This is a genomic window from Pseudomonas sp. zbq_18, assembly GCF_043102245.1.
In the GTDB taxonomy this organism is placed as follows: domain Bacteria; phylum Pseudomonadota; class Gammaproteobacteria; order Pseudomonadales; family Pseudomonadaceae; genus Aquipseudomonas.
In genome coordinates this window covers 111,193-166,428 of record NZ_JBICIT010000013.1, presented here as the reverse complement: position 1 = coordinate 166,428, position 55,236 = coordinate 111,193, and the positions used below count along the sequence as shown (strand labels likewise).

General features: G+C 62.6%; 55 protein-coding genes and 1 pseudogene (2 of these 56 cut by a window edge). 28 read left to right on the top strand and 28 right to left on the bottom strand.

Annotation, left to right across the window (positions count from 1 at the left end):
* Positions 1-56: the 3' portion of a sigma-54-dependent transcriptional regulator gene (locus tag ACF8C6_RS10355; RefSeq protein WP_392499193.1), read on the top strand. It extends 1,285 nt beyond the left edge of the window; the window shows 56 of its 1,341 coding nt (coding positions 1,286-1,341); the start codon falls outside the window, past its left edge; it ends in the stop codon at positions 54-56.
* A 116-nt stretch (positions 57-172) separates the two neighbouring features.
* On the opposite strand, the gene ACF8C6_RS10350 is transcribed toward ACF8C6_RS10355, so the two are convergent.
* Positions 173-1,234, bottom strand: a complete 1,062-nt coding sequence (locus ACF8C6_RS10350) for an NAD(P)/FAD-dependent oxidoreductase (RefSeq protein ID WP_392499414.1) — start codon at positions 1,232-1,234, stop codon at positions 173-175.
* Positions 1,235-1,333: 99 nt separating this feature from the next.
* Here ACF8C6_RS10350 and ACF8C6_RS10345 point away from each other — a divergent pair, with 99 nt between their 5' ends.
* The 7 genes from ACF8C6_RS10345 to ACF8C6_RS10315 all read left to right on the top strand — a co-directional run bounded on the left by ACF8C6_RS10345 (position 1,334) and on the right by ACF8C6_RS10315 (position 8,962).
* Positions 1,334-1,840, top strand: coding sequence for a GspH/FimT family pseudopilin (locus tag ACF8C6_RS10345; RefSeq protein ID WP_392499192.1), 507 nt, complete (start codon positions 1,334-1,336; stop codon positions 1,838-1,840).
* Positions 1,841-1,939: 99 nt separating this feature from the next.
* Positions 1,940-2,395 carry a GspH/FimT family pseudopilin gene (locus ACF8C6_RS10340; protein WP_392499191.1) on the top strand — a complete coding sequence of 152 codons (456 nt, stop codon included), beginning with the start codon at positions 1,940-1,942 and terminating at the stop codon, positions 2,393-2,395.
* A 2-nt stretch (positions 2,396-2,397) separates the two neighbouring features.
* On the top strand, positions 2,398-2,907 hold the full coding sequence (gene pilV / locus ACF8C6_RS10335; RefSeq protein ID WP_392499190.1) for a type IV pilus modification protein PilV: 510 nt from the start codon (positions 2,398-2,400) through the stop codon (positions 2,905-2,907).
* Entirely contained in the window at positions 2,904-3,497 is a 594-nt protein-coding gene (locus ACF8C6_RS10330) for a PilW family protein (RefSeq protein ID WP_392499189.1), read from the top strand. The genes pilV and ACF8C6_RS10330 overlap by 4 nt, the downstream gene beginning before the upstream one ends.
* Entirely contained in the window at positions 3,494-3,934 is a 441-nt protein-coding gene (locus ACF8C6_RS10325; protein WP_392499188.1) for a PilX N-terminal domain-containing pilus assembly protein, read from the top strand. Before ACF8C6_RS10330 ends, ACF8C6_RS10325 begins: the two co-directional genes overlap by 4 nt.
* A 49-nt stretch (positions 3,935-3,983) precedes the next feature.
* Positions 3,984-8,573, top strand: a complete 4,590-nt coding sequence (locus ACF8C6_RS10320; RefSeq protein ID WP_392499187.1) for a pilus assembly protein PilY — start codon at positions 3,984-3,986, stop codon at positions 8,571-8,573.
* Entirely contained in the window at positions 8,573-8,962 is a 390-nt protein-coding gene (locus ACF8C6_RS10315) for a type IV pilin protein (RefSeq protein WP_392499186.1), read from the top strand. The genes ACF8C6_RS10320 and ACF8C6_RS10315 overlap by 1 nt, the downstream gene beginning before the upstream one ends.
* 71 nt (positions 8,963-9,033) lie before the next feature.
* Here ACF8C6_RS10315 and ispH read toward each other — a convergent pair whose 3' ends face one another.
* The 6 genes from ispH to murJ form a co-directional block, all read right to left on the bottom strand.
* Complete coding sequence (gene ispH / locus ACF8C6_RS10310; RefSeq protein WP_392499185.1) at positions 9,034-9,978, bottom strand: 4-hydroxy-3-methylbut-2-enyl diphosphate reductase; 945 nt, start codon at positions 9,976-9,978, stop codon at positions 9,034-9,036.
* A gap of 66 nt (positions 9,979-10,044) precedes the next feature.
* Positions 10,045-10,482 (bottom strand): FKBP-type peptidyl-prolyl cis-trans isomerase, encoded by a 438-nt coding sequence (fkpB, locus tag ACF8C6_RS10305; protein WP_392499184.1) that lies wholly within the window; start codon positions 10,480-10,482, stop codon positions 10,045-10,047.
* The gene (gene lspA, locus ACF8C6_RS10300) at positions 10,475-10,984 is read right to left on the bottom strand and encodes a signal peptidase II (protein WP_392499183.1); all 510 of its coding nucleotides are present in this window, start codon (positions 10,982-10,984) and stop codon (positions 10,475-10,477) included. The genes fkpB and lspA overlap by 8 nt, the downstream gene beginning before the upstream one ends.
* The gene (gene ileS / locus ACF8C6_RS10295; RefSeq protein ID WP_392499182.1) at positions 10,977-13,808 is read right to left on the bottom strand and encodes an isoleucine--tRNA ligase; all 2,832 of its coding nucleotides are present in this window, start codon (positions 13,806-13,808) and stop codon (positions 10,977-10,979) included. Before ileS ends, lspA begins: the two co-directional genes overlap by 8 nt.
* Before the next feature lie 14 nt (positions 13,809-13,822).
* On the bottom strand, positions 13,823-14,761 hold the full coding sequence (gene ribF / locus ACF8C6_RS10290) for a bifunctional riboflavin kinase/FAD synthetase (RefSeq protein ID WP_392499181.1): 939 nt from the start codon (positions 14,759-14,761) through the stop codon (positions 13,823-13,825).
* A 76-nt stretch (positions 14,762-14,837) separates the two neighbouring features.
* The gene (gene murJ, locus ACF8C6_RS10285) at positions 14,838-16,382 is read right to left on the bottom strand and encodes a murein biosynthesis integral membrane protein MurJ (RefSeq protein ID WP_392499180.1); all 1,545 of its coding nucleotides are present in this window, start codon (positions 16,380-16,382) and stop codon (positions 14,838-14,840) included.
* A 182-nt stretch (positions 16,383-16,564) separates the two neighbouring features.
* Here murJ and rpsT point away from each other — a divergent pair, with 182 nt between their 5' ends.
* Positions 16,565-16,837 carry a 30S ribosomal protein S20 gene (rpsT, locus tag ACF8C6_RS10280; protein ID WP_277690540.1) on the top strand — a complete coding sequence of 91 codons (273 nt, stop codon included), beginning with the start codon at positions 16,565-16,567 and terminating at the stop codon, positions 16,835-16,837.
* Between the two features lie 94 nt (positions 16,838-16,931).
* On the opposite strand, the gene ACF8C6_RS10275 is transcribed toward rpsT, so the two are convergent.
* The 5 genes from ACF8C6_RS10275 to rplU form a co-directional block, all read right to left on the bottom strand.
* The gene (locus ACF8C6_RS10275; RefSeq protein ID WP_392499179.1) at positions 16,932-17,390 is read right to left on the bottom strand and encodes a CreA family protein; all 459 of its coding nucleotides are present in this window, start codon (positions 17,388-17,390) and stop codon (positions 16,932-16,934) included.
* Positions 17,391-17,400: 10 nt separating this feature from the next.
* The gene (gene proB, locus ACF8C6_RS10270; RefSeq protein WP_392499178.1) at positions 17,401-18,519 is read right to left on the bottom strand and encodes a glutamate 5-kinase; all 1,119 of its coding nucleotides are present in this window, start codon (positions 18,517-18,519) and stop codon (positions 17,401-17,403) included.
* Between the two features lie 66 nt (positions 18,520-18,585).
* Positions 18,586-19,809, bottom strand: a complete 1,224-nt coding sequence (gene cgtA / locus ACF8C6_RS10265; RefSeq protein WP_392499177.1) for an Obg family GTPase CgtA — start codon at positions 19,807-19,809, stop codon at positions 18,586-18,588.
* Between the two features lie 105 nt (positions 19,810-19,914).
* Positions 19,915-20,172, bottom strand: a complete 258-nt coding sequence (rpmA, locus tag ACF8C6_RS10260) for a 50S ribosomal protein L27 (RefSeq protein WP_043308927.1) — start codon at positions 20,170-20,172, stop codon at positions 19,915-19,917.
* Between the two features lie 23 nt (positions 20,173-20,195).
* Positions 20,196-20,507 carry a 50S ribosomal protein L21 gene (rplU, locus tag ACF8C6_RS10255; RefSeq protein WP_277690544.1) on the bottom strand — a complete coding sequence of 104 codons (312 nt, stop codon included), beginning with the start codon at positions 20,505-20,507 and terminating at the stop codon, positions 20,196-20,198.
* Positions 20,508-20,813: 306 nt separating this feature from the next.
* Between rplU and ACF8C6_RS10250 the strand changes: the two genes are divergently transcribed.
* Together ACF8C6_RS10250 and ACF8C6_RS10245 are read left to right on the top strand one after the other, a co-directional pair.
* Positions 20,814-21,782: a polyprenyl synthetase family protein gene (locus ACF8C6_RS10250; protein ID WP_392499176.1), complete on the top strand. Its 969-nt coding sequence runs from the start codon at positions 20,814-20,816 to the stop codon at positions 21,780-21,782.
* 133 nt (positions 21,783-21,915) lie between these two features.
* On the top strand, positions 21,916-22,158 hold the full coding sequence (locus ACF8C6_RS10245; RefSeq protein ID WP_392499175.1) for a hypothetical protein: 243 nt from the start codon (positions 21,916-21,918) through the stop codon (positions 22,156-22,158).
* Between the two features lie 160 nt (positions 22,159-22,318).
* On the opposite strand, the gene ACF8C6_RS10240 is transcribed toward ACF8C6_RS10245, so the two are convergent.
* The 5 genes from ACF8C6_RS10240 to ACF8C6_RS10220 form a co-directional block, all read right to left on the bottom strand.
* The gene (locus ACF8C6_RS10240) at positions 22,319-22,936 is read right to left on the bottom strand and encodes an FKBP-type peptidyl-prolyl cis-trans isomerase (RefSeq protein ID WP_392499174.1); all 618 of its coding nucleotides are present in this window, start codon (positions 22,934-22,936) and stop codon (positions 22,319-22,321) included.
* A 112-nt stretch (positions 22,937-23,048) separates the two neighbouring features.
* Entirely contained in the window at positions 23,049-23,543 is a 495-nt protein-coding gene (locus tag ACF8C6_RS10235; protein WP_277690548.1) for a TIGR00645 family protein, read from the bottom strand.
* A gap of 181 nt (positions 23,544-23,724) precedes the next feature.
* On the bottom strand, positions 23,725-24,066 hold the full coding sequence (locus tag ACF8C6_RS10230) for a hypothetical protein (protein WP_392499173.1): 342 nt from the start codon (positions 24,064-24,066) through the stop codon (positions 23,725-23,727).
* A gap of 165 nt (positions 24,067-24,231) precedes the next feature.
* The gene (locus ACF8C6_RS10225; RefSeq protein ID WP_392499172.1) at positions 24,232-26,685 is read right to left on the bottom strand and encodes a Lon protease family protein; all 2,454 of its coding nucleotides are present in this window, start codon (positions 26,683-26,685) and stop codon (positions 24,232-24,234) included.
* A gap of 84 nt (positions 26,686-26,769) precedes the next feature.
* Positions 26,770-27,093: a TraR/DksA family transcriptional regulator gene (locus ACF8C6_RS10220; protein WP_392499171.1), complete on the bottom strand. Its 324-nt coding sequence runs from the start codon at positions 27,091-27,093 to the stop codon at positions 26,770-26,772.
* Between the two features lie 137 nt (positions 27,094-27,230).
* On the opposite strand from ACF8C6_RS10220, the gene ACF8C6_RS10215 reads away from it, so the two are divergent.
* A complete protein-coding gene (locus ACF8C6_RS10215) occupies positions 27,231-29,072 on the top strand; it encodes a DUF4105 domain-containing protein (RefSeq protein ID WP_392499170.1) in 1,842 nt (613 codons plus the stop codon).
* 309 nt (positions 29,073-29,381) lie between these two features.
* On the opposite strand, the gene ettA is transcribed toward ACF8C6_RS10215, so the two are convergent.
* Positions 29,382-31,049, bottom strand: a complete 1,668-nt coding sequence (gene ettA / locus ACF8C6_RS10210) for an energy-dependent translational throttle protein EttA (protein ID WP_392499169.1) — start codon at positions 31,047-31,049, stop codon at positions 29,382-29,384.
* Between the two features lie 298 nt (positions 31,050-31,347).
* Between ettA and ACF8C6_RS10205 the strand changes: the two are divergent.
* The 3 genes and pseudogenes from ACF8C6_RS10205 to glyA form a co-directional block, all read left to right on the top strand.
* A pseudogene (locus tag ACF8C6_RS10205) lies at positions 31,348-31,683 on the top strand (LysR substrate-binding domain-containing protein); the annotation flags it as partial.
* 239 nt (positions 31,684-31,922) lie between these two features.
* Entirely contained in the window at positions 31,923-35,966 is a 4,044-nt protein-coding gene (locus ACF8C6_RS10200) for an EAL domain-containing protein (RefSeq protein WP_392499413.1), read from the top strand.
* Between the two features lie 123 nt (positions 35,967-36,089).
* Positions 36,090-37,343, top strand: coding sequence for a serine hydroxymethyltransferase (glyA, locus tag ACF8C6_RS10195; RefSeq protein WP_392499168.1), 1,254 nt, complete (start codon positions 36,090-36,092; stop codon positions 37,341-37,343).
* A gap of 60 nt (positions 37,344-37,403) precedes the next feature.
* Here the strand turns inward: glyA and ACF8C6_RS10190 are convergent, their stop codons facing one another.
* Positions 37,404-37,910 carry a DUF3015 domain-containing protein gene (locus ACF8C6_RS10190; protein WP_392499167.1) on the bottom strand — a complete coding sequence of 169 codons (507 nt, stop codon included), beginning with the start codon at positions 37,908-37,910 and terminating at the stop codon, positions 37,404-37,406.
* A gap of 144 nt (positions 37,911-38,054) precedes the next feature.
* On the opposite strand from ACF8C6_RS10190, the gene ACF8C6_RS10185 reads away from it, so the two are divergent.
* The gene (locus ACF8C6_RS10185) at positions 38,055-38,426 is read left to right on the top strand and encodes a PilZ domain-containing protein (RefSeq protein WP_392499165.1); all 372 of its coding nucleotides are present in this window, start codon (positions 38,055-38,057) and stop codon (positions 38,424-38,426) included.
* Positions 38,427-38,485: 59 nt separating this feature from the next.
* On the opposite strand, the gene ACF8C6_RS10180 is transcribed toward ACF8C6_RS10185, so the two are convergent.
* Together ACF8C6_RS10180 and radA are read right to left on the bottom strand one after the other, a co-directional pair.
* Positions 38,486-38,632 carry a hypothetical protein gene (locus tag ACF8C6_RS10180; RefSeq protein ID WP_392499164.1) on the bottom strand — a complete coding sequence of 49 codons (147 nt, stop codon included), beginning with the start codon at positions 38,630-38,632 and terminating at the stop codon, positions 38,486-38,488.
* A gap of 109 nt (positions 38,633-38,741) precedes the next feature.
* A complete protein-coding gene (gene radA, locus ACF8C6_RS10175; RefSeq protein WP_392499163.1) occupies positions 38,742-40,109 on the bottom strand; it encodes a DNA repair protein RadA in 1,368 nt (455 codons plus the stop codon).
* A gap of 72 nt (positions 40,110-40,181) precedes the next feature.
* Here radA and ACF8C6_RS10170 point away from each other — a divergent pair, with 72 nt between their 5' ends.
* Positions 40,182-40,673 carry a GNAT family N-acetyltransferase gene (locus ACF8C6_RS10170; RefSeq protein WP_392499162.1) on the top strand — a complete coding sequence of 164 codons (492 nt, stop codon included), beginning with the start codon at positions 40,182-40,184 and terminating at the stop codon, positions 40,671-40,673.
* On the opposite strand, the gene ACF8C6_RS10165 is transcribed toward ACF8C6_RS10170, so the two are convergent.
* Positions 40,654-40,959, bottom strand: coding sequence for a YdcH family protein (locus tag ACF8C6_RS10165; RefSeq protein ID WP_277692288.1), 306 nt, complete (start codon positions 40,957-40,959; stop codon positions 40,654-40,656). The two genes, ACF8C6_RS10170 and ACF8C6_RS10165, sit on opposite strands and share 20 nt — an antisense overlap.
* A 142-nt stretch (positions 40,960-41,101) precedes the next feature.
* On the opposite strand from ACF8C6_RS10165, the gene ACF8C6_RS10160 reads away from it, so the two are divergent.
* The 4 genes from ACF8C6_RS10160 (at position 41,102) to ACF8C6_RS10145 (ending at position 43,788) form a co-directional block, all read left to right on the top strand.
* Complete coding sequence (locus tag ACF8C6_RS10160) at positions 41,102-41,353, top strand: YdcH family protein (protein WP_392499161.1); 252 nt, start codon at positions 41,102-41,104, stop codon at positions 41,351-41,353.
* A 73-nt stretch (positions 41,354-41,426) separates the two neighbouring features.
* Positions 41,427-42,173, top strand: a complete 747-nt coding sequence (locus tag ACF8C6_RS10155) for an EAL domain-containing protein (RefSeq protein WP_392499160.1) — start codon at positions 41,427-41,429, stop codon at positions 42,171-42,173.
* A 43-nt stretch (positions 42,174-42,216) separates the two neighbouring features.
* Entirely contained in the window at positions 42,217-42,630 is a 414-nt protein-coding gene (mscL, locus tag ACF8C6_RS10150) for a large-conductance mechanosensitive channel protein MscL (RefSeq protein WP_392499159.1), read from the top strand.
* A gap of 132 nt (positions 42,631-42,762) precedes the next feature.
* The gene (locus ACF8C6_RS10145) at positions 42,763-43,788 is read left to right on the top strand and encodes a CNNM domain-containing protein (protein ID WP_392499158.1); all 1,026 of its coding nucleotides are present in this window, start codon (positions 42,763-42,765) and stop codon (positions 43,786-43,788) included.
* Here ACF8C6_RS10145 and ACF8C6_RS10140 read toward each other — a convergent pair whose 3' ends face one another.
* Entirely contained in the window at positions 43,789-44,565 is a 777-nt protein-coding gene (locus tag ACF8C6_RS10140; RefSeq protein WP_392499157.1) for a ferredoxin--NADP reductase, read from the bottom strand. It abuts the gene before it with no gap.
* 190 nt (positions 44,566-44,755) lie between these two features.
* Between ACF8C6_RS10140 and ACF8C6_RS10135 the strand changes: the two genes are divergently transcribed.
* The 4 genes from ACF8C6_RS10135 (at position 44,756) to ACF8C6_RS10120 (ending at position 48,635) form a co-directional block, all read left to right on the top strand.
* Complete coding sequence (locus tag ACF8C6_RS10135) at positions 44,756-45,880, top strand: methyltransferase (protein WP_392499156.1); 1,125 nt, start codon at positions 44,756-44,758, stop codon at positions 45,878-45,880.
* Positions 45,881-46,072: 192 nt separating this feature from the next.
* Positions 46,073-47,512 (top strand): cytochrome ubiquinol oxidase subunit I, encoded by a 1,440-nt coding sequence (locus ACF8C6_RS10130; protein WP_392499155.1) that lies wholly within the window; start codon positions 46,073-46,075, stop codon positions 47,510-47,512.
* On the top strand, positions 47,509-48,513 hold the full coding sequence (cydB, locus tag ACF8C6_RS10125) for a cytochrome d ubiquinol oxidase subunit II (protein WP_392499154.1): 1,005 nt from the start codon (positions 47,509-47,511) through the stop codon (positions 48,511-48,513). Before ACF8C6_RS10130 ends, cydB begins: the two co-directional genes overlap by 4 nt.
* The gene (locus tag ACF8C6_RS10120) at positions 48,513-48,635 is read left to right on the top strand and encodes a DUF2474 family protein (protein WP_392499153.1); all 123 of its coding nucleotides are present in this window, start codon (positions 48,513-48,515) and stop codon (positions 48,633-48,635) included. The genes cydB and ACF8C6_RS10120 overlap by 1 nt, the downstream gene beginning before the upstream one ends.
* A 179-nt stretch (positions 48,636-48,814) precedes the next feature.
* Here the strand turns inward: ACF8C6_RS10120 and ACF8C6_RS10115 are convergent, their stop codons facing one another.
* Both ACF8C6_RS10115 and ACF8C6_RS10110 read right to left on the bottom strand, forming a co-directional pair.
* Positions 48,815-49,150 (bottom strand): DUF3703 domain-containing protein, encoded by a 336-nt coding sequence (locus ACF8C6_RS10115; RefSeq protein WP_392499152.1) that lies wholly within the window; start codon positions 49,148-49,150, stop codon positions 48,815-48,817.
* Positions 49,140-49,769 (bottom strand): cation transporter, encoded by a 630-nt coding sequence (locus ACF8C6_RS10110; protein ID WP_392499151.1) that lies wholly within the window; start codon positions 49,767-49,769, stop codon positions 49,140-49,142. The genes ACF8C6_RS10115 and ACF8C6_RS10110 overlap by 11 nt, the downstream gene beginning before the upstream one ends.
* A 61-nt stretch (positions 49,770-49,830) precedes the next feature.
* Here ACF8C6_RS10110 and ACF8C6_RS10105 point away from each other — a divergent pair, with 61 nt between their 5' ends.
* Positions 49,831-50,241 (top strand): helix-turn-helix domain-containing protein, encoded by a 411-nt coding sequence (locus ACF8C6_RS10105; protein ID WP_392499150.1) that lies wholly within the window; start codon positions 49,831-49,833, stop codon positions 50,239-50,241.
* A 113-nt stretch (positions 50,242-50,354) separates the two neighbouring features.
* Here the strand turns inward: ACF8C6_RS10105 and ACF8C6_RS10100 are convergent, their stop codons facing one another.
* Entirely contained in the window at positions 50,355-50,816 is a 462-nt protein-coding gene (locus ACF8C6_RS10100; RefSeq protein WP_392499149.1) for a hypothetical protein, read from the bottom strand.
* Entirely contained in the window at positions 50,813-51,370 is a 558-nt protein-coding gene (locus tag ACF8C6_RS10095; protein WP_392499148.1) for a DJ-1 family glyoxalase III, read from the bottom strand. Before ACF8C6_RS10095 ends, ACF8C6_RS10100 begins: the two co-directional genes overlap by 4 nt.
* 198 nt (positions 51,371-51,568) lie before the next feature.
* On the opposite strand from ACF8C6_RS10095, the gene ACF8C6_RS10090 reads away from it, so the two are divergent.
* On the top strand, positions 51,569-52,864 hold the full coding sequence (locus tag ACF8C6_RS10090) for an NCS2 family permease (RefSeq protein ID WP_392499147.1): 1,296 nt from the start codon (positions 51,569-51,571) through the stop codon (positions 52,862-52,864).
* Positions 52,861-53,946 carry a tRNA (uridine(54)-C5)-methyltransferase TrmA gene (gene trmA / locus ACF8C6_RS10085; protein WP_392499146.1) on the top strand — a complete coding sequence of 362 codons (1,086 nt, stop codon included), beginning with the start codon at positions 52,861-52,863 and terminating at the stop codon, positions 53,944-53,946. The genes ACF8C6_RS10090 and trmA overlap by 4 nt, the downstream gene beginning before the upstream one ends.
* A gap of 186 nt (positions 53,947-54,132) precedes the next feature.
* On the opposite strand, the gene adeC is transcribed toward trmA, so the two are convergent.
* Positions 54,133-55,236: the 3' portion of an AdeC/AdeK/OprM family multidrug efflux complex outer membrane factor gene (gene adeC, locus ACF8C6_RS10080; protein ID WP_392499145.1), read on the bottom strand. It continues 339 nt past the right edge of the window; 1,104 of the gene's 1,443 nt are visible here — the last part of the coding sequence; its start codon lies off the right edge, out of view — the gene reads right to left on this strand; it ends in the stop codon at positions 54,133-54,135.

Below are 55,236 nucleotides of genomic sequence, written 5' to 3'. Positions count from 1 at the left end.
TGGGTCTGACCTTCCGCTCGATGCGCTATCGACTGAAGAAGCTGGGCATCGACTAGGTCTAAACGCCTACAGCCACTGTAGGCCGGGCTGAGCCCTGCGAAGCCCGGCACGCGATCTAGGACACTCTGCTGTAGGCGCTATTGGCAACCCAGCGTCAGCGCAACCACTCCGCTCACAATCGCCCCAAGCGCCCGGCGGGCGCATAGGGGGCCGGATCAATGATAGGCGCCTCACCCAGCATCAGGTTCTTCAGCAACTCGCAAGACGCCGGGGCCAACACCAAGCCATTGCGGTAATGGCCACAGTTCAGCCACAGCCCCGGGTACTCCGGTACTTCACCGATGAAAGGAATCCCCTCAGGCGAGCCCGGGCGCAAACCAGCCCAATGCCCGACCACCTCGGCATCCGCCAAGCCCGGCAGCAGCTCTTCGGCAGAAGCCTTCAAACTCGCCAGCGCCTCCTCGGTCGGGGTTTTGTCAAAGCCGGCGTGCTCCAAGGTGCTGCCCACAAGAATATGCCCATCCCTGCGCGGAATCGCATAACGCCCCTTGGCCAGCACCATGGACGGCAGGAAGTCATCGGCACACTTGTAAAGAATCATCTGGCCTTTGACTGGCTCGACCGGGAGGTCGAATCCAAGCTCACTTAGCAGCCGACCACTCCAGGACCCTGCTGCGATGACAACCCGCTCCGCCTTCAGGCTCCCGCTCTTCAGCAAGAGCCGAAAACCATTCGAGGGTAGCGGCTCCAAACCCACCAGCCCCACATCCTCCAGCAAGCTGAAGCCCGGCATCGCCAGCAGCGTAGCGCGCAGTGCCTTGAGCAGCCGGGGATTGCGAACGTTGGCCACGCCCGGCATCCACAGTGCACGGGCGAAGCACCGCCCCAATGACCCTACTCGCGATACGACTTCGTCGATATCTACCGCGTGTAAAGGCTTGTCTGCACGAGCCGCCCATTCGAGCGCGGACGCTTCGTCCTCCAGGTCAAGCCAATAGAGTCCCGTCTCGTGAACCTCTGGATCAATACCAACAGCCTCAAGCAACTCCTCCGCCAGCACCGGGTAAACATGCTGTGAAAAGGCGGAAAGCGCCGTCACTGCGGGGCTGTAACGCCAAGGATAGAGAGGCGAAACGATACCTCCCCCCGCCCAAGAGGCCTCAAGACCCAGCTTCGTGCGCTCGATAAGTGTGACCTGCTGCCCAGCCTGCAACAAACGTAGCGCGCTGAGCATGCCAATGACACCACCGCCAACAATAATCACTTTCGACGCAAAAGGACTTTGCACGCTCGACTTTCCTTCCGAACTCGACAACCAGCAAGGATGCTGACGATGAAAGACAACCAAGGCATGAGCCTGGTTGAGTTGATGGTCGTTTTGACGATTCTGTCCATTGTACTCACCCTCGCTACCCCCTCACTGGCGAATATCGTCCAGAGCAATAACGAAACGGCCGCCATCAACCAGATGCTCGGAACAATCAACCACGCGCGCAGCACGGCTGTTTTCAGTCGCCGCCTCATGCTGCTGTGCAGCGGCGATTGTTCGAGCCGTGTCTGGAAAGGCCGAATTGAGATCTTTCATGATGCAAACCGCAACGGCCGCCGGGATGCCGGCGAGCATCTCGATCACACCGCCGAGTTGCCTGATGAGCTGCACTGGCATTGGAATAGCTTCCGTCACCTGAGCTACCTGGCCTATGAGCAGGACGGCACAACCAGGGCCAGCAATGGAACCATGACCTTATGCAGAGGAGGAAAACCGCTTCGCCAGGTCGTCATCAGCCTGGGTGGCCGGGTGAAACAGAGAGCGCCGATTGCAAGCGCGCGATGCGGATGAGTCATTCATCGCACTTTTGCTACGCCTGTCCGCGAATAATAGCGATGCCATTAGCCGTTGATTACCTTGAGACTCAGATAGCCCTAAATAGAGACAGCCATGTCCAGCATTTGCAGCCCCCATTTCCAGTGCCCCCGAAGCGACAAGGGCTTCACGCTCATTGAGCTTATGGTCGTGCTCGCCATCGTGGCCATCGTCGCCCTCGTGGCTCTCCCTAACTACGGCCCAATGATGCAGTCCAGCAGAGAAACCTCTGTCAGCAACGAACTACTCGGCGCGCTTATGGTGGCCCGCAGCGAAGCTGTAACAAGACGAACCAGTGTTACGGTCTGCGCCAGTAACGACCAGAGCGCCTGCGGCGGGTCATGGGCAGATGGAGGCGTCATACGAACCGCCGCCGGAACCGTTATCCGCGCCATTTCTGCGATAGATGGTGTCACCGTTTCCGGCAACGCCATCACCTTCCGCAGTGATGGCAGATCAGATGGCGGCACACTGACAGTCGGCAGCCATAACGTTGTCGTCAATACCATCGGGCACGCCAAGGTCGACTAAGCATGACAAGCAAAGCAATGGATAACCGAAGCCGAGGATTCACCCTGATCGAAGTGATGGTCGCGTTGGTCGTGCTTGCCGTCGGGCTTCTGGGCATGGCCAGTTTGATGGTACGCAGCCAGCAATCCAACGAAGGGGCTTACTCACGCAGCCAGGCCTCGATCCTGGCCTACGACATTGTCGAGCGCATGCGTGCCAATAAGGTGCTGGCCAACTCGCTGGAAACACGCAAAGTCAGCTACGCAGTGCAAAACGATGCCTATGCGCTATCGGCTTTGCCAACCTGCGCAACCCCTGCCGGTGGCCAACAGGCTGCCGGCAGCGCCCAGGCAGTTCAAGATCTGGCGCAATGGTGCCAAATGGTGAGAGCCAGCCTGCCAAACGTGGACAGTGCCAACACCAGCATCGTCCGCACTGCAGGCAGCAATCTGTACACCATCACCATCCAGTGGCAGGACGCTACTGCCGATGGCGATAGCACGCAGAACATTCAAGTGGTGGCCGAACTATGAAGCACAGAGAATTGGGCATGTCCCTCGTTGAGGTCATGGTGGCAGTGCTGATCAGCACCATCCTGATACTCGGCGTCACTGACCTGTTCGGCAACTCGTTCTTTTCCAGCCGCAGCAACAACGAACTGGCACGCATGCAGGAAGCCGGGCGCGTTGCCCTCGAGATCATTGGCGCAGATGCGCGCCGCGCCGGCTACCAGGGCTGTACCGCTGCGGACGCCGAGTTTGTCCTTGCTGACGGATCAACCCTGCCGGATGACGCCGTAACCAGCAGCAGCGCAACTACAGTGACGTTTCGCTTTGCCGACCCGGGAACCGGCTGCACCGACAGCGCAGGCACTTATCAAGAGCTGACCTGGAATGAACCAGCCGTCACCTACAGCAACGCCAATGGCGGCATCTCGCGTAATGGAGACCCCATCCTGGACAACGCCAGCATGGCTGTCGCCTTCATCCCCACCGGGAGCCCTATTACGTCAACAGCGGTGCGCATCAGTATTACTGTCAGCGACTCGCGAGGCGCAACCTCTCAGTCTTTGAACAACCGAACATTCAGCGGCACCTATGAACTGAGGAATAAACTGCTATGAGCCTGCATAAACAACAAGGCATGGTGCTGGTCGTCAGTCTACTCCTGCTTCTGATGCTGACCTTGCTGGCCATCAGCGCCGCCAATCAGTCCAGCCTGCAACTGCGCATCGCCTCGAACAGCGAACAGCAGAACGCAGCATTCCAGGCGGCCGAAAGTGGCCTGCAGCGATGGACAACCCAGTACTTTGCTGCCAGCGACAACTCCGCTTTCCCCGAAGATTGGAGCAATCAGCAAGTTGGAACGCCGAGAACTGGCTATCCAGCCGAGCTGTCCACTGTCGTCACCACATACTCTGGTCCCTGCCCAGGATCGGGTGTCGGAAGAATCTCCCTCAACTGTTTCAGCTTACACAGCACCGGCCAAGTCTGCGCTTCGGGCGACTGCACAGCGACTGCAATCCACATGCAAGGCGGCCAGCGTCGCCAACTCAATTAGCAATTGCAGTCGGGACTATTAGCGGCCCGACCGACCAAGGAACAGACAAATGAACAACAAGCATTTTCTTCAAAAAACGCTTTCATCGGCCCTAGCCTGCAGCCTGATATTGCACAGCGCCTTCAGCCAAGCGGACGACACAGAGATTTTCTTTGGTGGCCCCACAGCAAACTCAGGCGCCAAGCCAAACGTACTCTTCATTCTCGATAACTCAGGCTCTATGGCCTGGCGCCTGGACAGGGACTCAACGCCGACTCAGTCCTCCCATGGCCCAAGCCGAATGGAAGTACTCAAACAGTCTTTCAACGACATCATTACCAACACCAACGGAGTGAACGTTGGTGTAATGGCACTTAACGCACGCTCGGACTACGGAAACACACGAACAGTTTATCCCGTTGAGTTCATTGACGGCCCTGTCGGCATCGCAGCGGCCACACCAGAAATCCTAGTTTCTGCAGATGATGCCAGCCGTCTATCCGGCAGCACCAACGTCACGAACCCGACGCTGGTCATGGGCAATCTAAGTGCTCACGCCGGCAACACCGTGACTCGCGACCTGGGCAGCAACAGCACTTACTCAAACGACAACTCCAGTTACTACATAAAGAGTAACTACAGTTGCTCCGTCAAGATTGGCACGACACGAGATAACTGCGACAGCGGGACCAAGACGCAACTGAACGCGCAAAGCAGTGGTGGCCAAACCGGTCTTTTCCTGTTTCGCAACCTGAACATTCCGCAGGGGGCAACCATTACTTCCGCCGTACTGAGCGTGACGGCAGTGAACAGCCCAGGCAACAAGCCCGACCTCAATATCAAACTTGAGAACACCAAGACACCGGCCGCTTATAACGACGCCACGACCATTTCAGATCGCGACTTCGGGCTGTCGCTCAACATCAGCCGCAATGATGCCGCAAGGCTCCCTGATAGCTGGACAGCTGGAAACAAGTTCCGAATCGATATAACAACTCTACTGACAAGCCTCCAAGGCGTGGCTCCATCCACTGACCCTATTGGAGATTTGGGACTTCAGCTACGAGCAACCCGCAACAATAACTACAGTTATTACGTCGGCGATAGCGCCAATGCACCTACTCTGACGGTGCAGTATACGGGCGGCACCAACGCCTCCCGCACAACTGGCCTGAGATTCCAGAACGTCGCCATTCCTCAGGGCGCGACTATTACTTCAGCTCGCATCGACTTTGTACCTGCAAGCTCCGATGACCGCCCCGTAACCTTTTCCGTCAGCGCACAGAATACGGGCAATGCCACTCCCTTCAGCAGCGCGGAAGACTTTACCAGCCGAAACAAAACTTCCAGCGCCACATGGACCCCCGCAGAGTGGCGTACAGAGAACCCGCCTCGTTACATAGAAGGCCCTACGGTTCTCCAACAGGCTCAGGAAATCGTCAGCAATAGCGCTTGGTGTGGCAACAACGCCATGGCCTTTTTCATAGAACCAACAGCAGGTGACGGCACTCGCACTACCTACAGTGTCGATGGATCATCTCTCAAACCGGTTCTTAAAATTACCTATCAAGGTGGGGAGAACGGCTGTTTCCGCCCGGTTTTCGAAGCACGTGTCACTGCCCCCAAGAACGATGCACGTCAGTACACGAGTCAATCGTGCAATTGGTGGGGCTGCACGACCAGCAATCCGGTGTCGGTTAACGACAATTTCATGCCCCTCGCCAATCCGACCACTCACATTGGCGCCCGTTACGAAAACATGCCTGTGATACGCGGTGCACAGGTGCTAGACGCCCAAGTAATCGTCACGCGCGGCAGCGGTAGCGGCAGCGCTGACGTCACCGTCCACGTTGAGGACACGGCAAACTCATCCGAGTTGCTGACCAACAACGACAACCTCGGCTCCCGCAGTCTCGTAGGTGGTAACGGAGGAGGCACTGCGTGCTCTCTTAGTGGAGAGCAGACCATCTGCTCGGGTGCAGCGCTCAACACTGCCCTGCAAAACGTATTCGCCAAAAGCGGCACAAATGGCTGGAATGACGGGAACGCACTATCCATCATCCTCAAATATTCCTCCGGTAGTGATTACGGCGTAACGGCGTACGACAGCAGCCCAGCAGATTCGATCAAGCTGCGCATCAAGCTGGAAAGCGGCGGCATGGGCACCAACTATCGAACTGTACGCACTCAGGTGAATAGCCTTGTGCAAGGGATGAACGCCAGCGGCGGCACGCCGATAGTGCCTGCTTTGTATGAAGGGGCTCGTTACCTGTCCGAGCGCTATCACAGCAACGCTAACCCCAGCCCAATTACTAGTGCGTGCCAGCCCACTCACATGGTGCTGCTGACCGACGGTAAACCTGAAGGTACCAGCACCACGGCGACTACCGGGATTGCCGGACTACCGGGCGTAGGCAGCTGCAGCACTAGCGGCATCGGCTTTAATGACGAACTATGCGGCCGCGAACTGGCTCGCTGGCTGGCCACCACCGATCAGTCCTCTTTCGAAGGCGACAACTTCGTCACCACACATACTGTCGGTTTCGCTCTCGATGCTCGAAATGAAACCGAACGTGGTTTCATCAAGAACTTCCTTCGAGATTTGGCCTCACAAGGTGGCGGTGGATTCTATTCTGCTGAAAATGCCTCTTCGCTCTCCAAAGCATTCAACGCGATCCTGCAGCAAGTGCAGGCCACTGACACGACCTTTGTCAGCGCCAGTGCTCCGGTGAACTCCTTCAACCGACAGGACAACAAGGACGAACTCTATTTCTCGCTCTTCCGCCCGGCACTGTCCGATCGCTGGACTGGTAACCTGAAACGCTATCGAATGGCTACCGCCAATGGTCAGGCCTGGATCGTAGACCAGGATGGCCTGGCAGCCATTGATACCAACACCGGATTCTTCCGAAAAGACGCACGCAGTTGGTGGTCCGAAAGTAACGATGGTAACCAGGTAGCCGCTGGCGGCGCTGCATCCCGTCTCCCCTCACCTGACTCGCGCCGTCTTTACACCAACGTAGGCAGTGGCCTCAGCGCACTAGCCACTAGCAACACTGCGTTGACTGCGGAAAAACTTGGCGTAACAGCCCCCCAGGAACGGCAAGACCTGATCACTTATATCCGCGGCTATGATCCGAATGATCCGGGTGTGAGCCGGCAGGCAATGGGCGATCCAATCCACGCCACACCCAGCTTGATCACTTACTCGGCGACAGCCCAAAGCGCGATTCTCGGCACCAACGAAGGCTTCGTGCAGATGTTCGACACCTCAACGGGGCAAGAACAGTTTGCTTTCATGCCAGAAACCCTTCTACCGAATATCAAGCGCCTCAGAGCCAATGCCAATATTGGTACTAATACCCATATCTACGGCATGGACAACACCGTCACCGTCTGGACTAACGATGAGAACGGCAACGGTGTGATCGACACTGGTGAGTTTGTTTATGCCTATGCCAGCATGGGCAGAGGTGGTCGCGATATATATGCATTAAATATCACCAACCCAACTTCCCCGAGCCTGCTGTGGAGCATCTATGGGGGCAGCACTGCTGGCTTTGAACGCCTGGGGCAAACATGGTCTGCTCCGGTAAGAGCCAAGATGAAAGTAGGCACGACCATTAAAGATGTACTGGTCTTCGGTGGCGGCTACGATCCAGACCAAGATAACGCCACCATCCGCACCACTGACGACCAAGGTAACGATCTCTTTGTCGTAGATGCCCGGACCGGAGATTTGCTCTGGTCCGCATCGGGTGCCGGCATCAATATGCAGTACAGCGTTCCGAGCGGCACCACGGTGATCTCGCTACAAGTCGACGCAAACGGCGTCCCTTATACCGACCCTCAAGGCCTGGCCGGTCAGATATTCGTTGGCGATATGGGCGGCCAGGTTTGGCGCTTCCATGTGAATAATGGCAGCACAGGTAATGGCCTTGTTTCCGGTGGCGTTTTCGCCAGCATTGCAGGGACTGGAGTAACGGATGCCCGGCGCTTCTATCACGAACCCGAGATCGCCCTGGCGACTGTCGAAAATGAGCTCAACCTGACAGTCAATATCGGCTCTGGCTATCGCGGCCATCCACTCAACAAAGTAATTGATGACCGCTTTTACTCGTTCCGCACAGCCGACCTCGGCAATACAGGCGGAGTCCTGACAGAGGCTGATCTCTATGACGCCACAAGCCTTGTTACAGCGACAGAGGAGCAGGAGGCAGCGCTTCTGGAGAAGTCAGGCTGGTTTATACGTCTAACTCGCGATGGCGAAAAAGTGCTCTCACGACCGCTTGTTATCAATGGTGAGCTTTATTTCAACACCTATGAACCAAGCGTGAACCAAAGTGCCTGCCAAGCCGCGGCCGGTACAAGTCGCGCTTATGCCGTCAATCTGATCAATTCCACTGCGCTGTATGAAAGCCGCTACGAGGTCATCAAGGGCAGCAGTCTGCCATCCAACCCTCAACTCTACTGTCAAGGCAACAGCTGCTGGGTATACAACGACCCCTCACAACTCGTACCTCAAGGTGATCCCACTACGCCACCGCCTAGCTGTGCCACATCGCCAAACCCGGAAAAATGCCGCTGCGATGCGAACCCAAATTGCAAATGGGTCCCTAGCACCCCACGCACCTACTGGACCGACGAAAAGGCCGAATAATGTATATCGACATGAAAAAGCAGACAGGCTTTACGTTAGTTGAACTAGTGGTAGCTGTTGCCATCCTGGCAATCCTGGCGGCGATTGCCATACCCAGCTACACCCAGTACATAGAGCGCGCAGAATGCGAGGATGGGAAGGCGCTCATTACGGGGGCAGCAAACTTTATGGAACGCTATCGCGCGCAAAATGGCGGCACCTACACCAATGCGTCACTGAATGGCTTTGGATCCAGTAGCCAGAAGTTCGGGGTTGCCATCACTGCAGCAGCGGCAGCGACCTACACCCTTACAGCAACAGCCACTGCCGCGGCCCGTCTGAACGGCAGCCTAACGCTGACACAAGCCAATGTGCGGGGCGGCACTCTAGCCAATCAATGCAACTGGTAAAGCAGTAAAAAGAAAGGGGCAGGCTCTTAATGAGACTGCCCCTTTCTTTGCTCGAAAACTAACTTCTCTCGCTACAGCGCCTTAACCCGCAACTCTTTCGGCATCGAAAAGGTTACGTTCTCCGGCCGGCCATCCAGCTCTTCTGCGCCAGTCGCGCCCCAGCCGCGCAACTTCTCGACCACCCCCCGCACCAGCACCTCGGGAGCGGAGGCGCCCGCCGTAATACCTACGCGCTGAGCACAGGTAAACCACTCCTGCTGCAGGTCTTCTGCACCATCGATCAAATAGGCTGGGGTTTCCAGGCGCTCAGCCAGCTCGCGCAGGCGATTGGAGTTGGAGCTGTTGGGGCTACCCACGACAAGCACCACATCGCACTCGGCGGCCAACTGCTTGACCGCATCCTGGCGGTTCTGGGTGGCGTAACAGATGTCATCCTTGCGCGGGCCGCCGATGCTGGGAAACTTGGTACGCAGAGCATCGATAACCTTACTGGTGTCGTCCATCGACAAAGTGGTCTGGGTCACGAAGGCCAGGTTCTCCGGATTACGCACCTGCAGAGCCGCCACATCAGCCTCGTCCTCGACCAGGTAAATCTCGCCACCATTGCTGCGGTCATACTGCCCCATGGTGCCTTCGACTTCCGGATGACCCTCGTGGCCGATGAGGATGCACTCACGGCCGTCGCGGCTGTAACGGGCTACCTCCATATGCACCTTGGTCACCAGCGGGCAGGTGGCATCGAACACCTTGAGACCACGACGCTCAGCTTCCTGGCGCACCGCCTGGGAAACGCCATGCGCACTGAAGATAACGATGACATTGTCGGGGACCTGGTCAAGCTCCTCGACAAACACGGCACCACGGGCGCGCAAGTCTTCGACGACAAACTTGTTATGCACCACCTCATGACGCACGTAGATCGGCGCGCCAAATACTTCCAGGGCGCGATTGACGATTTCGATGGCGCGGTCGACGCCTGCGCAAAAGCCACGTGGGTTGGCAAGTTTGATTTGCATGCTGGAAGTCTCGACGGCGCGATGAAGGCAATGGGGAGAGTGTACGCCTCTCCCCGGTGAAGCAGGTCAGACTGGACGAACCTCGATGATTTCCACATCGAAACTCAGGGTCTTGCCGGCCAGCGGGTGATTAAAATCGATGGTCACCTGCTGCTCGTCGAAGGCTTTGACGATGCCCGGCAACTCGGCATTGGCCGCATCGTTAAAGATGATCAGCAGCCCTTCGGACAACTCCATGTCGGCAAACTGGCCACGGGGCATCACCTGCACGTTCTGCGGGTTGGGCTGACCGAAAGCACTCTCTGGCTCGATCTGCAGGCTGCGCTTGTCGCCGGCTTTGAAGCCATAGAGCGCGGCTTCGAAACCCGGCAGCAGGTTGCCATCGCCGACCTTGAAAGTGGCTGGCTGCTTGTCAAAGGTGCTGTCGACCACATCACCGTTTTCCAGCTTGAGGGCGAAATGCAGGGTGACTTCCTTGTCCGGCCCGATACGCAGATCAGTCATGGGCGGGTTCTCCGGACTTCTTGCTCTTGAACATATCCAGCGCCAGCATGATGGCACCGACGGTGATGGCGCTGTCAGCCAGGTTGAAGGCAGGGAAGTAATGCACGTTACGCCAGTGCACCAGGATGAAATCAACCACATGACCCAGCACCACACGGTCATACAGATTGCCCAACGCACCACCGAGGACCATGGCCAACGCGACGGCCAGCCAGGTCTCGTCGCGCTTGAGGCGCGTCAGCCATACCACTAGTACGGCGCTGACACCAACGGCGATGGCGGCGAAGAACCAACGCTGCCAACCGGACTCACCCGCCAGGAAGCTAAATGCAGCACCACGGTTGTAGACGTGCACCCAGTCGAAGTAGCCGTCAATAACGGTCACGCGCTGGCCATATTCCAGGACCTGCAACACCAACTGCTTGCTGCCCTGATCAAGAAACAACACCAGCGCGGCCAGCCACAGCCAGGCCAGGCGCCCAAAGCGCGAAGTATCAGACATGCTTGCGCACCTCACCGTCACCCTCGATGTTGCTCACGCAACGACCGCACAGTTCCGGGTGGTTGGCATGACTGCCGACATCGGCCACGAAGTTCCAGCAGCGTCCGCACTTGGCGTGTGTCGATTTGACGATCTTCAACTTCAACCCCGGCATCTCGGTAGCCACCGCATCGGCCGGCGCATCGGCCAGCGGCGCAACGGTCGCAGCGGAGGTAATCAGAGCAAAGCGCAGTTCGTCGTCAAGCTTGGCCAGGGCTGGTGCCAGCGCCTCATCGCCGTACAGCGTCACCTCGGCCTGCAGGTTGCCACCGATGGCTTTGCTGTTGCGCAGGTTTTCCAGTTCCTTGTTAACTGCGGCCCGCACCTCGGTGAGCTGCGCCCAGTAGGCGACATCCAGCTCGAAGCCCTGCGGCAGGCGCTCAAGACCTTCGTACCAGGTGTTGAGCATTACCGACTCGTTACGCTCACCCGGCAGGAACGACCACACCTCATCGGCGGTGAAGGCGAGAATCGGCGCAATCCAGCGCACCAGCGCCTCGGCGATGTGGTACTGGGCGCTCTGGCAGGAGCGGCGCGCCGCGCTATTGGCGGCAGTGGTGTACTGGCGATCCTTGATCACGTCCAGGTAGAAGCCGCCCAGTTCCTGCACACAGAAGTTGTGCACCTTGGAATAGACGTTCCAGAAGCGGTATTCGCCGTAGGCTTCGATGATCTCGGCCTGCAGGCGCGCAGCGGCATCCACCGCCCAGCGATCCAGGTCGAGCATCTGCTCGGCCGGCAGCAGGTCCTTGGCCGGGTCGAAGTCACCAAGGTTGGCGAGCAGGAAACGCATGGTGTTACGGATACGCCGGTAGGCGTCGGCGCTGCGCTGCAGGATGACCTTGGATACGGCCATCTCGCCGGAATAGTCGGTGGAGGCGACCCACAGGCGCATGATGTCGGCGCCCAGGCTGTCGTTGACCTCCTGCGGCGCGACCACGTTGCCGAGCGACTTGGACATCTTGCGGCCGTTCTCGTCGACCACGAAGCCGTGGGTCAACAGCGCCTTGTAGGGCGCGTGGCCGTCGATGGCGCAGCCCGTCAGCAGCGAGGAGTGGAACCAGCCACGGTGCTGGTCGGAGCCTTCCAGATACAGGTCGGCACGCGGGCCAGCCTCATGGCCCAGCGGGTGCGAGCCACGCAGCACGTGCCAGTGGGTAGTACCGGAGTCGAACCAGACGTCCAGGGTGTCGCTGATCTTGTCGTAGTCGGCCGCCTCGGCACCCAGCAGCTCGGCGGCATCGAGCTTGAACCAAGCCTCGATACCCTGCTCTTCAACGCGTTTGGCCACGTCCTCCATCAGCTCGACGGTACGCGGGTGCAACTCGCCCGTGGCCTTGTGCAGGAAAAACGGGATCGGCACGCCCCAGTTGCGTTGGCGCGAGATGCACCAGTCCGGGCGCCCGGCGATCATGCCGTGCAGGCGCGCCTGACCCCAGGCCGGGACGAACTGGGTCTGCTCGATGGCGGCCAGGGCACGTTCACGCAGGGTGGTGCCGTCGTGAGCCTGCTTGTCCATGCCGACGAACCACTGCGCAGTGGCGCGGTAGATCAGCGGGGTCTTGTGCCGCCAGCAGTGCATGTAGCTGTGCTGGATGCTCTCGTGCTTGAGCAGCGCACCGACTTCGCCGAGTTTTTCAACGATGGCCGGGTTGGCCTTCCAGATGAACTGGCCGCCAAAGAACGGCAGCTCGCTGACATACACACCGTTGCTCTGCACCGGGCTGAGGATGTCATCGTTGCTCATGCCGTACTGCATGCAGGTGCGGAAGTCGTCCTCGCCGTAGGCGGGCGCGGAGTGCACCACGCCGGTACCGGCACCCAGCTCGACGTATTCGGCCAGGTACACCGGCGAGAAGCGCTCGTACAACGGATGACGGAAGCGAATCAGCTCCAGCGCACGACCTTCGGCGCGACCGATGATCTCGCCAGCCAGGCCATAGCGTTGCAAGCAAGCCTCGACCAGCTCCTCGGCCAGCACCAGCAGGCGCTCGCCGGTATCGACCAGCGCGTAGCTGAATTCGGGATGGACGTTCAGCGCCTGGTTGGCCGGGATGGTCCAGGGGGTGGTGGTCCAGATCACGATGGCGGCGGGCTTGTTCAGCTCACTCAGACCGAAGACAGCCGCCAGCTTGTCGGCATCCTCGATCGGGAAGGCCACGTCGATGGCATCGGACTTCTTGTCCTGATACTCCACCTCGGCCTCGGCCAGCGCCGAGCCGCAGTCGAAGCACCAGTTGACCGGCTTCAGGCCCTTGAACACGAAGCCCTGCCTGACCATCTCGGCCAGGGCACGGATTTCGCCGGCCTCGTTGGCGAAGGCCATGGTCTTGTACGGATTGTCCCACTCGCCCAGCACACCCAGACGGATGAAGTCGGCCTTCTGCCCCTCGATCTGCTCGCCGGCATAGCTGCGGCAGCGCTCGCGGGTCAGGTCAGACGGCTGGTTCTTGCCGAAGGTGGTCTCCACCTTGTGCTCGATCGGCAGGCCGTGGCAGTCCCAGCCCGGCACGTAGGGGGCGTCGAAGCCGGCCAGGGTCTTGGAGCGGACGATCATGTCCTTGAGGATCTTGTTGACCGCGTGACCGATATGGATGTTGCCGTTGGCGTAGGGCGGGCCGTCGTGCAGGACGAACTTCGGCCGGTTGGCGCCGATCTCCCGCAGCTTCTGGTACAGGCCAATGCTGTCCCAGCGCGCCAGGGTCTGCGGCTCGCGCTGCGGCAGGCCGGCCTTCATCGGGAAGGCAGTTTCCGGGAGGTTCAGCGTGGCTTTGTAGTCGGTCATCTCAGGCTCTTCGATCAGTCAAGCGGTTGGCCAAGCCAGTAGGCCCGGGCGGCGGCGACATCCGCGTCGATCGCCATCTTCAGCGCCTCCAGAGAGGCGAAACGCTGCTCGTCACGCAGCTTGTGGTGGAATTCCACCGTCAGGCGCTGGCCATACAGGTCACCAGCGTATTCCAGCAGATGCACTTCCAGGTGCGGGCTGCCGTCTCCCTCTACAGTCGGGCGTTGGCCGATATTGGCCACGCCATGCAGACGCTGCCCTTGGTGCAGCACACTGACCAGAAACACGCCCTGCAGCGGCGGCTTGCGCCGCTTGAGCTGCACGTTGGCCGTCGGCGTACCCAACTGGCGCGCCAGCTTCTGGCCGTGCAACACGCGACCCGCCAGGGCATAGGGTCGCCCCAGCAGGCGCTCGGCCAGTTCCAGCTGGCCGGCCTGTAGAGCCTGGCGCACACGAGTACTGCTGATGCGCTCGCCATCCAGCCCGACGGTCAGGGCCGCCTCGACACTGAAGCCCTGCTGGGCGCCGGCTTGCACCAGAAAGTCGAAGTCACCGCCACGCCCTGCACCGAAGCGGAAATCATCACCCACCTCCAAGTGCTGGATACGCAGCCCCTCAACCAGCACCTGACGCACGAACTCGTCGGCCGACAGCTCGCGCAGACGGCGATTGAAGGCCAGACACAGGACGAAATCGACGCCCTCGCTGGCCAGCAGCTCCAGTTTTTCGCGCAAGCGGGTCAGCCGCGCCAGCGCAGTATCCGGGCCGAAAAACTCGCGCGGCTGCGGCTCGAAGATCACCACGCAGCTCGGCACACCCAGCTCAATGGCGCGCTCGCGCAGGCGCGCCAGAATGGCCTGATGGCCGCGATGCACGCCATCGAAATTACCGATGGTGGCAACGCAGCCTTGGCTGAATGGGCGTAGATTGTGAAGGCCTCGAACCAGCTGCATAGCATGCTACTTGCTTACAACAAAGTCGCCGATTATACGCACAGGCAGCCAACGGGGACAGGCAGCACGTCCGCCATCAACCCACCGCCCGCCGCGCGAAGTCGCGCGGGCGAAAGCCGAGCAGCGCGAGCATGGCGAAATAGCTCAGTAAACCGGCCAACACCACCCCCCCCAGACGCAACAGGCGCACCCACATATCGCCCTGCCCCCAGGCCGGCATGACAGACAGCAGCGCCAGAAGCACGGCGACCATCACCACCACCGCCACGACCACCTTGAGCAGGAACAACAGCCAGCCCGGCTGCGGCTGATACATACGCCGGCTACGCAGCTGCCAGTAGAGCAAGCCCGCATTCAGACAGGCCGCCAGACTGATGGCCAGGGCCAGCCCGGCATGCTTCAGATCCAGACCAAACACAAACAGCGCATTCATCGCCTGAGTGGCCAACAGGCTGACGATGGCAATGCGTACCGGCGTCTTGATGTTCTGCTGGGCATAGAAACCCGGCGCCAGAATCTTCACCAGAATCAGCGCCAGCAGGCCAATCGAGTAGGCCACCAGCGCCTGCTGGGTCATCGCCGAATCATGTGCAGTGAACTTGCCGTACTGAAAGAGCGAAACGATCAGGGGTTCAGCCAGGATTGCCAGCGCCAGCGTACAGGGCAGCACCAGCAGAATGCACAAGCGCAACCCCCAGTCGAGCAGCCGCGAATACTCCTCACGGTCGGCGCTGGCGTAAGTCTTGGCCAATACCGGCAACAGGATGGTGCCCAGCGCCACACCGAGCACGCCAGAGGGCAACTCCATGAGGCGGTCTGCGTAGTACATCCAGGATACTGAGCCAGCCACCAGGAATGAGGCGAAGATGGTGTTGATGATCAACGAGATCTGGCTGACCGACACCCCAAAGATCGCCGGCCCCATTTGTTTAAGCACCCGCCATACACCGGTATCGCACAGACTCAGGCGCGGCAACACCAGCATGCCGATCTGCTTTAGCGCCGGCAGCTGCCAGAGGAACTGCGCCAGCCCTCCCACCAGCACTGCCCAGCCCAGCGCCATGATCGGCGGATCGAAATAAGGCGCAAACCAGACCGAGAACACGATCATGCTGACATTCAGCAACGTCGGGACGAAGGCCGGCACCGAGAAGCGATTCCAGGTATTGAGCACCGCGCCAACCAGCGATGACAGCGAGATCAGCAATATATAAGGAAAGGTCACCCGCAACAGATCGGTAGTCAGCGCAAACCGTTCGGGCTCGTCAGCAAACCCAGGAGCACTGACCCAGACGATCCAGGGTGCCGCAAGAATCCCCAGCAGCGTGATCAGCGCCAGCACCAGCGTCAGCAGGCCCGCCACGTAGGCGAGGAAGGTACGCGCCGCCTCCTCGCCCTGCTGAGCCTTGTATTCGGCCAGAATCGGCACAAAGGCCTGGGAAAATGCGCCCTCGGCAAAAATACGGCGCAATAAATTGGGCAACTTGAAAGCAACGACGAAGGCGTCGGAGGCCGCGCCAGCACCAAAGGTTCGAGCAATGATGGTGTCGCGAACGAAACCCAGCACGCGCGAAAGCATGGTCAGAGAGCTGACAGCGGCCAGGGATTTGAGCAAATTCATGGAGCCTCGGAGATCGGCAATGCCGGCGCGGGGCCCCGGCGAATTAGAGCCTGGAGTGTAACCAGCCACCGCTGGTCAGGCCAGCTTGGCAAAACGCTTACAGGCTTGACAGATGCGCCAGGCATCGGAATAATTCGCGGCCTTATTTGTTTGCAACCCCCTTCTTTTCAAGGAGCTTGACGGTGGCCAATACACCTTCTGCCAAAAAACGCGCCAAACAGGCTGAGAAGCGTCGTAGCCATAACGCCAGCCTGCGCTCCATGGTCCGTACCTACATCAAAAACGTGGTCAAGGCCATCGACGCCAAGGACCTGGAAAAGGCTCAAACCGCCTACACCCTGGCTGTCCCCGTGATCGACCGCATGGCCGACAAAGGCATCATCCACAAAAACAAGGCCGCTCGTCACAAGAGCCGCCTGAACGGTCACATCAAGGCCATGGCTACCGCCGCCTAAGATGTAGCGTTCACGAAAAACCGGCCTTCTGGCCGGTTTTTTATTGTCCGCGACTTCTGTACACATGAAAAAGCCGGGAACACCCGGCTTTTTCTTACTGGCTCGCCCAGGGCCGGATCGGAATCGCCGTCACCGCATTCTGCGGGCTCCCCTCGATCACGCGGTCGCTGTACACCAGATAAACCAGGGTATTGCGCTTCTCATCAAAAAAACGCACTACCTGCATGGTCTTGAACACCAGCGACGTACGCTCCTTGAACACCTCCTCACCATCCTTGAGCTTTTCCGCAAAGCGAATCGGCCCAACCTGACGACAGGCAATCGATGCCTCTGCGCGATCCTCAGCCAGACCAAGGCCGCCCTTGATGCCGCCCGTCTTGGCACGCGAAAGATAACAGGTCACACCGTCGACCTTAGGGTCATCGAAAGCCTCAACCACAATCTTGTCGTTCGGCCCCATCCACTTGAACACGGTAGAGACCTCACCGATCTCCTCCGCCTGCACCAACACCGGCAGCAGAACGCAAAGCCCGAGCAATAGCTTGATGCGCATGGACACCCCCTCAGACCAGAATCAGGTTGTCGCGATGCACCAACTCCGGCTCATCGACATAACCCAGCAATTTCTCGATCGACTCGGAAGAGCGCCCTGCAATCTTCTGAGCCTCCAGCGCACTGTAATTGACCAGACCACGCGCAATCTCGCGACCGTCCGGCGCCACACAGACCACCATCTCACCACGGCGGAAGCTACCGCGCACCTCTTTAACCCCAACCGGCAGGAGACTCTTGCGATCCACCGTCAACGCTTTGACCGCACCGGCATCCAGCACCAGAGTGCCGCGCGTTTGCAGGTGACCAGCCAACCACTGCTTGCGCGCCGCCAGCAGACCACGCTCGGGCGCCAGCAGGGTACCCAGCCGCTCACCCGCCTTGAGACGATCCAACACCCGCTCAATACGCCCACCCACGATGACCGTATGCGCCCCAGAGCGTGCCGCCAGGCGCGCCGCACGCAGCTTGGTCTGCATACCGCCGCGCCCCAGCGCACCGCCAGTGCCTCCCGCCACCGCATCCAGAGAAGGATCATCTGCGCGCGCTTCGAAAATCAGCTGGGCATCGGGGTTGTGCCGCGGATCAGCATCGAACATGCCATCACGATCGGTGAGAATCACCAGCAGGTCAGCCTCGACCAGATTAGCTACCAACGCTGCCAAGGTGTCATTGTCACCAAAGCGGATCTCGTCGGTGACCACGGTATCGTTTTCGTTGATCACCGGCACCACCCCCAGATCGACCAGGGTGCGCAAGGTGCTACGGGCATTGAGGTAACGCTTGCGATCCGACAGATCGTCATGGGTCAGCAGCACCTGCGCCGTATGACTGCCATGCTCGGCGAAGCTGGACTCCCAGGCCTGCACCAGGACCATCTGTCCGATGGCAGCCGCCGCCTGCAATTCATGCATGGCACTGGGCCGGACAGGCCAGCCGAGGCGACTCATGCCTGCAGCTACGGCACCAGACGACACTAGCACCAGCTCAATACCCGCCGCCCGCAGGGCATTCATCTGCTCAACCCAGACCGCCATGGCAGCACGATCGAGACCGCGCCCGTCAGCCGTCAACAGAGCACTACCAATCTTCACCACCCAGCGCTTCGCGCCGGTCACCTTGTCCCGCATGATGCCCTCTACCCCAAGCCAGTCAGCACAACGCCGCTATAAAGCGGCGCTGCACAATACCTACTCTCAATCCCTGACGTAAATGATCTCAGGACCGTCTTCATCGTCCTCGAAATCATCCCAGTCATCGTCATCGCCAATATCGTCAATGCTCTTCAAGCCAGCACGACGCAGGGCACGCTTATCATCCAGCGCCTGCAGACGGGCGCGCGCCTCATCCTCGATACGCTGATTCAGCACAATCATGGCCTCGGCAAACGCCGGCTCTTCCGCCATGCGTTCGTCACGCTCATCCATGTAACGCATGATGGCCTGCGCCAGCGCCTCGGTGCCCTCGCGCTCCAGCGCCGAAATAACGAAGACCGGCCCCTTCCAGTCAAGGCGCTCAACTACCGCACGCATGCGCTCCTCACGCTCATCATCGAGCAACTGGTCCGCCTTGTTCAAAACCAGCCAGCGCTCACGCTCGGCCAGGGCCGGGCTGAACTTCTCCAGCTCAGTGATGATGATCTCAGCAGCATCGGCAGGGTCACTCTGATCCAGCGGCGCCATATCGACGAGGTGCAACAACAAACGGGTACGCGCCAGGTGCTTGAGGAAGCGGATACCCAGACCGGCGCCCTCGGACGCCCCCTCGATCAAGCCGGGAATGTCGGCGATGACGAAGCTCTTGTAACGCCCGACACTGACCACACCCAGATTCGGCACCAGGGTAGTGAACGGATAGTCCGCCACCTTAGGCTTGGCCGCCGACACCGAACGAATGAAGGTGCTCTTGCCGGCATTCGGCAACCCCAGCAGACCGACGTCCGCCAACACCTTCAGCTCCAGCTTGAGGTCACGCTGCTCGCCCGGCTTGCCCGGCGTAGTCTGACGCGGCGCTCGGTTGGTGCTGGACTTGAAGCGGGTGTTACCCAGACCATGCCAACCACCCTGCGCTACCATCAGGCGCTGACCGGCCTTGGTCAGGTCACCGATGACCTCCTGAGTGGCCGCATCGATCACCGTGGTGCCCACCGGCACCGGCAGGATCAAATCATCACCCTTGGCACCGGTACACTCAGTACTACCACCCTTCTCACCGTTCTTGGCATGGAAGCGACGGGTATAGCGATAGTCGATCAGAGTGTTGAGGTTTTCATCGGCCTCCAGGAATACGGAGCCGCCATCACCACCGTCGCCGCCGTTGGGGCCACCCTTCTCGATGAATTTCTCCCGGCGGAAACTCATCATGCCGTTACCGCCGTCTCCGGCTTTTACAAATATCGAAACTTCATCGACGAATTTCATTGGCTCGCCTCCCGCCGCGACAGCGGGTTAGTGAACAGAAAACACAGGATACACAGAAACAAAAAAGCCCCGTCGCAAGACAGGGCTTTTTCAGCAAACGCGACCTTAGGCGGTCACGATGCTCACGTAACGGCGGTTGAACTCGCCCTTTACGTCGAACTTGATCACACCGTCGACTTTCGCGAACAGGGTGTGGTCCTTGCCCATGCCAACGCCGTAACCAGCGTGGAACTGGGTGCCGCGCTGACGCACGATAATGTTGCCGGCCTTGATGACCTGACCACCGTACATCTTCACGCCAAGGCGTTTACTTTCGGAATCGCGGCCGTTACGAGTACTACCGCCAGCTTTTTTGTGTGCCATGAGTCAAATCTCCTAAAAAGGGATCAGGCCTGGATGCCAGTGATCTTGATTTCGGTGAACCACTGACGGTGGCCCTGACGCTTCATGTGGTGCTTACGGCGGCGGAACTTGATGATGGTCACTTTGTCGTGACGACCCTGAGCAACGACCTCAGCGACAACCTTGGCACCATCAACAACCGGAGCGCCGATTTTGACGTCGTCGCCGCTGCCAACCAGCAGAACGCGGTCGAAAGTCACGGATTCGCCGGTGGCGACTTCCAGCTTCTCGACCTTGAGGAATTCACCTTCGGCGACTTTGTACTGCTTGCCACCGGTAACAATTACTGCGTACATGGATATATCTCCGTTAAACCTGCTCACCCGACTCTTTATAGGAAGAGTTATTGGCCGGCATGGCTGCATGGGGCCGGAACTGACGCCCGTGCAATTGCGTAAGGCAGGGAGTGCCCATAGAAGTTAGGGGCCGCGATTGTACGGAAAGCCTTAAACCGGCGCAAGCCCCGCCAGCCCTTGCCTTGACAGCCCCCAGCCCGCCACCTAGCATGCCGCGCAGCCCGATTCTTGCGGGCGCGCACCGCAAAATCTGCAGCCTCATCGACGAGAGCTGCAGATCCCCAGCTTCAGGAGCCCCCCTCACCGATGCAACCCCAGGCCTTCTACAGCGTGGTAGCGGACGATTTCGCCGCCGTCGACGGCATCATCCGCCAGCAGCTGAAATCCCGCGTCCCCCTGGTGGAAAAGATCGGCGACTACATCATCTCGGCTGGCGGCAAGCGCCTGCGCCCGCTGCTAGTGCTGCTCAGCGGTCGCGCCTTGGGCTACCAGGCCGACGACCTGCGCCTGCTGGCCGCCACCATCGAGTTCCTGCATACCGCTACTCTGCTGCATGACGATGTGGTCGACATGTCCGGCATGCGCCGCGGCCGTGCCACTGCCAACGCCCAGTGGGGCAATGCACCGAGCGTGCTGGTCGGCGACTTCCTCTATTCGCGTTCGTTCGAAATGATGGTCGAACTCGGCTCCCTGCCGGTGATGCAGATTCTCTCCCGCGCCACCCGCGTGATCGCCGAGGGCGAAGTGCTGCAACTGTCCAAAGTACGTGACGCCAGCACCACGGAAGAGACCTACATGGAGGTCATCCGCGGCAAGACCGCCATGCTGTTCGAAGCCTCGACCCACAGCGCTGCCGCCCTGGCCGGCGCAAAGGACGGCGAAACTCAGGCCCTGCAACGCTTCGGGGATCACCTGGGCATTGCCTTCCAGCTGGTCGACGACCTGCTCGACTATCAGGGTGATGCCGCCACCCTGGGCAAGAACGTCGGCGACGACCTGGCCGAAGGCAAGCCGACCCTGCCGCTGATCTACACCATGCGCGAAGGCACTGCCGAGCAAGCCACACTGGTGCGCAGCGCGATCCAGAAAGGCGGCATCGAGGACCTGGAAAGCATCCGCGCCGCCGTACAGGCATCCGGTGCGCTCGACTACACCGCACGCCTGGCCCGCGAGCATGCCGACCAGGCCATCGCCTGCCTTGACGGCCTGGCACCCAATGCGCACCGTGACGCCCTGATAGAGCTGAGCAAGTTCGCCGTCGCCCGCACTCACTGAACCATGCCGCCACAAAAAAGCCCGTCCTTGTGACGGGCTTTTTGCATGAGCCGACAAAAGGCACGATTGAGGCTTGCTATTTAGATAATAAGAATTATTCTCATCTCAACCGGAATTCACAAGGAGATGAGCCATGACTTATTTGATCGACGCCTGGCTGGATCGCCCGCAGCCCTACCTGCGCATTCTCAACCGCGAAACAGGCGAGGTTTGTGCTGTGCTGGAGGAAGAGGCCATAGACGAACTGCGCGACCAGGGCGACCTCGACCTGACCAGCCTCAACTCCAACGAGCCGGGCGCACTCAAGGAGCTGGTACGCAGCCTGTTCCTGTTTTGCTATGCGCGAGCGCTGCGCCCGCAGGGTGAGACGCACTGAGCCAAGTACACAGCCGACACTGCGGGCGAGACCAGCGGCGGCCCACTCGGCAGGATCACACCGATACGGGAAGGAGCGGAGCATGGGCACCGCGCCCCATGCGCAAGGGTGCCTTAGCAGGTGCCCGGTGCGCTCAGGACGAGCGCCCGGGCATCGCTTCTTACAGGATGTCGAGCAGCTCGACGTCGAACACCAACACGCTGTGCGGCGGGATGCTGCCGGCAGCCTGGCCACCATAGGCCAGCTCGCTCGGCACGTGCAGACGCCACTTGCTGCCGGTATTCATCAGCTGCAGGGCCTCGACCCAGCCAGCGATTACACCGCCGACCGGGAATTCCGCCGGCTGGCCGCGCTCGTAGGAGCTGTCGAACACGGTGCCATCGATCAGGGTGCCGTGGTAATGGGTGCGCACGTGATCCTCGCGGGACGGCTTGGCGCCCTCGCCCGCCACCAGCACCTCGTACTGCAGGCCCGATTCCAGCACAGTCACGCCGTCACGCTTGGCGTTCTCAGCCAGGTACTCGCGCCCTGCGGCAGCGGCCTTCTCGGCCTTGGCAGCCGCCTCGGCCTGCATCACTTCGCGGATCACGCGGAAGCTGGCATTCAGCGCCTCGGGGGAAACCTGGCTCGGCTGGTTGTTGAAAGCATCACGCAGGCCCGCCACGATGGCTTCCAGGCTGGCGCCCGGTGGCGGGTTGTCGCGCAGCTGGTCACCCAGTTGACGGCCGATACCGTAGCTGACGCGTGCTTCGTCGGTGGAAAGATTCAGTTCGGACATGGCCGGGCTCCGCTAGGGGTCAAAAAAGGCCGGCCAGACTAGCACAGACACCCAGAAACGAAACCGCCCGGTCGCTTGGCAACGACCGGGCGGCAGATCAGGCAGGCACGCTTCAGTGATCGTGCTTGGTCAGCTTATCCAGATAGCCCATGGCAAAGGCCGAGACCACGAAGGTCATATGGATAATCACGTACCACTTCAGATGCTCGGGCTCGATGTTTTGCGCATCCATAAAGACCTTTAGCAGATGGATGGAGGAAATCGCCACGATCGAGGCTGCCACCTTCATCTTCAGCGAACCGGAGTCCATCTTGCCCAACCAGCTGAGCTTCTCCTTGCTGTCATCGATATCCAGCTGAGACACGAAGTTCTCGTAGCCGGAGATCATCACCATCACCAGCAGGCCACCGACCAGCGCCATGTCGATCAGCGACAGCAGCACGAGGATCAGGTCAGCCTCGGCCTTTTCGAAGACATGCGGCAGGATGTGAAAGACTTCCTGGAAGAACTTCAGCGCCAGGGCAAGCAGGGCCAGCGACAGGCCGAAATAGATGGGTGCCAGCAACCAGCGCGCTGCGTACATCGCATTTTCGATAAAGCGTTCCATGAGGCCTCGCCGAGTTAAAAAATCGCCGGCGAGTATACCCAGCCGAACGTGACGGACAAAGACGAAAAGTGTGGCGTATGTTATCCCCGCAATCTGTGGATAAACCTGTGTGCAGCACCTGAGAAAAGTGCGCTGTCGCCCGCCAGCACAGGGAGCACGACAGGTTGGGCAAAAAGTGCGCTTAATTCTCCGGACGGAACATCCGGCTATCGATGCCCTGGTTGCGCTCGCCGTTCTGCCGGCGCAGCTCGGCCTGCAGATGCAGACGCCAGATAAGGGGTTCCGAACAGGGCTCATAACCTTGCACAGCTAAACACCGTGCTATCGAATCGAGCACTTCCTCAGCCATCAAAGGCCCATGGAATGGGCCTTGCGCCTTGATCGCCGAGGGTTGCGCCGCCGTCATGCCGGCGGCGCAGAGCAGCGTCCACAAGCCACGCTCACCGGCAAGCGGGCGCACTTCACACTCGATACGGGTGGTCAGGCCAAGGCACTGACGGGTAAGACAGAGGCTGCGCGGCATGGCGACGATCCTCGCGAGGTCTGGTCTTCAGACTACACCCCGACGCCGCACGAGGAAAAGATCAAAGTTATCCCCGCGGACTGTGGATAACTCTGTGGAAGATGGGTGGGAGAAATGCGCGCGGCGACGCCCCATGCAGGCGCCGCCGAGCTGGTCAGCGAGTGATCACTCCTTAACGATCTTCGGCGCCGGCTTTGCCCGTGGCTTGCTTGCCTTGGCCTTGGCTGGCTCCTTGTCCTTCTCTTCCTCCTCCATGCCCTGCTCGGCAATGCTGCGCAGACGTTCCACCACCCGCGCATTGACACTGCCCTTGGCAAACTGGCCCTTGGCATCCTGAGCACCAGCCGGCTCACCGAGCAACAGGCCGAGTGCGTCATCGACATGGCGCACGGCATAGACGTGGAACTGCCCGGCACGCACGGCCTGCAGTACTTTCTCGTCAAGCATCAGGTTGCTGACATTGGAGTGCGGAATGATCACGCCCTGCTCGCCGGTGAGACCGCGCGCCTCGCACAGACGGAAGAAGCCCTCGATCTTCTCGTTGACCCCGCCGATCGCCTGCACCTCACCGAACTGGTTGATCGAACCGGTGATGGCGAAGCACTGCTTGAGCGGCATACGCGCCAGCGCCGAGATCAGCGTGCAGACTTCGCCCAGCGAAGCACTGTCGCCATCGACATAGCCGTAGGACTGCTCCAGAGCGATGCTGGCGGAGATTTCCAGAGGGAATTCCTGGGCATAACGGCTGCCGAGGAAGCCGGTGAGGATCATCACGCCTTTGGAGTGGATCGGCTGGCCGAGACTGACCTCGCCCTCGATATCGACGATACCGCTGCCACCGGGGTAGACAGTGGCGGAAATCCGCGCCGGCACACCAAAGGCCGAGTCGCCGACTTCCAGCACGGTCAGGCCATTGCATTTGCCGATCGCCGAGCCCTGGGTGTCGATCAGAATGATGCCGGCCAGCATGTCGTCGATGATGCGCGCCGACACTCGCCCAGTGCGATCGGCCTTGGCCTTCAGCGCCCGCTCGATATGACCGACATCGGTCACGCTGTCGCTGGCCAGCTGGCGAATGAAGTCTGCCTCGCTGACCAGCTGAAACAGATCACCGATGCGCGCTGACAGGCGCCCCTGGTGCTCGGCCAAACGCGCGCTGTAGGTGGCCAGACGCGCTACCGCCGCAGCGGTCAGTGGCGCCATGCCCTCTTCCGAGGTGCGGGTTTTGAGCAGCTGGGCGAACTGTTCGAGGCTGTCGTCGCCGACGGCAATCTCCTCGTCGAAGTCGACCAGGACACGGAACATCTCCTGGAAGTCCGAATCCATGTCCTGCAGTGCGTAATACAGCTGGCGCGAGCCGATGATGATGACCTTGAGATGCAGATCGATCATCTGCGGACTGAGCGTCACGGTAGCGACCCGCCCGAAATCACCCAGTGGCGACTCCATTTTCAGCTGGCGCGAATGCAGCGCACGCTTGAGGGCGTCCCAGACGAAGGGCTCGCTCAGCAGCTTCTCCGCCTCGACGATCAGGTAGCCGCCATTGGCCCGGTGCAACGCACCAGGGCGCAGCTGACGATAACTGGTGTAGAGCGCGCCCTGGTCGGTGCTGTACTCGATGCGGCCGAACAGGTTGTCGTAGGTCGGGTGTGGCTCGAACACCACGGGCACGCCACCGTCGACATGGTGGCCGACGACCAGGCTGGGGCTGTACTGTTCTTCGAGCATCTCGCGCCGCTGGGCGTCCGGCTTATCGTCCAGCAACTGGTCGACCACGGTTTTCAGCAGGTTGACCTGGACCGCCTGCAGGTAGGCGCACACCCCGGCATTTTCCGCGTACTGCTGCGACAGCGGCGCCAGCAACGGCTCCAGGGCAAGGCTGATGGTTTCCTCGTTGAGTTTGCGCAGCTGGTTGCTGCTCTCACGCTTCCACTGCGGCAGGCTGGCCAGCTCCTCGTTGAGGCGCTCCTCCAGCTCGGAGATGTCGCGATGGAAACGCTCGCGCTCGGCATCCGGCAACTGGGAAAACTCGGCCTCGTCGAGGGCCTTGCCGTCCTTCATCGGGGTGAAGGCGATGTTGCTGCTGTCGCGGTAGAGCGCGACCTCCTTGTCCAGCGCCAGCTTCTCGATCAGGTCCAGGGCCTTGTCGTAGCGCTGGTTGAACACGCGATCGATGGCGCTCTTCTTCTGCTGGTAGGTCGGTGTCTCGAACACCGCCGGGAAGGTCGCCAGCAGGTTGTCGATCAGGTGGCCAATGTCGGCGATGAAGGCCGCCGCGCTACCGGCCGGCAATTGCAGGGCACGTGGCTCGCGAGGCTCGTCGAAGTGGTTGACGTAGACCCAGTCCACCGGCGTCGGTTGACGCTTGGCCTCGGCCTTAAGGTAGCGCTGCACGAAGGAAAAGCGGCCGGTGCCCGGCTCCCCCATCACGTAGACGTTATAGCCGGGGCGCGGCATCGCCACGCCAAATTGCAGGGCCTCCACCGCGCGCTCCTGGCCGAGCACGCCGCGGAAGGGTTCGAGATCATCGGTGGTGGTGAAATTGAACTGGTCGGGAGCGCAGGGACGGGTCAAAGCATCGGGCGCCAGGCGCAGGCTGGCAGCGAAGGATTCGGGCATCGGAAGTCCTTGTCGAAGCGGCAGGCCGCAAGATGGAGCCATTCTGGCGCCGCCCCGGCGCCCCTGGCAAGGCTCATTGCCGACTCACACCTCGCTCCGTTCAGCACAGGCCAGGCAACACTCCGCAGCCGGCCACGCCTGCAGTCGCGCAGGTTCGATAGGCTCGCCGCAGCGCAGGCAAAGTCCGTAGCGGCCCGCGGCCAAACGCTGCCGCGCCAGGCCAACCTGACGCAGCCCCGCCTCGGCTTCCGCCAACAGCGCCTGCAGCACTTCATCGTTCTGCCGCTCCTGCGCCTGCTCGGCGAAATCAGCGTTATGCGGCAGGCCCAGATCGTGGCGAATGGCTCTGGCACGCTGACTGTACTCATCGAACAGCAGCTCCAGCGCGGGTCCGGGATCAAAACTCATGGCACACCTCCGGTTTGTTTCGTTTCAGTGTGGACGCTGCGCACGCACTTGCATTGACCACGATCAGCAGCTTGCTTGACAGGCGCCCGCCGAGCCTGCAAAAAGCTCCAGCAAAGCCCCGGAAGAAGGCGTCACGCTTGAAACGGAAGTTGCCCTGGCTGGCCCTGTGCCTGGCCGCCCCCCTGTACGCCAACGCGGCCGACCTGGCCCAACTGGCCAACGACCCCTACTGGATTTCCCTCGGTCACTACGAGCGCGGCACGCTCGGCGGCTGGCGCAGCTATGTCGACGACCGTGACTTCTTTCTCGCCGCCGGTGGCGAACACGACCCGCAGGCCGAGCTGCTGGCCACCCGCGACGCGCTCTATGCCTCGCCAAGCCTGGGCGACAAACACCCGCAATGCGTATTCCCCGCGCGCACCCGCTGGTTGCGCGAGCGCCTGAACCTGCACGACTTGCCCCAGGTCGAGTGCAGCGAGTTTCGCGCCTGGTACGGCGACATCAAGCCGCACAGCACCGTGCTGGTGTTCCCGGCCGCCTACCTGAACAGCCCTTCTTCGATGTTCGGCCACACCCTGCTGCGCATCGACCAGGCCGATATCGATAGCGACAACACCGCCATGCTCAGCTACGCGGTGAACTTCGGTGCCTTTATCGAGGGCGCCGACAACAGCATCCTCTACGCCTGGAAAGGCCTGATGGGCGGCTACCCGGGACTGTTCGCCCTGCTGCCCTATCGCGAAAAGATGGCCGAGTACAGCCGCCTGGAAAACCGCGACCTGTGGGAATACCGTCTCGACCTCACGGCCGAGGAAACCGGGCGCATGGTCGAACACCTGTGGGAGCTGAAGCAGATCCAGTTCGACTACTTCTTCTTCGATGAAAACTGCTCCTACCGCCTGCTGGAACTGCTGGAAGTCGCCCGCCCCGGTCTCGAACTGACCGACGAATTCCCCATCACCGCCATCCCCGCCGACACCGTGCGCGCGGTCAAGGATGCCGGCATGGTGCAGCGCATCGACTACCGTCCCTCGCGGGAAAAGGAGCTGATGGCCCGCGCCAAACCACTGGACGCCAACGAGCTGGAGTGGGTCAAGAGACTGGCTGCCGATGACGGGCGCCTGAGCGATCCCGAATTCCTCGCCCTGCCTGCCGAGCGCCGCGCCCTGGTACAGGATGCAGCCTTCCGCCTGCTGCGCTATCAGGTGCACGGCCTGGGTCGTGATGAGAGCAGTGCCCAACGCAGTTACCAACTGCTGCGCGCAATCAACCAGAACCCGCCGCCAGCACTGCAGACCGAACGCCCGGACCTGCCGGAAGAGGGCCATGAGTCGCGCACCTGGCAACTCGGCGCCGGCAGCCGTGGTGATCGTGCCTTCGCCGAGTATGGCCTGCGCATGGCTTACCACGATCTCAACGACAACCTCAGCGGTTTCCCATTGGGCGCGCAGATCGAGATTCTCGGCCTCAAACTGCGCCAGTACGAGGAGAATCACTGGCAGCTGCAGGAGCTAAACCTCGCCACCATCCGCTCCCTGACCCCACGCAACGCCCTGCTGCAGCCCTGGAGCTGGCAGGTCGGCGGTGGCCTGCAACGGGTACCAGGTGCAGACGGAGACGAAACCCTGGTCGGCCACCTCAGTGGCGGCGCCGGTGGCACCTGGCAGCTGGGCGAAGACACGCTGGCCTATGCCCTGGCCACCGCCCGAGTCGAGCACAACTCCGACTTCGCCCCCTACCTGGCCCCGGCCATGGGCTTCGACAGCGGCCTGCTGTGGCGCAACGGCCTGGGCAACCTGACGCTGGAGGCCAAGGGCGATTACTTTAACAACGGCGAGGTACGCCGGCGCCTGGCACTGACTCAGCAATGGGAAATGTCGCGCAACCTCGGCCTGCGCCTGAGCGCTGCTCGCGACTTCAGCAAAGTCGGCGATACCGACAACGAAGTGATGCTGCAACTGCGCTGGTACTACTACTGAGCCTTCTCCAGCCGATAAAAACGCTATGTCCCAATAGCGTGTTGCTAGCCCCATACGTGTAGGTTGGGTCGGGCCGCGCAGGTTGAGGCGCTGTGCGCCGAAGCCCAACAATCGGTGCCGTACTCTGCGAGGCTTCGTTGGGCTTCGCTACGCTCAACGCCAACCTACCTGCAATGCCTGTCTGGGGCGTAGCCATAAAAACGGGGCCCGCAGGCCCCGTTTCTTTGTCACTGACGTCATGTTGCGATCTTGCGAGCTAGAGCCAGGCCCTGTTCCAACGACGCCTGGCCGACGCGCAGCAGATCGTAATTACTGCGCCAGCTTCTTGTAACGCACGCGGTGCGGCTGCGCGGCGGCATCGCCCAGGCGCTTCTTGCGGTCGGCTTCGTACTCGGTGTAGTTGCCTTCGAAGAACTCGATGTGCGAGTCGTCCTCGTACGCCAGGATGTGCGTCGCCACGCGGTCGAGGAACCAACGGTCGTGGGAGATCACGATGGCGGCGCCGGGGAAGTCCAGCAGCGCTTCTTCCAGCGAGCGCAGGGTTTCCACGTCGAGGTCGTTGGACGGTTCGTCGAGCAGCAGCACGTTGGCGCCCTGCTTCAGGGTCAGGGCCAGGTGCAGACGGCCACGCTCACCCCCGGAGAGGTCCTTGACGAACTTCTGCTGGTCACCGCCCTTGAAGTTGAAGCGCCCGACGTAGCCGCGCGAGGGCACTTCATAGTTGCCGATCTTGATCATGTCGAGGCCGTCGGACACGGCTTCCCACACGGTCTTGCTGCCGTCCAGATCGTCGCGGCTCTGGTCCACGCAGGCCAGCTGCACGGTATCGCCGATCTCGATGACGCCGGCATCCGGCTGTTCCTTGCCCATGATCATGCGGAACAGGGTCGACTTACCGGCGCCGTTACCACCAATCACGCCGACGATGGCGCCTTTCGGGATGCTGAACGACAGATCGTCGATCAGCACGCGATCGCCATAACCCTTGGTGACGTTCTTGAACTCGATGACCTTGTCGCCCAGGCGCTGGCCGGCCGGGATATAGATCTCATTGGTCTCGGCGCGCTTCTGGAATTCCTGCGACTGCATTTCCTCGAAGCGCTGCAGACGCGCCTTGGACTTGGCCTGACGAGCCTTGGCACCTTTGCGCACCCACTCCAGCTCTTCCTTCATGGCCTTTTCATGGGCCGACTGCTGCTTGGATTCCTGGGCCAGACGATCCGACTTGGCTTCAAGCCAGCCGGAGTAGTTGCCTTCGTACGGAATACCGGCGCCGCGGTCGAGTTCGAGGATCCAGCCGGCGACGTTGTCGAGGAAGTAACGGTCGTGGGTGATCGCCACCACGGTACCCGGGAAGTCGTGCAGGAAGCGCTCCAGCCAGGCCACCGAATCGGCGTCCAGGTGGTTGGTCGGTTCGTCCAGCAGCAGCATGTCCGGCGCCGACAGCAGCAGGCGGCACAGCGCTACGCGGCGCTTCTCGCCACCAGACAGGTGCTCGACCTTGGCCTCCCACGCGGGCAGGCGCAGAGCGTCGGCGGCCACTTCCAGCTGACGCTCCAGGTTGTGGCCGTCGGCAGCCTGCAGGATGGCCTCCAGCTTGGCCTGCTCGGCGGCCAGGGCGTCGAAGTCGGCGTCCGGCTCGGCGTAGGCGGCGTAGACCTGATCCAGACGCGCCTGGGCATCCTTGATCTGGCTCACCGCTTCCTCGACCACTTCACGCACGGTCTTGCTCGGGTCGAGCTGCGGTTCCTGCGGCAGGTAGCCGACGTTGATGCCGGGCATGGCGCGAGCTTCGCCGTCGAACTCGGTGTCGACGCCGGCCATGATGCGCAGCAGGGTGGATTTACCCGCGCCGTTCAGGCCGAGCACGCCGATCTTGGCGCCCGGGAAGAACGACAGGGAGATGTTCTTGAGGATTTCCCGCTTCGGCGGCACGACCTTGCCGAGCCGATGCATGGTGTAGACGTATTGGGCCAAGGAGCACCTCTTTAAAAGTGAAAATGAAACGCACGGCCTTGGATCATGGGCCGTTTGGGGGGAAGCAGTCAGTCACGGCTGAAGCTGCTCGCTGCGGTGCGCAAGTTTGCCTCAGGCGCCGCCCGCGGGATACAGCCGAATGAGCTTAGAAGGTGGTGAGGCCGACGTACATGGTGCGCGACCGCCGCGTCGAGCTTGGCGTGGAGCTGGAGCCGGACAATCTGCACGGACACCCCCTACCGGGATCGCTGCGTCGCCGTAGCCCCGCCCGGCAGCGCCCTCATCACCACCTGAAGTCAGCCGGGAGGATCTGCGCGACGAACCCTTTATCGCGCTGCAACGGCCCTCGACGGTGCGCCGACTGATCGAGGCCCAGGTGGGGCAACTGGCCGTGGCCTTCGAAAGCCACCCGTTCACCACCATCGGCCGCCTGGTCGGCCAGGGCCTTGGGGTGAGCATCGTGCCGAGTATCTGCACCCAGCAGATGCGCGAGCTTGGCGGACACTGCATCGCCATGAGCAAGCCAACCGTCGAGCGGCCCATCGGGCTGATCCAGCGCAGCGGCATCAGGCTGTCGGCCGCCGCCCAGGCGCTGGCAGATACCATCAGACGCAGTGCGCAGCAGGTCGATTGAGACCTGAACCTCCCCTCATGCCGTCAGTCGAAAGCGGCAACGACCACACAGCGGACAGTGATAGCACTTTGCCCCTTTTACAGGCATGCTAGCTGGCTTTCATTTTCTGCCCGAACCCGCTCCAGCAGCCGTACCGCAGGGTTTACCGCGTGCCCCGACTCCACCTCCACCCTCTTAGCTCGCCCACCAGGCCGCGCCGTGGCTCATTGAAAGGCCTGCTGGCCCTGCTGGTCGCGCTGATGCTGGGTCTGCTGCTGTGGCAGCTGTATCAGGAAACCCGCCAGCAGGAACAGGTACAGCGCCAGCGCAACCAGGAGCATGCCGAGCAGCTGGCAGAACAGCTGAGCTTGTTGCTACGCCTGAAAGCGGAAGCTGCACAGGCCTTCCTGGCCAGCCATGCGCACCCGGCAGACGCCGCCGACCAGCAGCAGTTACTGGAAAAACTGCGCGGTGTATTTCCAGCCCTGCATAGCCTGGCCTGGGTCGACGCCCAGGGCCGCATCCTTCTGGACAGCGACCCGCAAGCTGCCACGCCGCTGGAGTGGCCCCAGCAGAACTATCACTTCGCCTACCGCAACGGGCTGATCCAGATCGCCCTGCGCGCCAAGCAACACCCGGGCGGCTGGTACCTACGCCTGACCCCCAAGGCGATCGCCTACTGGCAACCCAGCCAACCGGCAGACCTGACCTGGCAGCTGCGCGACACTCATGAGCAGCTATCCCTGCTGCGCCACGGCGGCCCAGGCCCGAGCGCCCGCAGTATCGGCGCGTACCCGGTCGCCGGCAGCGACTGGCAGGTACAGGCGCTGTTCGACCCCACCCGCTTTCACGCGCAGCTGCTGCCACTGCAGGCCGGCAAGCTACTGTTGTTCATCCTCTGCGCCGTGCTGGCCCTGCTCGCGCTGTTCAGTCTGCTGCGCGAGCAGCGCAGCCTGCGCGAATCCCAGGCGCTGTCGCAACGCGCCCTGGAAGACGCCATCGGCGCCCTCGGCGCCATTGATGAGCGCGTGCTGGTGACCCAGCCCGATGGCCACATCAGCTACCTCAACCCAGTTGCCGAGCAAATGTTCGGCCTGGACCTGGGCACCGCCAGCCAGATGCACCTGCTGCAGCTCTTGCCGGGCCTGGCCCCCTGGCTGGAAAGTGCTTTTTATGAGCAGAGCGAGCCCATCGAGGTACTGCAAGACGGCCGCACCCACCTGTTCAACGTCACCTGCCATACCCTCTACACCGACAACGCAGAGCCGGCGCGGGCCTGGGTATTGCGCGACGTCACCGAGGAACGCAAGGCCCTGCGCGTGTTGCAGGACACCCGCAGACGCTATCAGGACATCTTCGAAGGCAGCGGCGTGGCGCTCTGCGTGCTCGACCTGTTCGAACTGAAGAGCTACCTCGAAGCCCAGGGCCTGCGTCACAGCTCGCAGCTGCAGCCCTGGCTGGCCGAGCATGACGGGCACCGGGGTGAGCTGCTGCGCACCATCCACGTCAGGGAAGCCAACCGCGTCGCCATTTACCTGCTGGGCGCCGAGACCCCCGGTGACATCTGGCGGCATCTGATTGGCAGCGCACCATTACATCCGGAAGGCCCTCTTACCCAGCTGATCGCCGCACTGATCGATGGCGAACGCGATTTGATGAGCGAGAGCCATTTCCACACCCCCCAGGGCCATGAACGCTACCTGTGGCTGACCCTGCGCCTGCCCAAACGCCGGGAAGAGCTGCGCGCGGTCACCCTGAGCCTCCACGACATCACCAGCCGCAAGCGTGTCGAGCTGTCGCTGGTCGAGCGCGAGCGCTTCTGGTCCGATGTGCTGCGGGCGGTGCCGGACACCCTGTACGTGCACGACATGAGCAACAACCGCGTACTGTTCAGCAACAACCGGCTTGGCCCGGACCTGGGCTACAGCAAGGACGAGCTGAAGCGCTTCGGCGAGCGCCTGTGGGAAAAGATCCTGCATCCCGACGACGTCGAGCAGTACCAGCGTGTGCGCAATCTGCAGAAGGTCGTGGCCGACGGCCAGTTGCTGCACTGCCAGTTGCGCTGGCGTCATCGCGATGGCAACTGGCACTGGTTCGACATCCGCGAGCACGCTCTCAGCCGCGACCGCAACGGCCGAGTCAGCCGCCTGATCGGCGTGGCCAAGGACATCACCGGGGAAATCGCCGCCCAGGCCAGCCTGCGCGACAGCGAGCGGCGCTACCGGCTGCTGGCCGAAAGCATCAGCGACGTCATCATCACCAGCGACAGCCGCCTGCGCCTGAACTACATCAGCCCCTCAGCCAGAGGCATCTTTGGCTACAGCACGGAATGGCTGCTGCACAACGGCGTGCTCGGCACCATCACCAACCCACGCCAGCTCGAACAGCTGATGGAACTGTGGGAAGAACTCAACGCAGCCCTGGGCAACCCCGACCGCCTGCGAGTCATCGAGCAGCGCATCAGCGGCCAACCGCTGATGTTCGACAGCCTGCGCGCCGACGATCGCAAGATCACCGTGGAAATGCGCCTGTCGCTGATGTGGGACGAACAGGGGCGCTTCGAAGGCATCCTCGGCATCGGTCGCGACGTGTCCCAACAGCGCCGCGCCGAACGCGACCTGCGCATGGCCGCCACGGTGTTCGAGCACTCCACCGCCGCCATCCTGGTCACCGACCCGGCCGGTTACATCGTGCGCATCAACGAGACCTTCCAGCGCATTACCGGCTATGCCGGCAGCGAAGTGCTCGACCAGTTCCCCAACATGCTCACCGCCGACCGCCAGCAGGCCGCGCAATTCACCTACATCATCGCCCAGCTCAACCAGCGCGGCAGCTGGGAAGGCGAGATCTGGCTCAAGCGCAAGGACGGCGAGCAGTTCCCGTCCTGGGTCGGCATCACTGCGGTGCAGGACGACGACGGCGACCTGGTCAGCTACGTGTGCTTCTTCAACGACATCAGCGAACGCAAGGCCAGCGAACAGCGCATCCACCGCCTGGCCTACTACGACGCCCTGACCCTGCTGCCCAACCGCACCCTGTTCCAGGACCGCCTGTACACCGCCCTGCAGCATGCCGAGCGGCACGAGGAGTGGGTGGTACTGATGTTCCTCGACCTCGACCGTTTCAAACCGATCAACGACTCCCTCGGCCACGCCGCCGGCGACCGCATGCTCAAGGACGTGGCTTTGCGCCTGGCCGCCTGCGTCGGCGAGGACGACACCGTGGCACGCATGGGCGGCGACGAGTTCACCCTGCTGCTGCAGGCACGCACCAGCCGCGAAGCGGCGCTGACCCGCGCCATCCACGTGGCCGAGCAGATCCTCGCCAGCCTGGCCCAGCCCTTCGTTCTGCAAGGCCGCGAATTCTTCGTCACTGCTTCCATCGGCATCGCCCTGGCGCCACAGGATGGCGACGAGCTGAGCCTGCTGATGAAGAACGCCGACACGGCCATGTACCACGCCAAGGAGCGCGGCAAGAACAACTTCCAGTTCTACCAGGCGGAAATGAACGCCACCGCGCTGCAGCGCCTGGAGCTGGAAAGCGACCTGCGCCACGCCCTGGAGCAAGGCCAGTTCGCGCTCTATTACCAGCCGCAGCTGTCCGGTGACGGCCGCCGCCTGACCGGTGCCGAGGCCCTGCTACGCTGGCACCATCCCCGCCGCGGCCTGGTGGCGCCCTACGAATTCATCCCCGTACTCGAGGAGCTGGGCCTGATCGCCCAGGTCGGCGACTGGGTGATCAACGAAGCCTGCCGCCAGCTCAAGGCCTGGCACGACGTCCAGGTGCGCGTGCCCAAGATCTCGGTCAACCTGTCGGCACGCCAGTTCGCCGACGGCCAGCTGGGCATGCGTATCTCGCGCATCCTCAGCGACAGCGGCCTGCCCCCTGCCTGCCTAGAGCTGGAACTGACCGAATCGATCCTGATGCGCGATGTCGGCGAGACCCTGCAGATGCTGGCCAGCCTGAAGAAACTCGGCCTGTGCATCGCAGTGGACGACTTCGGCACCGGCTACAGCTCGCTCAACTACCTCAAGCAGTTCCCCATCGACGTACTGAAGATCGACCGCAGTTTCGTCGACGGCCTGCCCGGCGAACAGGATGCACAGATCGCCCGCGCCATCATCGCCATGGCGCATAGCCTGAACCTGGCAGTGATCGCCGAGGGAGTGGAAACCCAGCAGCAGCTGGACTTCCTGCGCGAACACGATTGCGACGAGGTGCAGGGCTACCTGTTCGGCAAGCCGATGCCGGCCGAGCAGTTCGAGGCTCAGTTCGGCGGCAACGCCCTGTTCGTCCTCAGTTGAGCGACCGCGTGCTGCTTGAGGCCCGCTTGTCCGCCAGTTGACTGCCTTTCATGTGCCAGCCCAGGGCACATCGGGTAGAATGCGCGCCTTTCCCTTCGCCAGCTGATAGATCAGGTGACCCGCATGTTCAGCCGTGATTTGACCATTGCCCGCTACGATGCCGAACTCTTTGCCGCCATGGAGCAAGAAGCCCAGCGCCAGGAGCACCACATCGAGCTGATCGCTTCCGAGAACTACACCAGCCCGGCGGTGATGGAAGCCCAGGGCAGCGTGCTGACCAACAAGTACGCCGAAGGTTATCCGGGCAAGCGCTACTACGGCGGCTGCGAATACGTCGACATCGTCGAGCAACTGGCCATCGACCGCGCCAAGCAGCTGTTCGGCGCCGACTATGCCAACGTCCAGCCGCACGCCGGCTCCCAGGCCAACGCCGCCGTCTACCTGGCCCTGCTGAGCGCCGGTGACACCATCCTCGGCATGAGCCTGGCCCACGGTGGCCACCTGACCCACGGTGCTTCGGTTTCCTCGTCCGGCAAGCTGTACAACGCCGTGCAGTACGGCATCACCGACGCCGGCCTGATCGACTACGACGAAGTCGAACGCCTGGCCGTCGAGCACAAGCCGAAGATGATCGTGGCCGGCTTCTCTGCCTACTCGCAGGTGCTGGACTTCGCCCGCTTCCGCGCCATTGCCGACAAGGTCGGTGCCTACCTGTTCGTCGACATGGCCCACGTGGCCGGTCTGGTTGCCGCCGGCGTGTACCCGAACCCGGTGCCCTTCGCCGACGTGGTCACCACCACTACCCACAAGACTCTGCGCGGCCCGCGCGGCGGCCTGATCCTGGCGCGCAAGAACGAAGAGATCGAGAAGAAGCTCAACTCTGCCGTCTTCCCGGGGGCCCAGGGTGGCCCGCTGGAGCACGTGATCGCGGCCAAGGCCATCTGCTTCAAGGAAGCCCTGCAGCCCGAGTTCAAGGCCTACCAGCAGCAGGTGGTGAAGAATGCCCAGGCCATGGCCCAGGTGTTCATCGAGCGCGGCTTCGACGTGGTGTCCGGCGGCACTCAGAACCATCTGTTCCTGCTGTCGCTGATCAAGCAGGACATCACCGGTAAGGACGCCGACGCCGCCCTGGGTCGTGCCTACATCACCGTGAACAAGAACAGTGTGCCGAACGACCCGCGTTCGCCCTTCGTCACCTCCGGCCTGCGCATCGGCACCCCCGCTGTGACCACCCGCGGCTTCAAGGAAGCCGAGTGCCAGGAACTGGCCGGCTGGATCTGCGACATTCTGCAGAACATGGGCGACGAGTCCGTGGTCGACGCGGTGCGCGAGAAGGTCAAGGCCATCTGCGCCAAGCTGCCGGTATACGGCAACTAAGCGTCAGACGCGCATGAAAAAGCCCGGCCAATTGGCCGGGCTTTTTTGTGGGCGATGAACTCAGGCCGGTTGCTTGGCGTAGCGCGCCAGACGTTCGTCGCGGCTCATGACCTCAAGCGTGGCCGCCAGCACCTGCTCGCCGGTGGCGCTTTCACTGGCAAAGATTTCACCGAAGTTCTCGTGGGTCACCTGGGCAAAGTGAGCACGATCCTGCTGCTCAATGCCCAGCAGCGTGGCATAGGCGTCCAGCGCCTCGCCCTGGCCCAGGGCCATGTCTTCGGCGATGTTGTCGAGCATGCCATTCATGGCGAACAGCGAGCGGCCACCGTAGCCCAGGGTCACACTGGAGTCACAGCCGTTGGTGCCCGAGGTGAGACCAAACGTGGCATTACCCGAAGTGCCGTTGGTGGTCGTGGCCAACAGGTGCGGGATCAGACCCCTCTGCCCCTCGAACACCATGTTGCCCCAACCGCAGCCACCGCCACCGGCCTGACCGGCCTGGGCAGCCACACTGGCCAGCCCCATAACACCCAATACCAAACCCTTGGTCAGAAGTCGTTTTGCCATGTCCATCGCTCCGCAATTAGAAGGTAATCAAACCGCTATAGCAGCTTTGGCGACACTTCCCACTCTGTCAAACCGACGGTGCTAATCCATCGGCAAACCGATACGTCTTGGCTATAGTGTCCTAAACCCTTCAGGAGTCTTGGCATGAGTGAATCTGCCACCGAGCGTCGGCGCTTCCAGCGTATTGCCTTCGACGCTGCAACCGAGTTGACCCAGGGCGAACGGCACTGGTCGGTTGAGCTGCATGATGTGTCGCTCAAAGGCCTACTGGTCAAACGCCCGCGTGACTGGAACGGCGACCCGGACCAACCCTTCACGGCCAGCATCGCGCTGGATGCCAATACCCAGCTGCAGATGGAAGTGGTACTGACCCGGACCCGCAACGACCTGCTCGGCTTCGTCTGCCGGCATATCGACCTGGACTCCATCAGCCACCTGCGTCGCCTGGTCGAGCTCAATCTGGGAGATGAAGGACTGCTGGAGCGCGAACTGGCCGCATTGGGCGAAGACGACTAGAACCATTCACCAACATGACGAAGGGCGCCAATTGGCGCCCTTCGTGTTTGCGGCCCGACTCACTTGCCACCGGGCTGCGGCTGACGCCGCCGCGCCTCTACGCGGCGCGAGCCCAGGCTCGCTTCGCGGCGCGCTTCAGCGTTGTCACGCGGGCGCCCCGGCTCGTAATTGAGGGTTTTGGCAAAAAGGTCGAAGAACAGGAACATGAGCCATCTCCTTTATAGGCAGGCTCATGCTCGCTCGCCGCTGTTACAGCAAGATTGATCTGTGACAAATGCAGCGAGTTCAGTGCAGCGACAGAGCGCCGCAGCTACGTCACTCGAACAGCGCGTCCAGCGCCTGCTCCAGACGCGTCACGGCGATGACCTGCAGGCCGGCCGGCGCCTCCTTGGGCGCATTGCCACGCGGCACGATGGCGCGCTTGAAACCATGCTTGGCGGCTTCCTTGAGGCGTTCCTGGCCGCTCGGCACCGGGCGGATCTCGCCAGACAGGCCGATCTCGCCAAACACCAGCAGATCATGCGGCAACGGCTTGTTGCGCAGGCTGGAGATCACCGCCGCCATCAGCGCCAGGTCCGAAGCCGTCTCCAGCACCTTCACGCCGCCGACCACGTTGAGGAACACGTCCTGGTCGTAGGTGGGGATGCCGCCATGGCGGTGCAACACCGCCAGCAGCATGGCCAGGCGGTTCTGGTCCAGGCCCAGGGTCACGCGCTTGGGGTTGGCCGTGTGGCTGGTATCGACCAGCGCCTGCACCTCCACCAGCATCGGCCGGGTGCCTTCCCAGGTGGCCATCACCACACTGCCGGGCACCGCCTCCTGGGCGCGGGTGAGGAAGATCGCCGAAGGGTTGGTGACTTCCTTGAGGCCCTTGTCGGTCATGCCGAACACGCCCAGCTCGTTGACCGCGCCGAAGCGGTTCTTCACCGCGCGCAGCAGCCGCAGGCGGCCGTCGGACTCGCCCTCGAAATACAGCACCGTGTCGACCATGTGCTCGAGCACGCGCGGGCCGGCCAGGGCGCCCTCCTTGGTCACGTGGCCGACCAGGAAGATCGCCGTGCCGCTCTGCTTGGCGAAGCGCACCAGCAGCGCCGCGCTCTCGCGCACCTGGGCCACGCCGCCGGGGGCAGACTGCAGCTGCTCGGTGAAGATGGTCTGGATCGAGTCGATCACCATCACCTTGGGCTGCTCGCGGCGGGCTACGTCGATGATCGACTCGATGCAGGTCTCGGTCATCACCTTGAGCTTGTCCTGCGGCAGTTCCAGCCGGCGCGCGCGCATGGCCACCTGCTGCTGGGATTCCTCACCGGTGACGTACAGGGCCGGCAGGCGCTGGGCGATATTGCACAGGGTCTGCAGCAGGATGGTCGACTTGCCGATGCCGGGGTCGCCGCCGATCAGTACCACCGAGCCGTCCACCAGGCCGCCGCCGAGCACCCGGTCCAGCTCGCCGGAGACGGTGGAAAAGCGCGGCACTTCCTCGACGCTGACCTCGGCCAGGGTCTTGATCTGCGCCTGCTGGCCGGCCCAGCCACCGCGCCCGGACGGCGCACCGGCGCCGCCACTTTCGATCACGGTCTCGGTCAGGGTATTCCAGGCCCCGCATTCGCCGCACTGCCCGGCCCACTTGGGAAAGGTGGCGCCGCACTCGGTGCAGCCATACATGCGCTTGGCCTTGGCCATGGAAATCTCCGCCCGCTGAAAAACGGCGATAATAGCGCCCGCACCGCCCCGAGTCGCCCTTGCGAGCCTGCCATGCACATTGAGCTGATCCCCACCACCGCCGACCAGGCGCCGCTGATCGCCAACCTCTACCAGTTCTACGCCTACGAGTCCTCGGACTGGGAAGACGAAGACATCGAGGCCGACGGTCGCTACTACATCCACGAGCCGCATCTGGCCCGCTACTGGAGCGACGCCGGGTGGAGCGCCAGCCTGATCCTGGTGGACGGCTTCATCGCCGGCTTCCTGCTGATCGAGCGCAGCGAACTGCCCGGCATCGACGCCCAGGAGTTCGCGGATCTGTTCATCCTCAAGAAATACCGCCGCCAGGGCATAGGGCGCGCCCTGGTGCAACAGGTCATGTGTGATGGCGGCACCTGGCTGGTGCGTTTCTACGGCGGTGACGAACAGGCTGCCGCTTTCTGGCGAAAGGTGCTGGCCGAACTACCACTCGGCACCCGGCAAATCTGGCCCGGCGATGATGCCGGACTCATCAGCTATCTAATCAACCCGCCGCTGCACTAGTCGCCTGGCGTGAGGAACAGGCCTTGCCGCAACCGCAGCACTGGCCTCTGGCACGGTCGAAATGGCGGGCAAGGGTATCCCGGTACACCTGACGGGAGCGCTTCAGGCGCCCCAGGGAGAGTTCGTCGAGACACTCCATGCTGTTTTCGACTCGCTCGATACGCGCATCCAGCTCATCGAACTGCTCGACCAGACGGGCAAAGTGGCTGTCGTTCTGACGCAAACGCTGCAACTCCGCGCGCAGCTGGGAAAACTCCTGGGGCAATACTTGAAGCGGGCTTTTCATGGAAGTACCTCCTGAATAAGTGTTCATATTTTAATCAGCCACCGCAGGCAGCTTATTGATCCACATCAATAGCTAGCTAACTATTTAGCTTGTAAAAGCCTGAGCTAGGCTGAACAGGAATACACCGACCGGAGGACTCGACATGCCGCTCGAACATCACCCCCTGACCCGTGAATTCCCCGAATACCGCCAGCAACTGCAAGCCCTGTACGCACAGGACGCCCACTTCAGTCGACTGGCACAGCAGTACGAGAGCCTGGACAAACGCATCTACGAAGTGGAAGACGGCCGCGAGGCTCTTGACGACCTGGCCCTGCATGCCCTGAAGAACGAGCGAGTGCAGCTAAAGGACAAGATCGCCGAGCGCTTGCGCACATTCGGCGCTGACGCCTGATGCCGGGCTGAATTGAACAAGACAGGCCGAGCTTTTTTGCTTACCGTGGTGCAAACCTCTTGAGAGTCTCTCCATGACCGCAAACCCAGGCTGTTCCGCTTGCCGCGAGGGCAAGGGACTGGACTTCCCCATCAGCATGGCCTTCCAGCCGATTGTCGACCTGCAGCGCCGTGAAGTATTTGCCTATGAGGCTCTGGTACGCGGCAGCGCCGGCGAATCGGCCGGCAGCCTGCTAGCCCAGGTCGATGAAAACAATCGCTATGCCTTCGACCAGAGCTGCCGAATCAAGGCCGTGGAGTGGGCCGCACGCCTGCAGATCCCGGCCATGGTTTCGATCAATTTCATGCCCAACGCCGTGTACCGTGCGGAAACCTGCATCCGTGCCACCCTGGAAGCTGCCGCCCGCTGCAACTTCCCGCTCGAACGCATCATTTTCGAAGTCACCGAGCAGGAACAGGTGCTCGATATCCCGCACCTCACCAATATCCTGCGCGCCTACCGCAAGCAGGGCTTCATGACCGCCATCGACGACTTTGGTGCCGGCTATGCCGGGCTCAATCTGCTGGCCGACTTCCAACCCGACCTGATCAAGCTGGACATGGATCTGATCCGGGGCGTGGATGGCGACCGCGTGCGCCAGGTGCTGGTCGAAACCACCCTGCAGATGTGCCGCAGGCTTGGCATTCGCGTCATCGCCGAGGGCATCGAGACCCAGGCCGAATTGAACTGCCTGCAGCAGATGGGGGTGGCGCTGTTCCAGGGCTATTTGCTGGCCAAACCCGGCTTCGAGACCTTGCCTGAAGTACATTATCCCGCTTAGCCATTACACTGGCCGGCACAACCAGAAACTCAGGGAGTGAAACATGAGCATACTCAGCGAATTCAAGGCCTTCGCGGTCAAGGGTAACGTGGTCGACATGGCCGTCGGCATCATCATCGGCGCCGCCTTCGGCAAGATCGTCAGCTCCTTCGTCGGCGACGTGGTCATGCCGCCGATCGGCCTGCTGATCGGCGGGGTCGACTTCTCCGACCTGGCCATCGTGCTCAAGGCCGCCGAGGGCGACATTCCCGCCGTCACCCTGGGCTACGGCAAGTTCATTCAGACCATGCTCGACTTCGTCATCGTCGCCTTCGCCATCTTCATGGGCGTCAAGGTGATCAACCGCCTCAAGCGCGAGGAAGAAGCCGCACCGGCCGCGCCGCCGGCGCCGACCAAGGACCAGGAGCTGCTCACGGAAATTCGCGACCTGTTGAAGAGCCAACAGAGCAAGCAGTGACCTAGGCTGCAGGGCGCGCCGCCGGCGCGTCCTGCGCGCCGATACGAAATGTTGCATCTTTCCTGTGTTTAATCGGGTTTTTTCAAGCAAATCCGTTAAATTAGTGGGCCATTGGCTACTTTCCCCCACTACATGACACTCCTGATAGCGTTCGCTGTCCTCTCCATCCTGGTTTCGTTTATCTGCTCCATCCTCGAAGCCGCCCTGCTCTCCCTGACGCCCAGCTACATCGCCCAGCAGAAGCTCGAGCGCCCCAAGCTGTATGAGCGCATGAAAGCGCTGAAGGAACAGATCGACCAGCCCCTCGCGGCCATCCTCACGCTCAATACCGTGGCCCACACCGTCGGCGCCACTGGCGTCGGTGCGCAGGTGACCATCGTCTTCGGCGACGGCTACCTGGGCGCTGCCTCGGCGATCATGACCCTGCTGATCCTGGTGCTGTCGGAGATCCTGCCGAAGACCATCGGCGCCCGTTACTGGCGCACCCTGGCGCCCTTCCTGCCAAGCCTGCTGGGCGGCATGATCCTGCTGCTCAAACCGTTCATCCTGATGTCCGACCTGATCATGCGCCTGTTCGGCGGCAAGGCCCCGGAACCCGACATCCGTCAGGAGATCAAGGCGCTGACCCTGCTCGGCCGCGAAGTGGGCAAGCTGGACGAAGACGAACAGCGCGTGATCAACAACATCCTCGACCTGCACGAGATCAAGCTGCGCGACATCATGACCCCGCGCATCGTCTGCGAGTGCGCCGCGCCGGACGATTCGATCGGCGCGTTCAAGGCGCGGGTCAAGGAAAGCCAGTTCTCCCGTTACCCGGTAATCGGCGAAGGTGAAGCGCCGCTGGGCGTGGTGTTCCGCTATGACGCCCTGGCCGCCGAGGATGACGCCGCCACGGTCACCAGCATCATGAAGCCGCTCAAGGTGGTGCCGGACACCATGAACGTGGAGAGCCTGATGACGCAGCTGATGCACGAGCGCCAGCACATGTGCCTGGTCTACGACGAGTTCGGTAGCTGGCACGGCCTGGTGACCCTGGAAGACATCATGGAAACCATCATAGGCAAGCCGATCCTCGACGAAACCGACGACATTCCCAACATGCGCCGCTTCGCCAAGCGCCGCTGGGAACACCGCATCAAGTGCATCCGCGAGGACTGACTACCAGTAGTTCTCCACCGCCACCTGGCCTGGCCTGCGGGCCAGCGCCAGGTTGAGGTGGCGCGCCTTGAGCACGGCACGGGTGTCTTCGATCATCTGCGGGTTGCCGCAGAGCATGATGCGCGAGTGCTCGGGCGCAAGCTTGAGGCCGGCGGCGCGCTCCAGCTCGCCGTTCTCGATCAGCGTGGTGACCCGCTCATGCAGCGCGTCGGGCACCTGTTCGCGCGTCACCACCGGGATGTACTGCAGCTTGTGCCCCGCACCTTCCAGCCATTCGCGCTGGGGCAACTCGGCGATCAGCGACTGATAGGCCAACTCGCCACGGTCGCGGGCGCTGTACACCAGCACAATGCGCTCGAAACGCTGCCAGACTTCCAGGTCCTGCAGGATCGACAGGAACGGCGCCAGCCCGGTGCCGGTAGCGATCAGCCACAGATCGCGGCCATCGGCGAAGCGGTCGAGGGTGAGAAAGCCGGTGGCCTGCTTCTCCACCAGCAGCTCGTCGCCGGCCTGGAGCCGACTCAGCTGGCTGGTGAACTCGCCGCCAGGCACGACGATGGAGAAGAACTCCAGATGGTCGTCGTGCGGCGCCGAGACGATCGAGTAGGCACGCCAGACCACCGCGCCTTCGGCCTTGCGCACACCCAGGCGCACGAACTGCCCGGCGCGGAAGCGGAAAGCGGCGTCGCGGGTGCAGGTCAGGCTGAACAGGCTGGGTGACCAGACGCGGACCTCGGTGAGGCTCTGGCGGGTGAACTTCTCTTCGCTGGCGGTCATACTTTCTCCCATATCCATAACCGCTGCTGTCCGGAACACTGCCGTGGGAGCGGCTGGGCGGCAATCCGCTCTAGCCGCGAAGGTGCCTTAGGGTTTCCATCGCGGCTAAAGCCGCTCCCACAACAGCTGCGGATACCAAGCTGCAATACAGTCTCGCGCAAAGCGCCGCCTATAAACACCGACGGTTTCCATGCCTATTCTCGACACGCCCTTCGCCCAGCTCGACCTGATCCGCCAGCCCGAGATGGCCAACGAGCCGCTGCAGGCCTTCGACGCCGCAGACGAGTACCTGCTCGCCCACCTGCACGAACAGGGCCTGAGCGCCGACAGCCGGGTGCTACTGCTCAACGACGGCTTCGGTGCCCTGGCCTGCTCGCTGGCCGCGCACTGCCGGGTGACCAGCAGCGGCGATTCGCACCTGGGCTTTCTCGCCCTGCAGAAGAACCTCGCGCGCAACGGCCTGGCCGCCGACGCCGTGCAGTTCGTCCCCGCCAGTGAAACGGCGCAAGGCCCGTTCGACTGGGTGCTGATCCGCGTGCCCAAGACCCTGGCCTTGCTGGAAGAACAGCTGATCCGCCTGCATGGTCAGCTCGCTCCCGGCGCCAAGGTGATTGCCGGGGCGATGATCAAGCATCTGCCGCGCAGCGCCGGCGAGCTGATGGAGCAGTACATCGGCCCGTTGCAAGCCTCGCTGGCGGTGAAGAAGGCGCGCCTGCTGACGGCCACGCCGGAAAGCAAACCGGCACCGAAGTCGCCCTACCCGACACGCTACCGCCTGGAAAAACCGGCGCTGGAGCTGGTCAACCACGCCAACGTGTTCTGCCGTGACGGTCTGGACATCGGCACCCGCGCCTTCCTCCCGCACCTGCCGAAATCGCTGGCACCGCAGCGCGTGGCCGACCTCGGCTGCGGCAACGGCGTGCTGGCCATCGCCTTCGCCCTGGCCAACCCGCACGCCGAACTGACCCTGGTCGACGAGTCGTACATGGCCGTGCAATCGGCCGCGGAAAACTGGAAGGCCGCACTCGGCGAGCGCCCGGCGAGCTTCCTCGCCGCCGACGGCCTGGCCGAGCTGCCCGCCGATTCGCTCGATCTGGTGCTGTGCAACCCGCCCTTCCACCAGCAACAGGTGGTCGGCGACTTCCTCGCCTGGCGCATGTTCCAGCAGGCGCGCGCCGCGCTGGTCACCGGCGGCGAGCTGTGGATCGTCGGCAACCGCCACCTCGGCTACCACGCCAAGCTCAAGCGCCTGTTCCGCGGCGTCGAGCAGGTCGCCGCCACTCCCAAGTTCGTGGTGCTCAAGGCCACCAAGTAGGCCCGATGACCGCGACCTGAGCCGGACCCTCATCGGTTCCGAGCGCGGCCCGTCAAAATAAATCTGAATCCTGGCGCCGCCAGGGCGCTCTGAGTCACTGCGGCAATTTGCCCAATGCGACAATCCGCCGGCTACGACCTTGGTCTAAGGTGGCGGATGATTGATTCAGATCAACTAGCGGAGTGGCCATTCATGTTCGGCCTCGAATCACTGGAACTGGCACGCATCCAGTTCGCCTTCACCGTGTCCTTCCACATCATCTTCCCGGCCATCTCCATTGGCCTGGCCAGCTACCTCGCGGTGCTCGAGGGGCTGTGGCTGAAGACCAACAAGGAGGTCTATTACGACCTCTACCGCTTCTGGCTGCAGATCTTCGCCGTCACCTTCGGCATGGGCGTGGTCTCCGGGGTGGTGATGAGCTACCAGTTCGGCACCAACTGGAGCGAGCTGTCGACGGCGGCCGGCAGCATCATGGGGCCGCTGCTCACCTACGAGGTGCTCACCGCGTTCTTCCTCGAAGCCGGCTTCCTGGGGATCATGCTGTTCGGCCTGAACAAGGTCGGCCGCGGCCTGCACTTCTTCGCCACCCTGATGGTGGCCATCGGGACCCTGATCTCGACCTTCTGGATTCTCTCGTCGAACAGCTGGATGCAAACCCCGCAGGGCTTCACCCTGGTCGATGGCGTGTTCTACCCGGAGAGCTGGTGGGACATCGTGTTCAATCCGTCCTTCCCCTACCGCCTGGCGCACATGGCGGTGGCGGCGTTCCTCAGCACCGCCTTCGTCGTCGGCGCCACCGCGGCCTGGCACCTGCTCAAGGGCAAGCGCGACCCGGCCACGCGCATGATGTTCTCCATGGCCCTGTGGATGGCGCTGATCGTCGCACCGATCCAGGCGCTGATCGGTGACTTCCACGGCCTCAATACCCTCAAGCACCAGCCGGCCAAGGTCGCGGCGATGGAGGGACACTGGGACACCGAGAAAGGCGTGCCGTTGCTGCTGTTCGGCATCCCCGACATGCAGGAAGAGACGACGAAATACGCCATTGGCATCCCACGGCTGGCCAGCCTGATCCTCACCCATGACCTCGACGGCGAGATCAAGGGCCTCAAGGAGTGGGCGCCGGAGGATCGGCCGAATGCGCTGATCGTGTTCTGGAGCTTCCGCGTGATGGTCGGCCTGGGTCTGCTGATGATCCTCTGCGGCGTGCTCGGCCTGTGGCTGCGCCGCGGCGGTCGGCTGTACGAAGCCCGCGGCTTCCAGCGCCTGATGCTGCTGATGGGCCCGTCCGGGCTGATCGCCATTCTCGCCGGCTGGGTCACCACCGAGGTCGGCCGCCAGCCGTGGGTCATCTACGGCCTGCTGCGCACCTCGGACGCCGTGTCCAACCACAGCGCCACGCAGATGGGCGTGTCGCTGAGCATCTTCGTGGTGGTCTACTTTGCCGTGTTCGGTGTCGGCATCACCTACCTGCTGCGCATGATGCGCAAGGGCCCGGTGCTTGGCCTGCTCAGCGCCCAAATCAGCGAAGAAGGTGGCCCCGGCCATCAGCGCACCCCGGCACGCCCGCTGTCCGCTGCGGCCGAGAGTGTCGATGGTGAAGTCGACGTCGAACAGGAGAAACGCCCATGAGCATTGACCTACCGCTGATCTGGGCCGGCGTGATCGCCTTCGGCATCTTCATGTACGTGGTGATGGACGGCTTCGATCTGGGCATCGGCATCCTCTACCCCTTCTTCCGCGACAAGGACGAGCGCGACGCCATGATGAACACCGTGGCGCCGATCTGGGACGGCAACGAGACCTGGCTGGTACTGGGCGGCGCCGGGCTGTTCGCCGCCTTCCCGCTGGCCTACTCGGTGGTGCTCAGCGCACTCTACCTGCCGTTGGTGATCATGCTGATCGCCCTGATCTTCCGTGGCGTGGCCTTCGAGTTCCGCTTCAAGGCCAAGCGCACCCGCTACGTGTGGGACGCGGCCTTCATCGGTGGCTCGGTGGTCGCCACCTTTGCCCAGGGCGTGGTGCTGGGTGCCTTTATCGAGGGCATCAGGGTAGAGAACCGCCAGTTCGCCGGGGGGGCCTTCGACTGGCTGGCGCCGTTCCCACTGTTTTGCGGCGCCGGCCTGGTGGTCGGCTACGCCATGCTCGGCTGTGCCTGGCTGCTGCTGAAGACCGAGGGCAAGCTGCGCCACAAGATGTACAAGCTGATGCTGCCGCTGACCTCCCTGCTGCTGCTGTTCATCAGCGCGGTGAGCATCTGGACCCCGCTGGCTCACCCGGCCATCGCCGAGCGCTGGTTCACCCTGCCCAACCTGTTCTACTTCATGCCGGTACCGACCCTGGTCGCAGTGACCATCCTGGGGATCGTCCGCGCCGTGCACCTGAAGATCGACTGGCAGCCCTTCGTGCTGACCCTGGCACTGATCGCCCTGGCCTACACCGGTCTGGCCATCAGCCTGTGGCCGAACATCATTCCGCCGTCGGTCAGCATCTGGGAGGCCTCGGCCCCGGAGAGCAGCCAGGCCTTTGCCCTGGTTGGCGTGGTGTTCATGGTACCGATCATCCTTATCTACACGGCCTACAGCTACTGGGTATTCCGCGGCAAGGTGAAGGTCGGCGAGGGGTATCACTGATGAGCGAGAACAAACCTCCGCTGCCCCAGCGCCTGGCCTGGTTCGCCGCCCTGTGGCTGGGCGGCGTGCTGGCCGTAGGTGTCCTGGCCTACGCCATCAAGTGGGGCATGGGGCTGACCTGAGCCGGCATGCCCCTGGTGGATGGCTACGGCCATCCACCCTACGCGACACTCGATGCTCCGTAGGTTGGGTTGAGGAGCACAGCGACGAAGCCCAACGGGAACCCCCTAGCCCTACGCGATACCTGGCTGCGCAGGTGCATTGGGCTTCGCTGCACTCAACCTGTGCGGTCCGCCCCAACCTACTCCAGCAGTCTTTTCAGCTCCGCGCTGAGCGGCATCGGCCGGAACGCACTGACCCGAGCCCGGCCGCTATTGCCCAGTGGCACCCAGATCCGCGAAAACAGCAGCGCGGCGGCAATCCTAGGCAGCTGCCCGAGCACCTCGCGCCAGTCGCCCAGCATCCAGCCGGCGCGCAGCATCAGCCAGTGCGCCCGCGCATGGGGCAGCGCCAGGCGCTGACCGAAGATATGTGCGCGCTCCAGCCAGACCAGCGCGGCTTGCGCATCGCCATGGCCCAGCGCCTTCTCGCCCTCGCTGAAAGCCTGCCGCAGCGCAGCCTGCAACTCAGTGCGCATGACCGTGATCGCCCTTCAGTTCACCATCGGCCTGACGCAGCACCTGAACCGCGGCGGTGATGGCCAGGGTCGCCATGATGCTGGCAACGATCAGGTCCGGCCAGGCGCTGCCGGTGCCAAACACCCCCAGCGCCGCGGCCAGCACGGCGAGATTGCCCAGGGCATCGTTGCGGGTGCACAGCCAGACGCTGCGCATGTTGCTGTCCCCCTCGCGGTAGGCATACAGCAACACCGCCACGCCGAAGTTGGCCAACAACGCCAGGGTGCCCACCACGCCCATGGTCGGTGCATTCGGCACCGCGCCCTGCCACCAGTGCCAGAGCGCCGCGCCCAATACGGCGAGACCGAACAGCAGCATGCTCAGTGCCTTGAACTGAGCGGCACGAGCGCGCCAGGTCAGCGCCATGCCCAGCACCCAGAGGCTGATGGCATAGTTGGCGGCATCCCCCAGGAAATCCAGCGAGTCGGCCAGCAAGGAGACTGAGCCGGCCTTGAGGCCCGCGCCGATCTCGACGACGAACATCACCAGATTGACCAGCAGCGCGATCCACAGGATGCGTCGGTAACGCCCGTCGTTATGTACCGGGCCGGTGTCGTGATTGCAGCAGTGAGCACCCATTTGGCATCTCCTTGTTCCAGGTGCAGACTAGGCTAAACCCTGTAGTCACTACGGAGTCAACATGAGCAAACCCATCACCATTGGCGTGCTCGCCCGCGACAGCGGCGTCAATCTGGAAACCATCCGTTTCTACGAGCGTAGCGGCCTGCTGCCCGAGCCGCAGCGCAGCCCGTCCGGCTATCGCCATTACCAGGAACAGGATGTGCGGCGCCTGCGCTTTATCCGTCGCGGCCGCGAACTGGGTTTCAGCCTGGAGGAGATCCGCAGCCTGCTCGATCTGGCCGCCCACCCGGAAAGGCCCTGCGATGCCGCCGACCGCATGGCCCGCGAACACCTGGATGCCATCGAGGCGCGCATCCGCGATCTGCAGAACATGCGCGCCGAACTGAGCAAACTGGCCGACTGCCATAGCGGCCATGCCGGGCATTGCCGGCTGCTGGAGGCGCTGGATAGTCGTGAGTGCTGCCTGTAGATCGTCCACTACGCGGCCAACTCCGCCGCCCCAGCGCATCAGACCGTAGGCTGAGTCAGGCCACAGGCGCAACCCAGCAAAGCGCCGTCAACCTCGCGAGGGATATCGTCCTTTCATCTAGGCCCCCAACCGCGCACCAGCGCCTCGGCCTCATCCAGAGAGTCGAAGCCGGTCAGCGCCACGCGGCCATCTCGCACTGGCTCGCGCACGACAGGCGCCAGACGCAGTTCGCCGTCCAGCACGATCGCCAGCGGCTGCATCAGGGATTGGCGTGTCAGTTCGGCCAGCACCTCCCGCCCGCTGTCGCTCAGGGTCAGGATTACCGCGGGCTCGCCGTCCGGCGTCATGGCCAGTTCGCTGGCGGCGACATCGCGTTCGGTCAGCAGCGCCCGTGGATTGACCCACAGACGCACACCGCTGTGGCGATCGCGCATCGGCTGCAGGCCATCGCCACTGGCGGTGCTGGCTCTGTGAATACCCAACTGATGAGTCGCCGAGGGTAACCGCGCTTCGCTGGCACAGCCTGCCAGCAGAACCAGGGCAACAACGGCCGCAATAGCTTGGCCCCGCTTCATACCGGCACCAGCATGGCCTCGGCCACCGCCTTGCGCCTGGCCTTGCCGACCAGCTGTTCGACCAGCGTCAGTGCAAACGCCAGGGCAGTAGCCGGCCCCTGGCTGGTGATGCAGTTGCCATCCACCACCACCGGCTGATCGACGAAGGTGCAGCCGGACAGGCGGTCGCTGAACGCCGGGTAGCAGGTCATGCGTCGCTGCTTGATCACGCCGTAGCCCTGCAGCGCCAGGGCCGGGGCGGCGCAGATGGCGGCGAACAGCTTGCCGGCCTTGGCCTGCGCCCGCACTTTCTCGGCCAGCGGCACGTGCTCGGCCAGGTGCTGGGCGCCGGGCATGCCACCAGGCAGCACGATCAGATCGAAATCCTGAGCCAGTACGTCGACCAGCATGGCGTCGGCGGTCAGCCGGGTGCCTCGTGCGGCAGTAAACATGCGCCGGTTTTCGATACTGGCCACCACGGTTTCCACCTCGGCGCGGCGCAGTACGTCGATCAGGGTCACGGTTTCCAGGTCTTCCACGCCATCGGCGACGGCGATCAGGGCTCTGGCAGTCATGGCGATGCTCCTCCTCGAACGGAAACCGACACAGTCCGTCCGGTCATAAATTCACCGTGCGAGGGTGAACTGGTATAGTGCGCGGCTTTTCCGGACCCGGCCCAAATTAGCCCTCGTCATTCTTCGAGCTGGCCGCCTTTGTGCTTTGCTTTTCGCAGTCCGCAGATCATTGCCGCACCAGCCCCAGGGGAGCTCACCATGCTGGAAAAGCTGTTCCAACTCAAGGCACACAACACCACGATCCGTACCGAGATCCTGGCCGGTGTCACCACCTTCCTGACCATGGCCTACATCCTCTTCGTCAACCCCAGCCTGCTGGCCGAGACGGGCATGGATCACGGCGCGGTCTTCGTCGCCACCTGCCTGGCCGCGGCCATCGGCTCGGCGATCATGGGCCTGGTCGCCAACTACCCGATCGCCCTGGCGCCGGGCATGGGGCTCAATGCCTTCTTCACCTATACCGTGGTGCTGACCATGGGCTATAGCTGGCAGACCGCCCTGGGTGCGGTATTCCTCTCTGGTGCGATCTTCTTCGCCCTGTCGATCTTCAAGATCCGCGAGTGGATCATCAACAGCATCCCGCTGGCCCTGCGCTCGGGGATCGCCGCCGGTATCGGCCTGTTCCTGGCGATCATCGCCCTGAAGAACGCCGGCATCGTGGTCGACCACCCGGCCACCCTGGTGACCCTGGGCGACCTCAGCAGCGGCGGCGCCCTGCTCGCGTGCCTGGGCTTCTTCGTCATCGCCGGGCTGTATTACCGCAAGGTCACCGGCGCGGTGATGATCGGCATCCTCCTGGTCACCGGTCTGTCCATCGCTCTGGGCCTGTCCAAGCTGGACGGCGTGGTGTCGATGCCGCCCAGCCTGATGCCGACCCTGCTGCAGCTGGATATCGCCGGCGCCCTGGATATCGGCCTGATCAGCGTGATCTTCGCCTTCCTGTTCGTCGACCTGTTCGACACCTCCGGCACCCTGGTCGGCGTCGCGCAGAAAGCCGACCTGCTGGACAAGGACGGCAAGATGCCGCGCGTCGGTCGTGCCCTGCTGGCCGACAGCACCGCGACCATGGCCGGCGCCGCGCTGGGCACCAGCACCACCACCAGCTACATCGAATCGGCTGCCGGCATCAGCGCCGGCGGGCGTACCGGCCTGACCGCCGTGACCGTGGCCGCCCTGTTCCTGCTGGCGCTGTTCTTCGCCCCGCTGGCCGGCGCCGTGCCCGCCTTCGCCACCGCCCCGGCACTGCTGTTCGTTGCCGTACTGATGACCAGCAGCCTGGCCAAGATCGACTGGGACGACCTCACCGTCGCCGCGCCGGTGGTGGTCGCCGCCCTGGCCATGCCGCTGACCTTCTCCATCGCCAACGGCATCGCCTTCGGCTTCATTGCCTGGACCGCCATCAAACTGCTGGCCGGCCAGTGGCGCGAGCTGAACCCGGCGCTGTGGATTCTCTCCGCGCTGTTCGTGGTCAAGCTGGGCTTCTTCAGCGCATGATCAGGATCGGTGACCAGGCGGCCTACGCCGCCCAGCTGGACGAGAAAGTCGCGCGCCTGCGCGAGCTGCTGGCGCCCTTCGTCGCCCCGCAGCCGCAGGTATTCGACTCACCGCGCGAGCACTACCGCCTGCGCGCCGAGTTCCGCCTGTGGCGCGAGCAGGAACAGCGCCACTACGCGATGTTCGAGGCCGGCGACAAGCACACGCCGATCCTGATCGACGAGTTCCCCATCGCCAGCGTACGCATCAACCAGTTGATGCCCCAGCTCAAGGCCGCCTGGCAGGCGAGCAAGGCGCTGTCGTTCAAGCTGTTCCAGGTCGAGTTCCTCACCACCCTGAGTGGCGACGCACTGATCACCCTGTGCTACCACCGCCCGCTCGACGCCGAGTGGCAGGCCGAGGCCGAGCAACTGGCGGCCAGGCTGGGCGTCAGCCTGGTCGGCCGTTCGCGCGGCCAGCGCCTGGTGATCGGCCGGGACTACGTCGAGGAAGAGATGACCGTCGCCGGTCGCACGTTCCGCTATCGCCAGCCGGAGGGCGCCTTCACCCAGCCCAACGGCACGGTCTGCCAGAAGATGCTGCAGTGGGCCTATGACGCCCTCGGCGAACGCCAGGACGACCTGCTCGAGCTGTACTGCGGCAACGGCAACTTCACCCTGCCGCTGTCCACCCGCGTGCGCAAGGTGCTGGCCACCGAGATCAGCAAGACCTCGGTGAATGCCGCCCTGGCCAACCTGGCCGACAACGGCATCGACAACATCGAGCTGGTGCGTCTGTCCGCCGAGGAGCTGACCCAGGCCCTCAACGAAGTGCGCCCGTTCCGCCGCCTGGCCGACATCGACCTGAAGGCCTACGACTTCGGCACCGTGTTCGTCGACCCGCCACGCGCCGGCATGGACCCGGACACCTGCGAGCTGACCCGGCGCTTCGACAACATCCTGTACATCTCCTGCAACCCAGAAACCCTGGCCGCCAACATCGCCCAGCTGGGCGATACCCACCGTATCGAGCGCTGCGCCCTGTTCGACCAGTTCCCGTGGACGCACCACATGGAAGCCGGGGTGTTGCTGGTGCGGCGCTAGGAATGCCGGTGGCGTTGGGCTTCGCTTCGCTCAACCGCAACCTACGCCCCACCGCGCACTACCAGCCGTAGGTTGGGTCGGGCCGCGTAGGTTGAGGAGCATGGCGACGAAGCCCAACGCAGACAGACCAAGCGCGTAAGACGAAAAAGCCCCGGCATGCCGGGGCTTTTCGTTTCAGGCGAACGCTCAGTCCGCAGGCGCCGTGGCCACCTGGGTCTGCTCGTGCCAGCCGCCGCCGAGGGCCTTGTACAGGTTGACCTCGCTGGTCAGCTGGTTGAGGCGGTCGCTGATCAGCTGCTGCTTGGCGCTGAACAGCTGGCGCTGGGCGTCGAGCAGGGTCAGGTAGTTGTCCACGCCGGTGCGGAAGCGCCGTTCGGCGAGGCGATAGTACTCCTCGCTGGTTTCCACCAGGGCACGCTGGGCATCCAGCTGCTGGGCGTAGGTGGTGCGTGCGGCCAGGCCGTCGGCGACTTCCTGGAAGGCGGTCTGGATGGCTTTCTCGTAGCTCGCCACCTGGATGTCCTTCTGCACCTCGGCATAGTCGAGGCTGGCCTTCAGGCTGCCGGCGGTGAAGATCGGCAGGTTGATCTGCGGCTGGAACAGCCAGGTGCCGGAGCCCCCGTCGAACAGGCCGGACAGCTCGCTGCTGGCGCTGCCGGCATTGGCGGTCAGGCTGATGTTGGGGAAGAACGCCGCGCGCGCTGCGCCGATGCTGGCGTTGGCCGCCTTCAGCGAGTGCTCGGCCTGCAGCAGGTCGGGGCGCCGTTGCAGCAGTTCCGACGGCAGCCCTGCCGGCACCTCGGCCAGCAGGTTCTGCTCGAGCACCGCGCCCTCGGGCAGGTCGCCCGGCACGCCAGCGCCGAGCAGCAGCGCCAGGGCATTGCGGTCCTGGGCGACCAGACGGGTGTACTGCGCCAGGCTGGCTTCAGCGCTCTGCACCGCAGTGCGCGCCTGGCTCAGCGACAGGGCATCGGCCACGCCGACATTGAAGCTGCGCTCGGTGAGGGCATAGCTCTTGCGGTAGGTGTCCAGGGTGTCGCGGGTCAGCTGTAGGCTCTGCTGGTCGGCCTGCAGGGTCAGGTAGGCGTTGGCCACGCTGCCCACCAGGCTGATCTGCGCGCTACGTTGCGCCTCGGCGCTGGCGAAGTACTGCTGCAGGGCCTGCTCGTTGAGGCTGCGCAGGCGGCCGAAGAAGTCGATTTCCCAGGCGTTGACACCGACGGTGGCGCTGTACTGGCCGCTGGTGCTGGCCTCACCGCTCGATGACAGGTCGCCCGGCAGACGCTGGCG

Excerpts from the sequence above, each read along its gene's own strand:
- ACF8C6_RS10350 (WP_392499414.1), bottom strand. The coding sequence starts at position 1,234 with ATGCTCAGCGCGCTACGTTTGTTGCAGGCTGGGCAGCAGGTCACACTT.
- ACF8C6_RS10345 (WP_392499192.1), top strand. The coding sequence starts at position 1,334 with ATGAAAGACAACCAAGGCATGAGCCTGGTTGAGTTGATGGTCGTTTTG.
- ACF8C6_RS10340 (WP_392499191.1), top strand. The coding sequence starts at position 1,940 with ATGTCCAGCATTTGCAGCCCCCATTTCCAGTGCCCCCGAAGCGACAAG.
- pilV (WP_392499190.1), top strand. The coding sequence starts at position 2,398 with ATGACAAGCAAAGCAATGGATAACCGAAGCCGAGGATTCACCCTGATC.
- ACF8C6_RS10330 (WP_392499189.1), top strand. The coding sequence starts at position 2,904 with ATGAAGCACAGAGAATTGGGCATGTCCCTCGTTGAGGTCATGGTGGCA.
- ACF8C6_RS10325 (WP_392499188.1), top strand. The coding sequence starts at position 3,494 with ATGAGCCTGCATAAACAACAAGGCATGGTGCTGGTCGTCAGTCTACTC.
- ACF8C6_RS10320 (WP_392499187.1), top strand. The coding sequence starts at position 3,984 with ATGAACAACAAGCATTTTCTTCAAAAAACGCTTTCATCGGCCCTAGCC.
- ACF8C6_RS10315 (WP_392499186.1), top strand. The coding sequence starts at position 8,573 with ATGTATATCGACATGAAAAAGCAGACAGGCTTTACGTTAGTTGAACTA.
- ispH (WP_392499185.1), bottom strand. The coding sequence starts at position 9,978 with ATGCAAATCAAACTTGCCAACCCACGTGGCTTTTGCGCAGGCGTCGAC.
- fkpB (WP_392499184.1), bottom strand. The coding sequence starts at position 10,482 with ATGACTGATCTGCGTATCGGGCCGGACAAGGAAGTCACCCTGCATTTC.
- lspA (WP_392499183.1), bottom strand. The coding sequence starts at position 10,984 with ATGTCTGATACTTCGCGCTTTGGGCGCCTGGCCTGGCTGTGGCTGGCC.
- ileS (WP_392499182.1), bottom strand. The coding sequence starts at position 13,808 with ATGACCGACTACAAAGCCACGCTGAACCTCCCGGAAACTGCCTTCCCG.
- ribF (WP_392499181.1), bottom strand. The coding sequence starts at position 14,761 with ATGCAGCTGGTTCGAGGCCTTCACAATCTACGCCCATTCAGCCAAGGC.
- murJ (WP_392499180.1), bottom strand. The coding sequence starts at position 16,382 with ATGAATTTGCTCAAATCCCTGGCCGCTGTCAGCTCTCTGACCATGCTT.
- ACF8C6_RS10275 (WP_392499179.1), bottom strand. The coding sequence starts at position 17,390 with ATGCGCATCAAGCTATTGCTCGGGCTTTGCGTTCTGCTGCCGGTGTTG.
- proB (WP_392499178.1), bottom strand. The coding sequence starts at position 18,519 with ATGCGGGACAAGGTGACCGGCGCGAAGCGCTGGGTGGTGAAGATTGGT.
- cgtA (WP_392499177.1), bottom strand. The coding sequence starts at position 19,809 with ATGAAATTCGTCGATGAAGTTTCGATATTTGTAAAAGCCGGAGACGGC.
- rpmA (WP_043308927.1), bottom strand. The coding sequence starts at position 20,172 with ATGGCACACAAAAAAGCTGGCGGTAGTACTCGTAACGGCCGCGATTCC.
- rplU (WP_277690544.1), bottom strand. The coding sequence starts at position 20,507 with ATGTACGCAGTAATTGTTACCGGTGGCAAGCAGTACAAAGTCGCCGAA.
- ACF8C6_RS10250 (WP_392499176.1), top strand. The coding sequence starts at position 20,814 with ATGCAACCCCAGGCCTTCTACAGCGTGGTAGCGGACGATTTCGCCGCC.
- ACF8C6_RS10245 (WP_392499175.1), top strand. The coding sequence starts at position 21,916 with ATGACTTATTTGATCGACGCCTGGCTGGATCGCCCGCAGCCCTACCTG.
- ACF8C6_RS10240 (WP_392499174.1), bottom strand. The coding sequence starts at position 22,936 with ATGTCCGAACTGAATCTTTCCACCGACGAAGCACGCGTCAGCTACGGT.
- ACF8C6_RS10235 (WP_277690548.1), bottom strand. The coding sequence starts at position 23,543 with ATGGAACGCTTTATCGAAAATGCGATGTACGCAGCGCGCTGGTTGCTG.
- ACF8C6_RS10230 (WP_392499173.1), bottom strand. The coding sequence starts at position 24,066 with ATGCCGCGCAGCCTCTGTCTTACCCGTCAGTGCCTTGGCCTGACCACC.
- ACF8C6_RS10225 (WP_392499172.1), bottom strand. The coding sequence starts at position 26,685 with ATGCCCGAATCCTTCGCTGCCAGCCTGCGCCTGGCGCCCGATGCTTTG.
- ACF8C6_RS10220 (WP_392499171.1), bottom strand. The coding sequence starts at position 27,093 with ATGAGTTTTGATCCCGGACCCGCGCTGGAGCTGCTGTTCGATGAGTAC.
- ACF8C6_RS10200 (WP_392499413.1), top strand. The coding sequence starts at position 31,923 with ATGCTGGGTCTGCTGCTGTGGCAGCTGTATCAGGAAACCCGCCAGCAG.
- glyA (WP_392499168.1), top strand. The coding sequence starts at position 36,090 with ATGTTCAGCCGTGATTTGACCATTGCCCGCTACGATGCCGAACTCTTT.
- ACF8C6_RS10190 (WP_392499167.1), bottom strand. The coding sequence starts at position 37,910 with ATGGCAAAACGACTTCTGACCAAGGGTTTGGTATTGGGTGTTATGGGG.
- ACF8C6_RS10185 (WP_392499165.1), top strand. The coding sequence starts at position 38,055 with ATGAGTGAATCTGCCACCGAGCGTCGGCGCTTCCAGCGTATTGCCTTC.
- ACF8C6_RS10180 (WP_392499164.1), bottom strand. The coding sequence starts at position 38,632 with ATGTTCCTGTTCTTCGACCTTTTTGCCAAAACCCTCAATTACGAGCCG.
- radA (WP_392499163.1), bottom strand. The coding sequence starts at position 40,109 with ATGGCCAAGGCCAAGCGCATGTATGGCTGCACCGAGTGCGGCGCCACC.
- ACF8C6_RS10170 (WP_392499162.1), top strand. The coding sequence starts at position 40,182 with ATGCACATTGAGCTGATCCCCACCACCGCCGACCAGGCGCCGCTGATC.
- ACF8C6_RS10165 (WP_277692288.1), bottom strand. The coding sequence starts at position 40,959 with ATGAAAAGCCCGCTTCAAGTATTGCCCCAGGAGTTTTCCCAGCTGCGC.
- ACF8C6_RS10160 (WP_392499161.1), top strand. The coding sequence starts at position 41,102 with ATGCCGCTCGAACATCACCCCCTGACCCGTGAATTCCCCGAATACCGC.
- ACF8C6_RS10155 (WP_392499160.1), top strand. The coding sequence starts at position 41,427 with ATGACCGCAAACCCAGGCTGTTCCGCTTGCCGCGAGGGCAAGGGACTG.
- mscL (WP_392499159.1), top strand. The coding sequence starts at position 42,217 with ATGAGCATACTCAGCGAATTCAAGGCCTTCGCGGTCAAGGGTAACGTG.
- ACF8C6_RS10145 (WP_392499158.1), top strand. The coding sequence starts at position 42,763 with ATGACACTCCTGATAGCGTTCGCTGTCCTCTCCATCCTGGTTTCGTTT.
- ACF8C6_RS10140 (WP_392499157.1), bottom strand. The coding sequence starts at position 44,565 with ATGACCGCCAGCGAAGAGAAGTTCACCCGCCAGAGCCTCACCGAGGTC.
- ACF8C6_RS10135 (WP_392499156.1), top strand. The coding sequence starts at position 44,756 with ATGCCTATTCTCGACACGCCCTTCGCCCAGCTCGACCTGATCCGCCAG.
- ACF8C6_RS10130 (WP_392499155.1), top strand. The coding sequence starts at position 46,073 with ATGTTCGGCCTCGAATCACTGGAACTGGCACGCATCCAGTTCGCCTTC.
- cydB (WP_392499154.1), top strand. The coding sequence starts at position 47,509 with ATGAGCATTGACCTACCGCTGATCTGGGCCGGCGTGATCGCCTTCGGC.
- ACF8C6_RS10120 (WP_392499153.1), top strand. The coding sequence starts at position 48,513 with ATGAGCGAGAACAAACCTCCGCTGCCCCAGCGCCTGGCCTGGTTCGCC.
- ACF8C6_RS10115 (WP_392499152.1), bottom strand. The coding sequence starts at position 49,150 with ATGCGCACTGAGTTGCAGGCTGCGCTGCGGCAGGCTTTCAGCGAGGGC.
- ACF8C6_RS10110 (WP_392499151.1), bottom strand. The coding sequence starts at position 49,769 with ATGGGTGCTCACTGCTGCAATCACGACACCGGCCCGGTACATAACGAC.
- ACF8C6_RS10105 (WP_392499150.1), top strand. The coding sequence starts at position 49,831 with ATGAGCAAACCCATCACCATTGGCGTGCTCGCCCGCGACAGCGGCGTC.
- ACF8C6_RS10100 (WP_392499149.1), bottom strand. The coding sequence starts at position 50,816 with ATGAAGCGGGGCCAAGCTATTGCGGCCGTTGTTGCCCTGGTTCTGCTG.
- ACF8C6_RS10095 (WP_392499148.1), bottom strand. The coding sequence starts at position 51,370 with ATGACTGCCAGAGCCCTGATCGCCGTCGCCGATGGCGTGGAAGACCTG.
- ACF8C6_RS10090 (WP_392499147.1), top strand. The coding sequence starts at position 51,569 with ATGCTGGAAAAGCTGTTCCAACTCAAGGCACACAACACCACGATCCGT.
- trmA (WP_392499146.1), top strand. The coding sequence starts at position 52,861 with ATGATCAGGATCGGTGACCAGGCGGCCTACGCCGCCCAGCTGGACGAG.